The sequence below is a fragment of the Pseudomonas sp. WS 5079 genome (assembly GCF_012985465.1).
GTDB lineage: Bacteria > Pseudomonadota > Gammaproteobacteria > Pseudomonadales > Pseudomonadaceae > Aquipseudomonas.
Genome location: NZ_JAAQWN010000009.1, coordinates 172,383 through 229,522 on the forward strand (window position 1 = coordinate 172,383; position 57,140 = coordinate 229,522).

The 57,140-nt window shown below is 62.1% G+C and carries 52 protein-coding genes (1 of these 52 only partly in view); 27 read left to right on the forward strand and 25 right to left on the reverse strand.

Annotation, left to right across the window (positions count from 1 at the left end; all coding sequences use genetic code 11):
- Positions 1–186: 186 nt before the first annotated feature.
- Positions 187–1,041, forward strand: a complete 855-nt coding sequence (gene folD, locus HBO05_RS23140) for a bifunctional methylenetetrahydrofolate dehydrogenase/methenyltetrahydrofolate cyclohydrolase FolD (protein ID WP_169954403.1) — start codon at positions 187–189, stop codon at positions 1,039–1,041.
- Between the two features lie 207 nt (positions 1,042–1,248).
- Positions 1,249–2,172: a D-alanyl-D-alanine endopeptidase gene (gene pbpG / locus HBO05_RS23145; RefSeq protein WP_169954404.1), complete on the forward strand. Its 924-nt coding sequence runs from the start codon at positions 1,249–1,251 to the stop codon at positions 2,170–2,172.
- 47 nt (positions 2,173–2,219) lie between these two features.
- Here the strand turns inward: pbpG and HBO05_RS23150 are convergent, their stop codons facing one another.
- Complete coding sequence (locus HBO05_RS23150) at positions 2,220–2,906, reverse strand: peptidase C39 family protein (RefSeq protein WP_172314257.1); 687 nt, start codon at positions 2,904–2,906, stop codon at positions 2,220–2,222.
- Between the two features lie 212 nt (positions 2,907–3,118).
- Here HBO05_RS23150 and HBO05_RS23155 point away from each other — a divergent pair, with 212 nt between their 5' ends.
- Complete coding sequence (locus tag HBO05_RS23155) at positions 3,119–3,280, forward strand: hypothetical protein (protein ID WP_169954405.1); 162 nt, start codon at positions 3,119–3,121, stop codon at positions 3,278–3,280.
- Between the two features lie 38 nt (positions 3,281–3,318).
- On the opposite strand, the gene HBO05_RS23160 is transcribed toward HBO05_RS23155, so the two are convergent.
- Both HBO05_RS23160 and HBO05_RS23165 read right to left on the reverse strand, forming a co-directional pair.
- Positions 3,319–4,599, reverse strand: coding sequence for a Zn-dependent hydrolase (locus tag HBO05_RS23160; RefSeq protein WP_170057931.1), 1,281 nt, complete (start codon positions 4,597–4,599; stop codon positions 3,319–3,321).
- 155 nt (positions 4,600–4,754) lie between these two features.
- Complete coding sequence (locus tag HBO05_RS23165) at positions 4,755–6,242, reverse strand: NCS1 family nucleobase:cation symporter-1 (RefSeq protein ID WP_170057930.1); 1,488 nt, start codon at positions 6,240–6,242, stop codon at positions 4,755–4,757.
- A gap of 602 nt (positions 6,243–6,844) precedes the next feature.
- On the opposite strand from HBO05_RS23165, the gene hydA reads away from it, so the two are divergent.
- The 3 genes from hydA (at position 6,845) to preA (ending at position 11,075) form a co-directional block, all read left to right on the forward strand.
- On the forward strand, positions 6,845–8,284 hold the full coding sequence (gene hydA, locus HBO05_RS23170) for a dihydropyrimidinase (protein WP_172314167.1): 1,440 nt from the start codon (positions 6,845–6,847) through the stop codon (positions 8,282–8,284).
- A gap of 148 nt (positions 8,285–8,432) precedes the next feature.
- Complete coding sequence (locus tag HBO05_RS23175; protein WP_172314169.1) at positions 8,433–9,800, forward strand: NAD(P)-dependent oxidoreductase; 1,368 nt, start codon at positions 8,433–8,435, stop codon at positions 9,798–9,800.
- Positions 9,801–11,075, forward strand: a complete 1,275-nt coding sequence (gene preA / locus HBO05_RS23180; RefSeq protein WP_172314171.1) for an NAD-dependent dihydropyrimidine dehydrogenase subunit PreA — start codon at positions 9,801–9,803, stop codon at positions 11,073–11,075.
- Between the two features lie 111 nt (positions 11,076–11,186).
- On the opposite strand, the gene HBO05_RS23185 is transcribed toward preA, so the two are convergent.
- Entirely contained in the window at positions 11,187–11,807 is a 621-nt protein-coding gene (locus HBO05_RS23185) for a TetR/AcrR family transcriptional regulator (RefSeq protein WP_029298440.1), read from the reverse strand.
- Positions 11,808–11,922: 115 nt separating this feature from the next.
- Here HBO05_RS23185 and copC point away from each other — a divergent pair, with 115 nt between their 5' ends.
- A complete protein-coding gene (copC, locus tag HBO05_RS23190) occupies positions 11,923–12,288 on the forward strand; it encodes a copper homeostasis periplasmic binding protein CopC (RefSeq protein WP_169954411.1) in 366 nt (121 codons plus the stop codon).
- 3 nt (positions 12,289–12,291) lie between these two features.
- Positions 12,292–13,149, forward strand: a complete 858-nt coding sequence (gene copD, locus HBO05_RS23195) for a copper homeostasis membrane protein CopD (protein WP_172314173.1) — start codon at positions 12,292–12,294, stop codon at positions 13,147–13,149.
- A 43-nt stretch (positions 13,150–13,192) separates the two neighbouring features.
- Here the strand turns inward: copD and HBO05_RS23200 are convergent, their stop codons facing one another.
- The 10 genes from HBO05_RS23200 to pedF form a co-directional block, all read right to left on the reverse strand.
- Complete coding sequence (locus tag HBO05_RS23200) at positions 13,193–14,344, reverse strand: HlyD family secretion protein (protein WP_170043145.1); 1,152 nt, start codon at positions 14,342–14,344, stop codon at positions 13,193–13,195.
- Entirely contained in the window at positions 14,341–16,002 is a 1,662-nt protein-coding gene (locus HBO05_RS23205; protein WP_172314175.1) for an MFS transporter, read from the reverse strand. Before HBO05_RS23205 ends, HBO05_RS23200 begins: the two co-directional genes overlap by 4 nt.
- 733 nt (positions 16,003–16,735) lie before the next feature.
- Entirely contained in the window at positions 16,736–18,214 is a 1,479-nt protein-coding gene (locus HBO05_RS23210) for a DASS family sodium-coupled anion symporter (RefSeq protein WP_169954415.1), read from the reverse strand.
- A 124-nt stretch (positions 18,215–18,338) separates the two neighbouring features.
- Positions 18,339–19,730, reverse strand: coding sequence for a hybrid sensor histidine kinase/response regulator (locus HBO05_RS23215; RefSeq protein WP_169954416.1), 1,392 nt, complete (start codon positions 19,728–19,730; stop codon positions 18,339–18,341).
- Complete coding sequence (gene ercA / locus HBO05_RS23220) at positions 19,714–20,877, reverse strand: alcohol dehydrogenase-like regulatory protein ErcA (protein WP_169954417.1); 1,164 nt, start codon at positions 20,875–20,877, stop codon at positions 19,714–19,716. Before ercA ends, HBO05_RS23215 begins: the two co-directional genes overlap by 17 nt.
- A gap of 103 nt (positions 20,878–20,980) precedes the next feature.
- Positions 20,981–21,052, reverse strand: coding sequence for a pyrroloquinoline quinone precursor peptide PqqA (pqqA, locus tag HBO05_RS23225; protein ID WP_003243383.1), 72 nt, complete (start codon positions 21,050–21,052; stop codon positions 20,981–20,983).
- A gap of 415 nt (positions 21,053–21,467) precedes the next feature.
- The gene (locus tag HBO05_RS23230) at positions 21,468–22,988 is read right to left on the reverse strand and encodes an aldehyde dehydrogenase family protein (RefSeq protein WP_172314177.1); all 1,521 of its coding nucleotides are present in this window, start codon (positions 22,986–22,988) and stop codon (positions 21,468–21,470) included.
- 27 nt (positions 22,989–23,015) lie between these two features.
- Complete coding sequence (locus tag HBO05_RS23235) at positions 23,016–23,942, reverse strand: quinoprotein relay system zinc metallohydrolase 1 (RefSeq protein ID WP_170057926.1); 927 nt, start codon at positions 23,940–23,942, stop codon at positions 23,016–23,018.
- Complete coding sequence (locus tag HBO05_RS23240) at positions 23,939–24,694, reverse strand: quinoprotein dehydrogenase-associated SoxYZ-like carrier (RefSeq protein WP_169954420.1); 756 nt, start codon at positions 24,692–24,694, stop codon at positions 23,939–23,941. Before HBO05_RS23240 ends, HBO05_RS23235 begins: the two co-directional genes overlap by 4 nt.
- Before the next feature lie 3 nt (positions 24,695–24,697).
- Positions 24,698–25,159 (reverse strand): cytochrome c-550 PedF, encoded by a 462-nt coding sequence (pedF, locus tag HBO05_RS23245; protein ID WP_169954421.1) that lies wholly within the window; start codon positions 25,157–25,159, stop codon positions 24,698–24,700.
- Positions 25,160–25,413: 254 nt separating this feature from the next.
- Between pedF and exaA the strand changes: the two genes are divergently transcribed.
- Together exaA and HBO05_RS23255 are read left to right on the forward strand one after the other, a co-directional pair.
- Complete coding sequence (gene exaA, locus HBO05_RS23250; RefSeq protein ID WP_169954422.1) at positions 25,414–27,306, forward strand: quinoprotein ethanol dehydrogenase; 1,893 nt, start codon at positions 25,414–25,416, stop codon at positions 27,304–27,306.
- A gap of 86 nt (positions 27,307–27,392) precedes the next feature.
- A complete protein-coding gene (locus tag HBO05_RS23255) occupies positions 27,393–28,040 on the forward strand; it encodes a pentapeptide repeat-containing protein (protein WP_169954423.1) in 648 nt (215 codons plus the stop codon).
- Positions 28,041–28,082: 42 nt separating this feature from the next.
- Here the strand turns inward: HBO05_RS23255 and HBO05_RS23260 are convergent, their stop codons facing one another.
- Positions 28,083–28,709 carry a response regulator transcription factor gene (locus HBO05_RS23260; protein WP_169954424.1) on the reverse strand — a complete coding sequence of 209 codons (627 nt, stop codon included), beginning with the start codon at positions 28,707–28,709 and terminating at the stop codon, positions 28,083–28,085.
- Positions 28,710–28,985: 276 nt separating this feature from the next.
- Here HBO05_RS23260 and HBO05_RS23265 point away from each other — a divergent pair, with 276 nt between their 5' ends.
- On the forward strand, positions 28,986–29,540 hold the full coding sequence (locus HBO05_RS23265) for a PQQ-dependent catabolism-associated CXXCW motif protein (protein WP_172314179.1): 555 nt from the start codon (positions 28,986–28,988) through the stop codon (positions 29,538–29,540).
- A 27-nt stretch (positions 29,541–29,567) separates the two neighbouring features.
- Positions 29,568–30,233, forward strand: a complete 666-nt coding sequence (locus tag HBO05_RS23270) for a response regulator transcription factor (RefSeq protein WP_029296512.1) — start codon at positions 29,568–29,570, stop codon at positions 30,231–30,233.
- Positions 30,234–30,363: 130 nt separating this feature from the next.
- Here HBO05_RS23270 and HBO05_RS23275 read toward each other — a convergent pair whose 3' ends face one another.
- From HBO05_RS23275 to HBO05_RS23295, 5 genes are all read right to left on the reverse strand, one after another.
- A complete protein-coding gene (locus tag HBO05_RS23275; protein ID WP_169954426.1) occupies positions 30,364–32,625 on the reverse strand; it encodes a PAS domain-containing hybrid sensor histidine kinase/response regulator in 2,262 nt (753 codons plus the stop codon).
- The gene (nosP, locus tag HBO05_RS23280; protein ID WP_170043150.1) at positions 32,594–33,757 is read right to left on the reverse strand and encodes a nitric oxide-sensing protein NosP; all 1,164 of its coding nucleotides are present in this window, start codon (positions 33,755–33,757) and stop codon (positions 32,594–32,596) included. Before nosP ends, HBO05_RS23275 begins: the two co-directional genes overlap by 32 nt.
- 258 nt (positions 33,758–34,015) lie before the next feature.
- On the reverse strand, positions 34,016–35,191 hold the full coding sequence (locus tag HBO05_RS23285) for a porin (protein WP_172314181.1): 1,176 nt from the start codon (positions 35,189–35,191) through the stop codon (positions 34,016–34,018).
- Between the two features lie 153 nt (positions 35,192–35,344).
- Positions 35,345–36,148 carry a sulfite exporter TauE/SafE family protein gene (locus HBO05_RS23290; RefSeq protein WP_172314183.1) on the reverse strand — a complete coding sequence of 268 codons (804 nt, stop codon included), beginning with the start codon at positions 36,146–36,148 and terminating at the stop codon, positions 35,345–35,347.
- Positions 36,149–36,157: 9 nt separating this feature from the next.
- On the reverse strand, positions 36,158–37,402 hold the full coding sequence (locus tag HBO05_RS23295) for an FAD/NAD(P)-binding oxidoreductase (RefSeq protein WP_172314185.1): 1,245 nt from the start codon (positions 37,400–37,402) through the stop codon (positions 36,158–36,160).
- Between the two features lie 169 nt (positions 37,403–37,571).
- Here HBO05_RS23295 and HBO05_RS23300 point away from each other — a divergent pair, with 169 nt between their 5' ends.
- Positions 37,572–38,435: an MBL fold metallo-hydrolase gene (locus tag HBO05_RS23300; protein ID WP_172314187.1), complete on the forward strand. Its 864-nt coding sequence runs from the start codon at positions 37,572–37,574 to the stop codon at positions 38,433–38,435.
- A gap of 81 nt (positions 38,436–38,516) precedes the next feature.
- Here the strand turns inward: HBO05_RS23300 and bkdR are convergent, their stop codons facing one another.
- Positions 38,517–39,005: a Bkd operon transcriptional regulator BkdR gene (bkdR, locus tag HBO05_RS23305; RefSeq protein WP_169956129.1), complete on the reverse strand. Its 489-nt coding sequence runs from the start codon at positions 39,003–39,005 to the stop codon at positions 38,517–38,519.
- Positions 39,006–39,201: 196 nt separating this feature from the next.
- On the opposite strand from bkdR, the gene HBO05_RS23310 reads away from it, so the two are divergent.
- From HBO05_RS23310 to HBO05_RS23330, 5 genes are all read left to right on the forward strand, one after another.
- Entirely contained in the window at positions 39,202–40,437 is a 1,236-nt protein-coding gene (locus tag HBO05_RS23310) for a 3-methyl-2-oxobutanoate dehydrogenase (2-methylpropanoyl-transferring) subunit alpha (RefSeq protein WP_169956131.1), read from the forward strand.
- A 1-nt stretch (position 40,438) separates the two neighbouring features.
- Positions 40,439–41,497, forward strand: a complete 1,059-nt coding sequence (locus HBO05_RS23315; RefSeq protein WP_029296529.1) for an alpha-ketoacid dehydrogenase subunit beta — start codon at positions 40,439–40,441, stop codon at positions 41,495–41,497.
- Positions 41,498–42,763 (forward strand): dihydrolipoamide acetyltransferase family protein, encoded by a 1,266-nt coding sequence (locus tag HBO05_RS23320; RefSeq protein WP_172314189.1) that lies wholly within the window; start codon positions 41,498–41,500, stop codon positions 42,761–42,763.
- 4 nt (positions 42,764–42,767) lie between these two features.
- Positions 42,768–44,147 (forward strand): dihydrolipoyl dehydrogenase, encoded by a 1,380-nt coding sequence (gene lpdA / locus HBO05_RS23325; protein WP_172314191.1) that lies wholly within the window; start codon positions 42,768–42,770, stop codon positions 44,145–44,147.
- Between the two features lie 230 nt (positions 44,148–44,377).
- Positions 44,378–45,397 (forward strand): branched-chain amino acid aminotransferase, encoded by a 1,020-nt coding sequence (locus tag HBO05_RS23330; protein WP_172314193.1) that lies wholly within the window; start codon positions 44,378–44,380, stop codon positions 45,395–45,397.
- 134 nt (positions 45,398–45,531) lie between these two features.
- Here the strand turns inward: HBO05_RS23330 and HBO05_RS23335 are convergent, their stop codons facing one another.
- Positions 45,532–46,422, reverse strand: a complete 891-nt coding sequence (locus HBO05_RS23335) for a GNAT family acetyltransferase (RefSeq protein ID WP_169956139.1) — start codon at positions 46,420–46,422, stop codon at positions 45,532–45,534.
- 312 nt (positions 46,423–46,734) lie between these two features.
- Between HBO05_RS23335 and HBO05_RS23340 the strand changes: the two genes are divergently transcribed.
- From HBO05_RS23340 to HBO05_RS23370, 7 genes are all read left to right on the forward strand, one after another.
- On the forward strand, positions 46,735–47,661 hold the full coding sequence (locus tag HBO05_RS23340) for an arginine deiminase-related protein (protein ID WP_170057921.1): 927 nt from the start codon (positions 46,735–46,737) through the stop codon (positions 47,659–47,661).
- Positions 47,662–47,672: 11 nt separating this feature from the next.
- Complete coding sequence (locus HBO05_RS23345) at positions 47,673–48,719, forward strand: ornithine cyclodeaminase (protein ID WP_172314195.1); 1,047 nt, start codon at positions 47,673–47,675, stop codon at positions 48,717–48,719.
- A gap of 257 nt (positions 48,720–48,976) precedes the next feature.
- Entirely contained in the window at positions 48,977–49,756 is a 780-nt protein-coding gene (locus tag HBO05_RS23350; RefSeq protein WP_169956145.1) for an ABC transporter substrate-binding protein, read from the forward strand.
- Positions 49,757–49,911: 155 nt separating this feature from the next.
- Complete coding sequence (locus HBO05_RS23355; protein WP_169956147.1) at positions 49,912–50,613, forward strand: ABC transporter permease; 702 nt, start codon at positions 49,912–49,914, stop codon at positions 50,611–50,613.
- Entirely contained in the window at positions 50,610–51,323 is a 714-nt protein-coding gene (locus HBO05_RS23360) for an ABC transporter permease (protein WP_057439424.1), read from the forward strand. The genes HBO05_RS23355 and HBO05_RS23360 overlap by 4 nt, the downstream gene beginning before the upstream one ends.
- Before the next feature lie 3 nt (positions 51,324–51,326).
- On the forward strand, positions 51,327–52,169 hold the full coding sequence (locus tag HBO05_RS23365) for an ATP-binding cassette domain-containing protein (RefSeq protein WP_262380948.1): 843 nt from the start codon (positions 51,327–51,329) through the stop codon (positions 52,167–52,169).
- A 14-nt stretch (positions 52,170–52,183) separates the two neighbouring features.
- A complete protein-coding gene (locus HBO05_RS23370; RefSeq protein WP_029296543.1) occupies positions 52,184–52,681 on the forward strand; it encodes an Lrp/AsnC family transcriptional regulator in 498 nt (165 codons plus the stop codon).
- Positions 52,682–52,917: 236 nt separating this feature from the next.
- Here HBO05_RS23370 and HBO05_RS23375 read toward each other — a convergent pair whose 3' ends face one another.
- From HBO05_RS23375 to HBO05_RS23385, 3 genes are all read right to left on the reverse strand, one after another.
- Positions 52,918–53,751, reverse strand: a complete 834-nt coding sequence (locus HBO05_RS23375; protein ID WP_169956149.1) for a TIGR03915 family putative DNA repair protein — start codon at positions 53,749–53,751, stop codon at positions 52,918–52,920.
- The gene (locus HBO05_RS23380; protein ID WP_169956151.1) at positions 53,748–54,968 is read right to left on the reverse strand and encodes a putative DNA modification/repair radical SAM protein; all 1,221 of its coding nucleotides are present in this window, start codon (positions 54,966–54,968) and stop codon (positions 53,748–53,750) included. Before HBO05_RS23380 ends, HBO05_RS23375 begins: the two co-directional genes overlap by 4 nt.
- A gap of 136 nt (positions 54,969–55,104) precedes the next feature.
- Positions 55,105–55,449, reverse strand: a complete 345-nt coding sequence (locus tag HBO05_RS23385; RefSeq protein WP_169956153.1) for an FKBP-type peptidyl-prolyl cis-trans isomerase — start codon at positions 55,447–55,449, stop codon at positions 55,105–55,107.
- A gap of 181 nt (positions 55,450–55,630) precedes the next feature.
- On the opposite strand from HBO05_RS23385, the gene HBO05_RS23390 reads away from it, so the two are divergent.
- Together HBO05_RS23390 and HBO05_RS23395 are read left to right on the forward strand one after the other, a co-directional pair.
- Entirely contained in the window at positions 55,631–56,518 is an 888-nt protein-coding gene (locus HBO05_RS23390; protein WP_172314197.1) for a nitrilase family protein, read from the forward strand.
- Positions 56,519–56,532: 14 nt separating this feature from the next.
- A protein-coding gene (locus HBO05_RS23395; RefSeq protein WP_169956155.1) for a hypothetical protein crosses the window boundary here: on the forward strand, positions 56,533–57,140 show its 5' portion. 562 nt of this gene lie beyond the right edge of the window; only the first 608 of its 1,170 coding nucleotides appear in the window; the start codon lies at positions 56,533–56,535; its stop codon lies off the right edge, out of view.

Here is a 57,140-nt window from a genome sequence, read left to right on the forward strand (position 1 = left end):
AGGCTGTGCCCGACAAGTGCGACGAATAGTATAGACGCCCCCAGGGGCCGTCAAATCTTTTTTGAAAAAAATTCATTTTATTTAAGGGGTTAGGGGAATTTGCAGACCAAGCGCCTTTGCCCTCACGTCCTGGCGTGCGAGAATGCGCGCACTTTTCCTCCCCCTCTCGATGGTTAATCACGCGTAATGACTGCACAACTTATCGACGGCAAATCAATCGCCGCCAGCCTGCGCCAGCAGATCGCCAAACGTGTCGCCGAACGTCGCAAGCTTGGCCTGCGCACGCCGGGGCTCGCGGTGATCCTGGTCGGCAGCGATCCTGCCTCCCAGGTTTATGTCTCGCACAAGCGTAAAGACTGTGAAGAGGTCGGCTTTGTTTCCAAGGCCTACGACTTGCCTTCCGACACCACCCAACAGGCGCTGACCGACCTGATCGACGGCCTCAACGACGATCCGAACATCGACGGCATCCTGCTGCAATTGCCGCTGCCGGAGCATCTGGATGCCTCCCTGCTGCTGGAGCGCATCCGCCCCGACAAAGACGTCGACGGTTTCCATCCTTATAACGTCGGTCGCCTGGCCCAGCGTATCCCCCTGCTACGCCCCTGCACGCCAAAAGGCATCATGACCCTGCTGGAAAGCACCGGCGTGGACCTGTATGGGCTGGATGCGGTAGTCGTTGGCGCTTCCAACATTGTTGGCCGCCCGATGGCCATGGAACTGCTGCTGGCCGGCTGCACCGTGACCGTCACCCACCGCTTCACCAAGGACCTGGCAGGCCACGTCGGCCGTGCCGACCTGGTAGTGGTCGCCGCCGGCAAGCCGGGCCTGGTCAAGGGCGAGTGGATCAAGGAAGGCGCCATCGTGATCGACGTCGGCATCAACCGCCAGGAAGATGGCAAGCTGGTGGGCGACGTGGTGTATGAAACCGCCCTGCCTCGTGCAGGCTGGATTACTCCGGTGCCGGGTGGCGTAGGCCCGATGACCCGTGCGTGCCTTCTGGAAAACACTCTGTACGCAGCCGAAACGCTGCACAGCTAATAACCCGCCGCACTAAAGAAGCCCTGCCTTATGGCGGGGCTTTTTATTGCCCGCAAAAAAAGTCGTTTTTTCTTTGTTTTTAAGAGCTTTCGTCTGGTTTTAGAAGAACATTCGACAGTTTCTGGCCCATACTAATAATATGTAACGTCATTTTTCATAAAGCCGGTCGCACCCGGTATTTTTCTATCTTTTAGCGAGTCCATCCGCGTGAATATTCGTCTCTCTCTCGTCAGCCTGTTCTTCGCATTCGCAGGCACTGTCGCCAACGCCAGTGAAACTACCCTGGCCCCACGGGATACCTCGCAGCTGCATATCGCTTCGGGTAGCGCGATGCTGGTGGATTTGCAAACCAACAAGGTGATCTACGCCAGCAACCCCGACGTAGTCGTGCCGATTGCCTCCGTCACCAAATTGATGACCGGCATGGTGGTGCTGGACGCCAAGCAGAACATGGACGAGTACATCTCCATCAACATCAGCGACACCCCGGAAATGAAAGGCGTGTTCTCACGGGTCAAGCTCAACAGCGAGATGCCGCGCAAGGAGATGTTGCTGATCACCCTGATGTCCTCGGAAAACCGTGCCGCTGCCAGCCTGGCCCACCACTATCCGGGCGGTTATGCCGCATTTATTGCCGCGATGAACGCCAAGGCCAAGGCCCTGGGCATGAACAGCACGCGCTATGTCGAGCCCACCGGCCTGTCGATCCATAACGTGTCCACCGCCCGCGACTTGAGCAAGCTGGTGCAGGCCGCGCACAAATACCCGCTGCTCACGCAACTGAGCACCACCAAGGAAAAAACCGTGTCGTTCCGCAAGCCCAGCTACACCCTGGGCTTTTCCAATACCGATCACCTGGTCAACCGGGCCAACTGGGATATCAAGCTGACCAAGACCGGCTTCACCAACCAGGCCGGCCACTGCCTGGTGCTGGTGACGAGCATGGGCAATCGTCCGGTATCGCTGGTGATCCTCGATGCTTTCGGCAAGTTCACGCACTTTGCCGATGCCAGCCGCATCCGCAAGTGGATTGAAACCGGCAAGAGTGGCTCGGTGCCGGACGTGGCCCTGCAATACAAGGCCGACAAGAATCTCAAGGCCCGCCAGACCGGGGTCGCCCAGTCCCATTGATACACGATTGGCAGGTACAAAAACGGCGCCCTCGGGCGCCGTTTGCTTTATGGCTGCTTCGGTCTTTCGGCCAATACCTTGAGTGCCTGGGCTGCCGCCTGCTCCTGGCCGGCCTGGGCGGTTGCGTTAGCGGCCTGCTGCCACCGCCCCGCATCCAGATTGGCCGGCAACTGGCTTGGGCGCTGGACCAATACCGCCCACTGCCCGGCGCTGCTCCAGGCGGACTCGAAGTCGCTGAACGCCACCGGGCGTCGCCGGTCCCTTGCGACTCGCAGCAATACCGTACTGTTCTGCTGGTTAAAGCCCACCAGTACCGCATAACGCGGCTCAGCCCAGAGTGTCGAGCCCTCGGTGATGCGCACCATCACCGGATACCCCGCCGCCACCTGCGCCAACAGCGCGGTTAGCTTGGCATCCAGCGGATACACCAGCATCCCGTACTCACGCGCCAGTATCTGCATATTGCGCTCAAGGTCCGCTTCCCCACCCGGCAGGTGCAATGGCTTATCCAGCAAGCCCGGTGTAATCACAATGCCTTGTTGCGACAGCATGCTGGCCAAGGCGGCTGGGCCACCCTGGTAGGTGTCGCCACGAAACGCCGGCACACCGTTGAGCTCTACACGTTCGGGCAGACCGTGGATTTTCGAGGGGGTGGGATGCCCGGCACACGCGGCCAATCCGAGGACGCAGGCAGCCACCAGCGAGGATTTTTTGAGACTCGACCGTAAACGCAACTTCTTCACTCTCTTGATCATCTGCGGGCTGGGGCGTTGATCATAGGGCGCTCTTGGACGCCGGTATAGCCTTGGGCAGCAGTAAAAAGCCCGGGATAGAGCAAACAAGTTGGACGGACACGACCATTGGTCAATAGCACGCAACCGGGAGGCAGCTAGACTGTCCATTGCAAAGACAGTGTGTGCCCTGCACAGGGCAAAAGGAGGCACTCATGAGCCTGACAACCACGATTTTCCTGCTGGTGCTTGGCTGGCTGGCCGTCGCCGGCGCCATGTTGTGGGGGGTATTGCGCGTGACCCGCCGGCATCATCATCCACAGCCCAAGGCCGCAACACGCGCCAAGGCCCATAAGCCTGTCGCCCATCACGCCTGATAAATAATGTAGGAGCCGGCTTGCCGGCTCCTACAGTTTCAGGCCACCCGCTTGTTGGCCACGGCCGCCGACGCCGCCACCATCGCCCGCAGCAATACCGCGCACCCCGCCGCCAGGTCATCCGGCGCCGCGTTTTCGATCTCGTTATGGCTGATCCCGCCCTCACACGGCACGAATATCATCCCCGCCGGCCCCAATTCGGCAACGAAGATCGCGTCGTGCCCGGCGCCACTGACAATATCCATGTTCGACAGCCCCAGGCCATTGGCCGCCTCACGTACAGCATCGACACACCCCTTGTCGAAATACAGCGGTGGAAAGTCGGCGGTAGGCACCATTTCGAAGGTCAGGCCGTGCTTGGCGCAGGTGTCGTCGATCACCTGGCGCACCTGGGCAATCATCGAGTCCAGGCGTGCCGGCTCCAGGTGGCGGAAGTCCAGGGTCATGCGCACCTCGCCAGGGATCACATTGCGCGAGCCCGGGTAGGCTTGCAGGCAACCCACGGTGCCACAGGCATGGGGCTGATGGCCGAGGGCTGCGGCGTTGACCGCAGCCACCACTGCCGAAGCACCGACCAGGGCGTCCTTGCGCAGGTGCATCGGCGTTGGCCCAGCGTGGGCCTCGACCCCACGCAGGGTCAGGTCGAACCATTTCTGGCCGAGCGCCCCCAGCACCACGCCGATGGTTTTGCGCTCATCTTCAAGGATCGGGCCTTGCTCGATATGGGCTTCAAAATAAGCCCCTACCTTGTGCCCACTGACCGGCCGGGGGCCCGCATAGCCAATCGCATTCAGCGCATCGCCCACCGTGACGCCCTCGGCATCGGTCTTGGCCAGGGTGTCTGCCAGGGTGAATTTCTCGGCAAACACCCCGGAGCCCATCATGCATGGCGGGAAGCGCGAGCCTTCTTCGTTGGTCCACACCACCACCTCCAGCGGCGCCTCGGTTTCGATCTGCAGGTCATTGAGCGTGCGCAACACCTCCACTCCCGCCAATACACCGAAGCAGCCGTCGAACTTGCCGCCAGTCGGCTGGGTGTCGATATGGCTGCCGGTCATCACCGGCGCCAGCGCCGGGTTGCGCCCAGGGCGACGAGCAAAGATATTGCCCACACCATCGACGGTCACGGTGCAACCCGCATCCTCGCACCATTGCACAAACAGATCGCGAGCCTGGCGATCCAGGTCGGTCAGGGCCAGTCGACACACACCGCCCTTGGGGGTAGCGCCAAGCTTGGCGAGGTCCATCAACGACTGCCACAGGCGGTCGCGGTTGATGTGCTGATGGGTCGATTGTAGAACGTCGATGGCAGCGTTCATGGGGATCTCCTCGGGCAATATTTCTTATGATTGACGCGGTCCAACTGTGGGAGCGGGCTTGCTCGCGAAGGCGGTGTATCAGTCAATATATCCATCACTGACCCACCGCCTTCGCGAGCAAGCCCGATCCCACAGTTGATTGCATTCCACATCGCTTACAGGGATGTCTTGGCAGCGACCGGGCTGGTTTTGCGCTTGCTGCACAGGCCGTAATACAACACCCCGCCCAACGCCGAACCGGTGAACCAGCCATAGCTGTAGAACCAACTGAATGCATCGCTACCCAGCGACAGCAAGGTCAGCACCACCGGCACGCCAAAGGCGATAAACCCCGCCACATTCCACGCCGGATACACGTCATCGCGGTACAACCCCGCCAGGTCCAGTTGCTGGCGGCGGATCAGGAAATAGTCCACCACCATGATCCCGGCAATCGGCCCCAACAGGCTCGAATAACCCAGCAGCCAGTTGGAATACACGGTTTCCAGGCTGACATCGGACACGATCAGGCCGAGTTTTTTCAGCAGTTCATGGGCCATCAACGCCAGCCCCACCAGGCCGGTAAGCACCACGGCGGTGGTGCGGTTGATCAGCTTGGGCGCGATGTTCTGGAAGTCATTGGTGGGCGAGACAATATTCGCCGCCGTGTTGGTCGACAGCGTGGCAATGATGATCAACGCCATCGCCACCGCCACCCACACCGGGCTCTGGATGTGGCCGATCAGGGTCACCGGGTCGGAGACGCTGACCCCCACCAGCTTCACCGAGGCGGCGGTCATGATCACGCCCAATGCGGCGAACAGGAACATGGTCAGCGGCAGGCCAAAAATCTGCCCCAGGATCTGGTCCTTCTGGCTTTTGGCATAGCGGCTGAAGTCGGGAATATTCAACGACAACGTGGCCCAGAACCCGACCATCGCCGTCAGCCCGGCCATGAAGTAACCCGTCAGGCTCGCGCCTTCGGGCCGCTTGGGCGGGATCGCCATCAGCTCGCTGAGCGACACATTGGGCAACGCCCACACCAGCAGGCCGATACCCACCGCCACCAGCAGCGGCGCCGACAGGGTTTCCAGCCATTTGATCGACTCGGCGCCACGCAGCACCACCCACAGGTTCAGCACCCAGAAGATCATGAAGCCGATCACCTCGCCGGTGCCGCCCAGGCTCTTCCAGCCCTCGAAAATCGAGCCGAGGAACAAGTGGATCGCCAGCCCGCCGAACATCGTCTGGATACCGAACCAGCCACACGCCACCAGCGCACGGATCAGGCACGGCACATTGGAACCAAGGATGCCGAAGGATGAGCGCAACAGCACCGGGAACGGAATGCCGTACTTGGTCCCGGGAAAAGCGTTGAGCGTCAGGGGGATAAGCACCACGATATTGGCCAGCAGGATCGCCATCAGCGCCTCGCCCACCGACAAACCGAAGTACGCGGTAAGCACCCCACCCAGGGTGTAGGTCGGTACGCAGATCGACATGCCGACCCACAGCGCCGTGATGTGCCACTTGTTCCAGGTTCGCTCGTGCACCTTGGTCGGTGCCATGTCGTGGTTGTAGCGGGGGCTGTCGAGGACGTCGCTGCCGGCGTCGAGTTCATACAGGCCGTCGCGTTCTATGACTTGCGATCTGTTCTGTTGCATGGCCGCTCCACGGTTTTTTTTAAAATTATTGTTGCTCATCCGGCGCTCAACGCTGGATGGCCGTAGTCCCGCATGGACAACATGACATCACGGACCCGGCCAACCGCCAGCGCACTCAATTACCGTGCCGCAAGCCGTCACCCCATCCGTACCGCTTATATAACTGGCTGATGTTTATCAGCTTTATTTTATTTACCGAAAAGTCCCACGGCACTTTCAACGTTACTCAGGCCAAATAACGCAGAAGTTGTCCGAACAATCAGGACTCAATCTGGTGCAACACAATTATTTTTATTACTACCCGCCGTCAAGAGGCAACTCTCAAGCGTCTGATTTGCAATAGGAAATGTTGCTCATATTGGGAACCTGTCAAGTGCGTCAAAATGGTGAATGGACGCTACATTTTGGTGATTTAATATTTTTATCTATATATTTCAACAACTTAATCTTAATATATGTTTATAAAAAATAATCTTGATCATTCGAAAAACTCGGGCTAGTTTCTATTCCTGTCACCACTGACAAGAATAAATCTTGCACGGTGTGCAGCACTACAACACTTAGAACTGGCATAAGCCGGTCAAGCCTCTGAGGAACTCGGCATGTCTCTGTTGATCCGTGGCGCTACCGTTGTTACCCATGATGAAAGTTATAAAGCCGATGTCTTGTGCGCAGACGGTCTAGTCCGCGCTATTGGCACTGATCTGGATATTCCCGCCGGCACCGAGATACTCGATGGCAGCGGCCAATACCTGATGCCCGGCGGTATCGACCCCCATACCCATATGCAACTGCCCTTCATGGGCACCGTGGCCAGCGAGGACTTTTTCAGCGGTACGGCAGCGGGCCTGGCGGGCGGGACCACGTCAATCATCGATTTTGTGATTCCCAACCCACAGCAGTCGTTGCTGGAAGCCTTTCACCAGTGGCGTGGCTGGGCCCAGAAGTCGGCGGCCGACTACGGGTTTCATGTGGCGATCACCTGGTGGAGCGAACAGGTGCGCGAGGAAATGGCCGAGCTGGTGAGCCATCACGGCATCAACAGCTTCAAGCACTTCATGGCCTACAAGAACGCGATCATGGCCGCCGACGACACCCTGGTCGCCAGCTTCGAGCGCTGCCTGGAACTGGGCGCGGTGCCCACCGTGCATGCGGAGAACGGCGAACTGGTGTATCACCTGCAACGCAAGCTGATGGCACAGGGCATCACCGGGCCCGAGGCCCATCCGCTGTCGCGCCCCTCACAAGTGGAAGGCGAAGCCGCCAGCCGCGCGATCCGCATTGCCGAAACCATCGGCACGCCGCTGTACCTGGTACACGTCTCGACCCAGGAAGCCCTCGACGAAATCACCTACGCCCGCGCCAAGGGACAGGCGGTCTATGGCGAAGTCCTGGCCGGGCACCTGCTGCTGGACGACAGCGTGTACCAGCACCCCGACTGGCAGACCGCTGCGGGCTACGTGATGAGCCCGCCCTTCCGCCCACGCGGGCACCAAGACGCGCTGTGGCGCGGCCTGCAATCGGGCAACCTGCACACCACCGCCACCGACCACTGCTGCTTCTGCGCCGAACAAAAGGCCGCCGGGCGTGACGATTTCAGCAAGATTCCCAATGGTACCGCCGGCATCGAGGACCGTATGGCGCTGCTGTGGGACGAAGGGGTCAACACCGGGCGCCTGTCGATGCAGGAGTTCGTCGCGCTGACCTCCACCAACACGGCGAAGATCTTCAATCTCTACCCGCGCAAAGGTGCGATCCGGGTCGGCGCCGATGCCGACCTGGTGCTGTGGGATCCCCAGGGCTCGCGAACCATCTCGGCCAAGACCCACCATCAGCAGGTGGACTTCAACATCTTCGAAGGCAAGACCGTACGCGGCGTGCCCAGCCACACCATCAGCCAGGGCAAGCTGGTCTGGGTCGACGGCGACCTGCGCGCCGAGCGCGGTGCCGGGCGCTATGTCGAGCGGCCGGCGTATCCGGCCGTGTTCGAGCAGTTGCGCAAGCGGGCCGAGCATTCCAAGCCAGCCGCGGTGAAACGCTGACATCGCCGATCGCAGGCAAGCCAGCTCCCACACTTGATCGGGTTCACACAGTTCAAATGTGGGAGCTGGCTTGCCCGCGATGAGGCCAGTGCAAACAACAAAAAAATCAATGCCCGCCAGAGGCAAAAAAAACCGTGAGGACACTACCGTGATCCAGACCCTGAACCACCTCCCCCACCCCGACGAAGACAAGGCGACCCTCGCCAGCCATTTCACCGACCTGGCACCGCCCCTCAACGCCCGCCAGGCGCACCTGGAAGCCTCGCGCTGCCTGTATTGCTACGACGCACCGTGCGTCAACGCGTGCCCCAGCGAGATCGACATTCCGTCCTTCATCCGCAACATCCACACCGACAACGTCCAGGGCGCAGCGCAAAAGATTCTCTCGGCCAACATCCTCGGTGGCAGCTGTGCCCGGGTGTGCCCGACCGAAATCCTCTGCCAGCAGGCCTGTGTGCGCAACCACAGCGAAGAATGCGCCCCGGTGCTGATCGGCCTGTTGCAACGCTATGCCATCGACCACGCGCACTTCGAGCAACACCCGTTCCAGCGCGCCGCCCCTACCGGCAAGCGCATCGCGGTGGTCGGCGCCGGGCCGGCAGGTTTGTCCTGCGCCCATCGCAGTGCCTTGCATGGGCATGACGTGGTGATTTTCGAAGCCCGGGAAAAGGCCGGTGGCCTCAACGAATACGGGATCGCCAAATACAAACTGGTGGATGACTTCGCCCAGAAGGAGCTGGATTTCCTCCTGCAGATCGGCGGCATCGAAATCCGCCACGGCCAGCGCCTGGGTGACAACCTGAGCCTGAGCGACCTGCACCAGCAGTTCGACGCGGTGTTCCTCGGCCTGGGCCTGGCCGCCAGCAAACACCTGGGCCTGCCCCATGAGGACGCCCCCGGCCTGCTCGCCGCCACCGATTACATCCGCGAACTGCGCCAGGCCGACGACCTCAGCCAACTGCCCCTGGCCGACCGCTGCATCGTGCTGGGTGCCGGCAACACCGCCATCGACATGGCCGTGCAAATGGCCCGCCTGGGCGCGCGCGATGTCAACCTGGTCTACCGCCGTGGGCTTGCCGACATGGGCGCCACCGGCCATGAGCAAGATATCGCCAAGGCCAACCAGGTGCGCCTGCTGACCTGGGCCCAACCCGACACGGTGCTGCTGGACGACCAGGGCCAGGTACGCGGCATGCGCTTTGCCCGCACGCGCCTGGAAAACGGCCGCCTGCACTCCACCGGCGAAACTTTCGAGCTGGAGGCAGATGCGATCTTCAAGGCCATCGGCCAAGGCTTCGACGACCAGGCCTTGCACGACCCACTGGCCCAGCAACTGCAACGCCAGGGCGAACGGATCTTTGTCGATGCACAGCTGCAAACCAGCATCCCCGGCGTGTATGCCGGTGGCGATTGCGTCAGCCTCGGGCAAGACCTCACCGTCCAGGCCGTGCAACACGGCAAGCTGGCCGCCGAGGCCATGCACGCTCAACTCATGCTCAATGTGGAGGCTGCGTAAATGGCCGATCTATCGATTGTGTTCGCCGGTATCAAAGCCCCCAACCCGTTCTGGCTGGCCTCCGCACCACCCACCGACAAAGCCTACAACGTGGTGCGCGCCTTCGAGGCCGGCTGGGGGGGTGTGGTCTGGAAGACCCTGGGCGAAGACCCGGCGGCGGTCAACGTCTCGTCCCGTTATTCGGCGCACTTTGGCGCCAACCGTGAAGTGTTGGGTATCAACAATATCGAGCTGATTACCGACCGCTCCCTGGAAATCAACCTGCGGGAAATCACCCAGGTGAAAAAGGACTGGCCGGACCGCGCGCTGATCGTGTCGCTGATGGTGCCGTGCGTCGAAGAGTCATGGAAAAACATCCTGCCGCTGGTGGAGGCCACCGGTTGCGACGGCATCGAGCTGAACTTCGGTTGCCCCCACGGCATGCCGGAACGGGGCATGGGCGCGGCCGTGGGCCAGGTGCCGGAGTATGTGGAGCAGGTGACACGCTGGTGCAAGACCTACTGTTCGCTGCCGGTGATCGTCAAGCTCACACCTAATATCACCGACATTCGCGTGGCCGCCCGTGCCGCGTATCGCGGGGGCGCCGATGCGGTATCGCTGATCAACACCATCAACTCCATCACCAGTGTCGATCTGGAGCGCATGGTCGCCCTGCCGATCGTCGGCACCCAGAGTACCCACGGCGGCTACTGCGGCTCGGCGGTCAAGCCGATTGCCTTGAACATGGTCGCTGAAATTGCCCGTGACCCCCAGACCCAGGGCTTGCCGATCTGCGGGATCGGCGGCATCGGCAACTGGCGCGATGCCGCAGAGTTCATTGCCCTGGGCTGCGGCGCGGTGCAGGTATGCACGGCGGCGATGCTGCATGGCTTTCGCATTGTCGACGAGATGAAGGATGGCTTGTCGCGGTGGATGGACAGCCAGGGCTACAACAGCCTGCAGGATTTCTCCGGGCGCGCCGTGGGCAACACCACGGACTGGAAATACCTGGACATCAACTACCAGGTCATCGCCAACATTGACCAGGCCGCCTGCATTGGCTGCGGGCGTTGCCATATTGCCTGCGAAGACACCTCGCACCAGGCGATTGCCAGCCTCAAGCAGGCCGATGGCACCCACGTGTACCAAGTGATCGACGACGAATGCGTGGGCTGCAACCTGTGCCAGATCACCTGCCCGGTGGCGGACTGCATCGAGATGGTGCCGATGGACACCGGCAAGCCGTTTTTGAATTGGACGCAGGACCCACGCAACCCCTACCGAGAGGCGGTGTAGCCTTTTAAATCGCTATCGCAGGCAAGCCAGCTCCCACATTTGATCGGGTTCACACAATCAAAATGTGGGAGCTGGCTTGCCTGCGATAAGGCCCTCAACCGCACCACAAACTCAGGGCTCCAAGCCAATCCCCCGCAAAATCACACTGGTCACCGTCTGCACCGCCCGTTCGAACTGCATATCCGACAACGCCTGATGGTCGTTGAGGATCATCACCTGATGATCAAAGTCGGCATAGTGCTGGGTCGAGGCCCAGATCATATACAGCAGGCTCGACGGCTCCACCGCGAGGATGCGTTTGTCTTCCACCCACTGGCGGATTTTCGCTTCCTTCATCTTGGCCCAGTCGTACAGGCTTGCATCCAACGCTTCACCGAGGGTCGGCGCACCGTGGATGATTTCATTGGCCCAGACTTTGGAGCCATAGGGGCGACTGCGCGAATGCTGCATCTTCGCCCGGATGTAGCTGCTGAGGACCACCCGCGGGTCATCGAACATCTCGAAACACAGGGCGTCCTGCTTCCACACTTCCAGCAGGTCGAACAGCACCGCGCTGTACAACTCGCTCTTGGTGCTGAAGTAGTAATGCAGGTTGGAGCGCGGCAGTTGCGCCTGTTCGGCAATGTCGGCCATGGCGGTGCTGCCGTAGCCCTTTTCGGCGAAGACCTTCTCAGCCGCCAGCAGAATCTTTTCGACGTTGACCCGACGGATACCGATCTTGTGATTGCCCATAGGGGCTCCCTGACAACGACATGCCTTGAAGACTACCATCCGCTCTAGATCGGGGCGACAGCCCGAGTGGAAACTTCGTACACTGCCCACTCCTCCCATTGATAGGTAGTGCACGATGTTGATCAAGAAAACCCTGACCACGGTGACCTTGCTGGCCTCGCTGCTGGGCGCTTCGGCGGCTTTTGCCCATGCCCACCTGAAAAACACCACGCCGGCGGCCGACAGCACCGTCGCCGCGCCCGCCGACCTGCGCCTGGTGTTCTCCGAAGGTGTCGAAGCCACGTTCACCAAGGTCTCCCTGAGCAAGGACGGCACCGAAGTGGCGGTCAAAGGCCTGGAAACCCCGGACGCCGACAAGAAAACCCTGGTGGTGACCCCTGCCGCGCCGTTGGCTGCCGGCACTTACAAGGTGGAGTGGCATGCGGTCTCGGTCGATACCCACAAGAGCGAAGGCAGCTACAGCTTCAAGGTCGGCCAATAACCCATGGCAACCCTGCTGGTGCTGTGCCGTTTCCTGCACTTTCTGGCGGTGCTGCTGATGTTCGGGGCTTGTGTGTTCCGGCCCGTGCTCCTGGGCAACAAACCCCAACCGGCACTGGACCGGCAATTGGCGCGCATCACCACGCTACTGGCCTGGCTGGCTCTGGGCAGCGGCGTGGCGTGGTTGCTATTGATCAGTGCCAGCATGGCTGGCAGCGAACTATTGGCGCTGGACCTGGCCACCGTGCAATTGGTGCTGGGCAAGACCTTCTTCGGCCAGGTCTGGAGCGCGCACTTGCTGCTCAATGGCTTGTTGGTGCTGGGCTTGATGACGCCCTGGAGCCGCCTGCGCCTGCCACTGACGGTGCTGCTTTTGGCAACCCTGGCCCCGGTGGGCCATGGCGCCATGCTCAGTGGCCTGAACGGCCAATTGCTGATCCTCAATCAGGTGGTACACCTGCTCTGCGTCGGGGCCTGGCTCGGTGGGTTGCTGCTGTTGGTGTTGATCCTGCGCCAAGCGCAGCGCACCGACCTGGAAGAGGTCCTGCGGCGCTTCAGTGGTGTCGGTTACGGGCTGGTAGCGGGTTTGCTGGTCAGCGGGCTGATCAATGTCCGCGTGCTTACCGGGCAATTGTGGCCTACCCCGCTGTTCAGCGGGTTTGCCTTGATCCTGTTGATCAAGGTGCTGCTGGTGACGGGCATGCTGGGCCTGGCATTGCTCAACCGGCTACGGATCAAGGGTTGCCAGCAACGTCCGGGCCAATTGCAGGCCAGCGTGTTGCTGGAATGGCTGCTGGGCGCGGCGGCCGTGGCGGCCGTTTCGCTGTTGGGCACCCTGCCACCGATGCTCATGACCCCATAAACAAAACCTCTGCAGGAGCCGGCAAGTCGGCTCCTGCCAGGGGTCAGGGCGGGCTGTTCTTCAAGCGCCCCGCCGTGTCGATACTGACCACCACCGACAACCCCGGCCGCAAGCGTTCGCTCTGCTCCTGATCCGGGTCCACCGTGATCCGCACCGGCACCCGCTGCGCGATCTTGACGAAGTTGCCGGTGGCGTTATCGGCCTGCAACAGGCTGAACTCGGCTCCCGTGGCCGGCGAGATACGCTGCACCGTGCCGTGGAATTTGCGGTGGTTCAGGGCATCGACGGTGAACGTCACCGGCTGGCCCACCTGCACGTTGTCCATCTGGGTTTCTTTCATATTGGCGATCACCCACAGCTGGTTCGGCACCAGCGCCATCAACTGCGCGCCGGAGTTGACGTAGGCCCCCAGGCGCACGCCGATCTGCCCCAACTGGCCGTCCCTGGGTGCGAGCACACGGGTGTTCGACAGGTCGATCCGCGCCAACTCCACGGCGGCCTCGGCGCTGGCGACGGCGGCTTCCAGCGAGCCGCGATTGACGATCACCGTCTGCAGATCCTGGCGGGCGATTTCCAGGCTGGCCTGGGCCTGGGCCACGGCGGCGATGGTCTGCGCGTTGGCGGCGCGGGTCACGTCCAGTTCGCGGCGCGATACCGAGCCGTCGCTGATCAGTTCTTCGTTGCGGCGCAGGTCGGCGGTGCTTTTGCGCGCCTGGGCCTGGCTGTCGGCCAGGGCCGCCTGGCGCAACTTGATGGTCGCCTCGGCGCTGTTGCGCTGTTGCACCACGTTGGCCAGGGACGCCTGCTGTACCGCCAGTTGCGCCTGGGCCTGGTCCAGGCGCTGCTTGTAGATGCGGTCGTCGAGGCGCACCAGCAGATCCCCGGCCTTGACGTACTGGAAATCCTGCACCGGCACCTCGAACACATAACCGCTCAATTGCGGGCCGATGATCGTTACCTGGCCGCGCACCAGGGCGTTTTCGGTGGTTTCGACGGCACTGCTGAAAGGCGGCAATTGCCAGGCGTACAACACGATCAACACGCCGACGATCGCAATCGCGGCAAAGCCCAGGGACGAGATGACACGCACCCCCAACGAACGCTGTTCGGTGACCGTGGCACCGGGCGGCGTGGTGCCCTCCGGGGTGGAAGCAATGGCATTGGTGGTCGTGGTGGTAGCCGTAGGTTCGCTCATGAAGGAAGTGCGCCGCTAGGTTGAACGGAAGGCGCTGCGCTGGCGGCAGCTTTCTTGGTGGTGCTCATCAGCCACAGGCTGCGGGTAAAAATCCACAACATGGTGAGGATCGCGATGATCGCGATCAGCATGAACACGTCGTTATAGGCCATGACATTGGCTTCACGGGTGGCCGCCGTGGCCAGGCTGCGAATGCCCATCAGGTTGCGCAGTTCCGGGTCGGCAGTTACCGAGCCATAGGCCGAGCCACCGCTCTGCACCCGGGCAGCTACGCGAGGGTCCAACAATGTCAGGTGTTCGACAATCATGCTGGAGTGGAACTTCTCCCGCACGATCTGGAACGTGCCGAGTAACGCCGCCCCCATCAGCCCGCCAAGGTTCTGGCAAATACCGAACAACACAGAGAAACTCACGAGGTTGCGCGGGTTGGTCAGCACATTGCGCATGCCCAGCACCATGGTCGGGCCGAGGAAGAAGGTACCGCCAAAGCCCAGCAAAAACTGGCTCAGGTACATGTTGTGCGGGCGAGTCAGGTTGCTGGAGAAGCTATCCATCACCGAACCTGTGGCCATCAGGGCCAGGGATATCACCAGCGGCATCAGCAGGTGTGCCGGGTTGATGGTCAACGCGCTGATCACCAGGCCACTGATCGCCCCCAGCAGCATCACCAGGTACAAGGTGCGCATCTGCTCGCTGCTCATGTTCAGCGCCTGCAAAAAGCCGACGGCGCCGGTGGACTGCTCGGACAGCACCATGCGGATCAGGATCACCGCCAGGGCCAGGCGAATCATCACCCCGCCGCCCAGCCAGCGGGTCATCAGCAACGGGTTGGCGCGGTTATGCTCGATGGCCAGGCCGGCCATGATCAGCACCAGTGAACAGGCAGAAGCGACGCCAATCCACGGCGCTTCCAGCCACCAGTCGATACGCCCCAGGGACAGTACCGCGCAGAGCAACGCCACCCCCGAGGCGAGCAAGGCGAAGGTCAGGAAGTCGAGCTTTTCAAAGGTCTTGAAGCGGTCGCCCGGTGGCAACTTGAGCAGGAATACACAGCCCAGGCAGGTCAGCGCCATGCCCAGTTCAAACAGGTAGAGGCCGCGCCACTCGGCAATTTGCAGCAAGTCCTCGGAAAACAGCCGTGCCATCGGCAGGGCCAGTTGCGCGGTGCCCAGGCCCAAGACCAGGGCCTTGAGCCGCCACTTTGCGGGAAACGCCTGGACCATGTAGTACAAACCCAGGGAACTGAGGGCCGCACCCACCATGCCGTGGGCCGCACGCACGGCGATTGCCGAACTCAGGTCATTGACGAACAGATGGCCAAAGGTGACCAGGGCGTAGAGCACCAGGAACACTTCGGTAAACGCGCGCAAGCCGAACTGCTGGCGGAACTTCACCAGCAGCAGGTTCATCGACACGTTGGTCATCACATAGGCCGCGGGCAGCCAGGCCATTTCGGCGGTGGTCGCGCCCAATGCCCCTTGCAGATACGGCAGGTTGGCGATCACCAGTGCATTGCCCAGGCCGCCGGTGATTGCCACCAGCACGCCAACCAGGGCAAAGGCCCAGCGTTTGAGCGTGGGGTGATGGGGCGTCGACGGCGACCCCGGCAAGCTCGGACGCTCGTGGGGTTGCCAGGTATGCGGGGTGTATTTATCCATTCGTGACCTTGATGACCGACGCACGAGGCCGGTAAAACCATGACTCAGAGCGTAGTAGACCTGAGCGGGGTTCATCTTGTCATCTTTGTGGGAGCTGGCTTGCCTGCTCCCACATTTGATTTGCGATGTGACGCAACTTATGTGCCCAGCCGAGCTCCCCTGTGGGAGCGGGCTTGCCCGCGATAGCGGCGGTTCAGGCGCTATTTCCAGTGGCTGACACACCGCCATCGCAGGCAAGCCAGCTCCCACATTTGATTTGCGATGTGGCACAAACTATATGCTCAACCCAGCCCCCCTGTGGGAGCGGGCTTGCCCGCGATAGCGGCGGTTCAGGCGCTATTTCCAGTGGCTGACACACCGCCATCGCAGGCAAGCCAGCTCCCACATTTAATTTGCGATGTGGCACAAACTATATGCCCAGCCCAGCCCCACTGTGGGAGCGGGCTTGCCCGCGATAGCGGCGGTTCAGGCGATATTTCCAGTGGCTGACACACCGCCATCGCAGGCAAGCCAGCTCCCACATTTGATTTGCGATGTGGCACAAACTATATGCCCAGCCCAGACCTCCCTGTGGGAGCGGGCTTGCCCGCGATAGCGGCAGTTCCGGCGCTATTTCCAGTGGCTGACACACCGCCATCGCAGGCAAGCCAGCTCCCACATTTGATTTGCGATGTGGCACAAACTATATGCCCAACCCAGCCCCCCCTTTGGGAGCGGGCTCACACTGGGGCTTTTAGATCCAGCCCAGCCAGCTCCAATAGGTGGCGGCGAACACCAGCATCAACAGGTAGCCAATCAAGGTCACCAACAAGCCCACCTTGGCAAACTGCCTCGCGGTAAAGGTGCCGGTGCCCAGGCACACCATGTTCTGCGGGGCGTTGATCGGCAGGATAAAGCCATAGCTGACCACAAACCCGAGCAACATGGTCATGCCCAGCCGGCTGAAGTCCCCCGGCAGGGTTTGCAGCACCGCGATCAGGATTGGCAGCAAGGCCGAGGTCAACGCAGTGGCGCTGGCAAAGCCCAGGTGGATCACAATCAGGAATGCCCCAAGGATCGCAAACACCCCCAGCGGACCCAGTTGATCCAGGCCGGTATGCCCCACCACCTGCGCGCCCAGCCATTGCCCGGCCTGGGTGGTCAACAGCGCCGTACCGAGGCTGATGCCCACGCCAAACACAATCACCGTGCCCCAGGGGATGCGCGACTGCACGTCTTTCCAGGTCATCACCCCAATCCCCGGCAGCAGCAGGAACACCAGGCCAGCGTAGGTGGTGGAGGTGGTATCGAAGCTGTGCAGGCGCCCTTCCGTGGCCCAGGCCAGCAGCAGCAATAGCGAGACCGTCAGCAGGCGCTTCTGCGGCCCGGTCATCGGGCCGATATCGGCCAGAGATTGCGCCACGGCCTCCTTGCCACCGGGGATGCTGTTGGTTTCCGGAGGCAGCAACTTGAGCACCAGCAACAGCAATACCGCCGACATGATCAACGCCCACGGCGCCCCGGCGATCAGCCAGTCGATCCACGACACGCGCTGGCCGAGCATCTTGTCCATAAAGCCCACGGTCAACAGGTTCTGCGCCGCCGCGGTCTGGATCCCGACGTTCCAGATGCTGGTGCCCTGGGCAACGACGATCATGATCCCGGCGGCGATATTGGAGCGTTTGTCCACGCCAAACGCGGCGATCACCCCCATCATGATCGGCACTACGCAAGCACTGCGCGCCGTGGCGCTGGGCACTACCAAGCTGAGCAGGATGGTCACCGCAATCGCCCCCACCAGAATCCCGCGGGTGCTGGTGCCAACCCGGGTCAGGGTGACCAGGGCGATACGCCGGTCCAGGCCTGTGTGGGTCATGGCGGCGGCGATAAACAACGCACCGGCCACCAGGGCCAGGGCCGGGTTGGCAAACCCGGTAAGCGCCATGCTGATGGCGGGGCTGGAACCGATCAGGTGCGTCGGGTCCTGCAGGGACGGCGCGGTGCCCAGCAGAAAGGCCATCAACGAGGTGATCATGATCGCACTGGCTTCGTAGGACACCGCCTCGGTGATCCACACCACCACGGCAAAGGCCAGGATCGCCAACATCCGGTGGCCGGCTACCGGCAAGTCGGCGGGCAACGGCAACAACAGCACGCCGATCATCACCAGCACGGCGATCACCAGGCCCATGGGCAGCTTGAAAGAAACAGCAGGTGTTGCGGGGGCACTCATGGAAATCTCCGTCGGCCATGACAATCAAGGCCTGCAGCATGAGGCAAAGCGTCGCGGCGGGTTTTGACAGGTATCAAGGCACACGCGATTTAAACCTGTGGGAGCAGCTTGCCTGCTCCCACATTCAGGCCGTCGTGTCAGGCGCGGCACCCAGTAGCTGGCTCAACACCGCCCGCAGCTTGCCCGGCTTCACCGGTTTATTGAGCAACGGCGCCTCCAGGCGCTGCAACGAACGCCGGCACTGGTCCGTGCGGTCGGCCGTGATGATCACCGCAGGGATCCTGCGGTCGAAATGCTCGCGCAACTGCTTGACCACCTCGCAGCCGACCACACCATGATCGAGGTGGTAATCGGCCAGGATCAGCTCCGGCGCCCTACCCTGCAACGCCACCAACGCGCCCGCCTGATCAGTGGCGGTCACCACTTCGCAGCCCCACTGCCCAAGCAACGCGCGCATGCTCTCCAGGATGCTGGTTTCGTTATCCAGCACCAGCAGGCGCCGCCCCGGCAATGGGTTGCCGGCGCCGGCCTGGGGTGGCGCGAGGCTGATGGGCAGCGGTATTTCCTCGGACAGCGGCACCTCGATACTGAACATCGAGCCGCGCCCCGGCCATGAGCGCACCCTCACCTGGCAGCCGAGGATCTTCGCGATACGCTCGACAATCGCCAGGCCCAGGCCTACGCCCTTGCGATCCGCCGCCCGGCCGACGTCCAGTTGGTTGAACTCGAGGAAAATCGACTCCAGGCTGTCGGCGGCAATCCCACGGCCGGTGTCCCACACCTCCAGGCGCAGGCGATCACCGCGCCGCCGCGCCCCCAGCAGGATGCAACCCTGCTCGGTATAGCGGCAGGCATTGCTGAGGAAATTGCGCAGGATGCGTGTCAACAGGCGCAGGTCGGTGCGCAGCGCATAGCGGCCCATGTGCACACGCAGGTTCAACCCGGCCGCCGCCGCCACCGACTGGAACTCCGAAACCAGCGGCGCCAGCAGTTCGTCGAGGCGATACAGGGCAATGTCCGGCTTGACCGCCGCCTGGTCGAGGCGGGAAATATCCAGCAAGTCCGCCAGCAGGTCTTCCGCCCCTTCCAGGGCCTGGTGCGTACGCTCCACCAGGACTTTTTCCACGCTGGGCAGCTCTCGCTCGCGCAAGGTGGAGATCAACAAGCGCGCGGCATTGAGCGGCTGCAACAGGTCGTGGCTGGCGGCGGCGAGGTATTTGTCCTTGCTGCGGTTGGCGGCCTGGGCAGCGTCGCGGGCGTCGCGCAGGTCCTGTTCGATGCGCTCGCGCCGGGCGATCTGCTGTTGCAGATTGTGGTTGGCGTCGAGCAGTTCATCGGTGCGTGCCGCGACCCTTTGCTCCAGCTCATCGTTAAGGCGGATATAGCGTTTGCGCTCGGCCTCCAGCTCATCCAACCGCGCTGTCAGCTCGGGGTAGTGGCTCTTGCGTGCCGAATGATCGCCCAGCCCCAGCAGCCCGGCCAGGGCCCGCTGTTGATCGTCAGAGAGCTTCGCCATAGACGACCTCGACGTCACGCTGGCTTGACTCGCGCGGGTTGGTCAGGATGCACGGGTCGTGCATGGCGTGTTGCGACAAGAACGGAATATCCGCCACCCGCACCCCGTGCAGGCCGAGGGTTTCATGGAAGCCAATGGCATGCTTGAGCGCAATCAGGTGCTCCACCAACCGCCCGCAGATCTGCCGGTGGTTGAGCCCCCGGCAGTCGATGCCAAAAGTCTCGGCAATCACCTTGAAACGCTCCGGCGCCGAGTTGTAGTTGAACGCCACCACATGCTCGACCAGCACCGCGTTGCACAGGCCATGGGGCAAATCGAGAAAACCGCCCAGGCTGTGGGACATGGCATGCACCGCACCCAGGATCGCATTGGAAAACGCCAGGCCCGCCTGCATGCTGCCGAGCATGATTTTCTCGCGCAGGGCGATATCGCTGGGGTTGGCGATCATCTGCACCAGGTTGCCATTGATCAGGCGCATAGCCTCCAGCGCATGGGGGTCGGTCAGCGGGCCGTGGCCGGTAGACACAAAGGCCTCGATGGCATGCACCAGCGCGTCGATCCCGGTACAGGCCGAGAGAAACGGGTCCATGCTGGCGGTGGTTTCCGGATCGATCAGCGACACATCCGGCACCACCGCCTTGCTGACGATGGAAAACTTCATGCGTTCCTGCTGATTGGAAATGATCACGAACTGCGACACGTCGGCGGAGGTGCCGGCGGTGGTCGGGATCAGGATCAGCGGCGGGCTGGGCACGCGGATGGTGTCCACCCCTTCGAACTCGAGGATGCTGCGCCCATGGGCAACCACAATGCCAATGGCCTTGCCGCAATCCATCGGGCTGCCGCCGCCGACGGCGACGATCACATCGCAATGGTGCTCGCGGTAGACCTCGGCGCCCTGCATCACTTCTTCGACACGCGGGTTGGGTGACACGGCGGTGTACAGGCAGTACTCGATACCCAGGGCCTGCAGGCTGGCCTCCACATCTGCGACCCAACCGGCAGCCACTACGCCGGGGTCGCTGACCACCAGGACCTTGCGCGCACCAAAGGTCTTGGCGTAATTGCCGACATTGTGCCGGGAACCGGCGCCGAAGATGATTTCTGGGGAAACGAATTTACGCAGTTGGCTGAGACTCTGGCTCATTGGTAAGCCTGTTTTTATTGTTTTTGGAAGATACGGGCCACACTAACGCATCCGCTGGCGAATGCAATCAGACCAATGGGTGGCCCACATCCCCGTTGAAATTTCAGCGATTGGCGAAATACATCGTCACTTCAAAGCCGATACGCAGGTCGGTGTAGGCGGGTTTGGTCCACATGGGGCGTTCCTCTTGTTATGCCGGGAAAGTCCGGTATAGGCATTAATGCATGGGTGGGCTGGCGGGCGAATGCTACTTTCGAACGAGCCGGTCGCAGACGTTAGTCTCGGATGGACATCGATCAAACTGGGGAGTTGGCTTGCCTGCGATGGCCATCGTGGTTTAACGGGGCGCCTGAGATCAAGATCAAAAGCCAGATCAAAAGCAGAGCAACAGCAAAGCCAGAGCGCGAAGCTGCATTCCCCTGTAGGAGCTGGCTTGCCTGCGATGGCGGTGTATCAGCCAATACATTTATCGACTGATACACCGCTATCGCAGCGATCCGACAAGCCAGCTCCCACACTTGATTGCATTTCAAGCAGGGAGGCTGATGTCTGCCCATCAAAGGGTGGAAGCTGGCAGTTCAATCAGGCGATCAGAAGAACCCCAACGGGTTGATGTCATAGCTCACCAGCAGGTTCTTGGTCTGCTGGTAATGGTCGAGCATCATCTTGTGGTTCTCACGCCCCACCCCGGACTTCTTGTAGCCGCCAAACGCGGCGTGCGCCGGGTACAGGTGGTAGCAGTTGGTCCACACGCGCCCGGCCTTGATCGCCCGGCCCATGCGGTAGGCGCGGTTGATGTCGCGGGTCCACAGCCCGGCACCGAGGCCAAATTCGCTGTCGTTGGCAATCGCCAGGGCTTCGGCTTCGTCCTTGAAGGTGGTCACGCCCACCACCGGGCCGAAGATTTCTTCCTGGAACACGCGCATTTTGTTGTGGCCCTTGAGCAGGGTCGGCTGGATGTAATAGCCGCTGGACAGGTCGCCCTCCAGGTGTTCGGCGGCGCCACCGGCCAGTAGTTCGGCGCCCTCTTCCTGGGCAATGGTCAGGTACGAGAGGATCTTGTCGTACTGCTGCTCGGACGCCTGGGCGCCGACCATGGTTTCGGTGTCCAGCGGGTTGCCGCGCTTGATCTTGACGATCTTCTTCATGACCTCGGCCATGAACGGCTCGTAGATCGACTCCTGCACCAGCGCCCGCGACGGGCAGGTGCAGACCTCGCCCTGGTTGAAGAACGCCAGCACCAGGCCCTCGGCGGCTTTCTCGATAAAGGCCGGTTCCGCCTGCATGATGTCTTCAAAGAAGATATTGGGCGACTTGCCGCCCAGCTCGACGGTAGACGGAATAATGTTCTCGGCCGCCGCATGCATGATGTGCGCGCCTACCGGGGTGGAGCCGGTAAAGGCGATCTTGGCGATGCGCTTGCTGGTGGCCAGAGCCTCGCCGGCTTCGCGGCCAAAACCCTGGACGATGTTCAGCACGCCGGCCGGCAACAGGTCGGCGATCAGCTCGGCAAACACCATGATCGACAGCGGCGTCTGCTCGGCCGGCTTGAGCACGATGCAGTTGCCGGCGGCCAGGGCCGGGGCGAGTTTCCAGGCGGCCATCAACAGCGGGAAGTTCCACGGGATGATCTGCCCGACCACGCCCAGGGGCTCATGGAAGTGATAAGCCGCAGTCAGTTCGTTGATCTCGGCAGCGCCGCCCTCCTGGGCGCGGATGCAGCCAGCGAAATAACGGAAGTGGTCGGCGGCCAATGGCACGTCGGCATTCAGGGTCTCGCGCACGGCCTTGCCGTTGTCCCAGGTTTCGGTCACGGCCAACACTTCCAGGTGCTGCTCGATGCGGTCGGCAATTTTCAGCAGCACCAGGGAACGATCCTGGGCCGAGGTCTTGCCCCAGGCATCGGCGGCGGCATGCGCGGCGTCCAGCGCCTTGTCGATATCGGCGGCGCTGGAACGCGGGAATTGGGCAATCACTTCGCCGGTGACCGGCGAGGTGTTGGTGAAGTATTCACCGTTGACCGGGGCCACAAACTCGCCACCGATAAAGTTGCCGTAGCGCGGCTTGAAGGTGACGATGGCGCCGGGGGTGCCAGGTTGTGCGTAGATCATGATGAGGCCTCTTTCGGGGGGATGTTGTTATTGATCTATCCGTTGCATCTGGGCGCGTTCATAGCGCGGATACAGGTGGCTGACACTGCGGATCAGTTCGTAGCGGCTCAGGCTGATGGCCGCAAAACGTTCGGGGATGGGGCTGCGGATCATCTCGCCCATGGCACTGCCGTTGGCGGCACCGGTAGCCATGAGCTGGTCGAGCCAGCCCAGGTAGTCACGCATTTGTGCAAAGGGCTGGGCGTCGCTAGCCACGGGGCCGTGGCCGGGCACGATGAGCTTGCAGGGCAGGCCTTGCAGGGTGGCGATATCCGCCAGCCATACTGCAAGGCCGGGGGTATTGGGGGTGGTCAGGGCGCGCTGGTAAAACACCAGGTCGCCGGCAAACAGCACGCCGCTGGTCTCGTCGAAAATCGCCAGGTCGGCGCCGGTATGGCCGCTCAGGCTCAGCAGGCGCAAGGAGTGCCCGCCAAAGGTCTGCACGCCGGGGCTCAGCGTCTGGCTGGGCAGCAGCACTTCAGTGCCACGCATCCAGTCGCCGACCATGCGGTACATATTTTCCGCCATGCCATCGCCCTGCTCGCGCAGCAGCGTGGTGGTGCCTGCCAGCGCGCCGATGGGCACATCCTTGAACGCCTGGTTGCCCAGTACATGGTCGGGGTGGTGATGGGTCAGCAAAACCTGGATCACCGGTTTGTCGGTGACCGTGGCAATTGCCTGGCGCATCGCCTCGCCGTAGCGCCGGGACGGCCCGGTGTCGATCACCACTACCCCGGCCTGGGTCACGATAAAGGCGGTATTGACGATATTGCCGCCGTTGGCCCTGGCGAAATTGTCGGTGCTGCCTTCCAGCAGCCAGGTGTCGACAGCGATCTGCCGGGGCTTGAGGGCGTAGTCGAGGTCGGCCAGCGCGGGCAGGCTCAGGCCGAACAACAGCAGCCATAGCCACTTCATGGGATGGCTCCGGAAAACTCGCTGCCGCTGGTGTCGCGCAACAGTAGGCGCACCGGCCCCGCTCCTTGCAGGTCAAACGCAAGGTCGGGGTTCTCGCTGACCGCCGCGAACAGCTCCAGGCGCGCCAACACCCGGTCCTGGGCGTCGCGCAGCTCGGCGTGGTTGATGTAGAACTCAGGGATGCCGCTGACCATGCCATTGTCCATCGGGTGCGCCACTTGCAGGCGCAGCCGGCTGAAGTCCGCGCGGGGGTAGCGACCGCCCAACACTTCTCCCAGGTGCTCTTCCCAACCCGGCTGGCTGCGCACCACGCTGGGCGCGGTGCAGCCACCGCCGGCGGCGTCGATCAGGGTCGAGCCCACATGCCACAGGCCATCTTTGGTCAACACGGCCGCGCGCAACGGCGTGGCCTGTTCGATGCGGATACGAATCGCCAGCCAGGGCAGCACGCCCTCGCCCGGCTGGAAGTCGACGATTTTCGGCAGTGGATTGAGTTCGGCCCAGGCGATGATCTTCACTACCTCGCCCTTGAAGGCGCGGGCATCGATTTCCAGCGGCACCTGCCGCGCATCTTCGGCAAAGGGCGGCGCCAGCAGTTGGACCCGCTCATCAAAGACAAACGGCGCATTGCCGAGCAACTGCTGGTGGAAATAGCTCCACATCACCGATGGCACCGGGTCTTTGCCGGGGTCCATCCCGTAGGCGGCCACTGGCAACCAGCAAGCCAACAGCCAACGTGCGCGCCAGCCCATGGCTTACTCCTCGACGTGCACGCTATCAAGATAAGTGCGTACCGCCCATAAGGCTTCCTGGCTCAGGTAGTCGGCCATTTTCGGCATGTACACCCGGCCATCGCGCACGGCACCGTGGCGCACCCGTTCGACGAACCACTCGTCCCCGGCATCGCCCTCGTCAAGCATGCGCAGGTCCGGCGCGATCCCGCCGGACTTGGCTTCCAGGCCATGGCACGCGGCGCAGTTCTGGTTATAGGCCGAGGCGCCGACTTCCACAGCCTTGTCATGTTCCGGCGACTGGCGATATGGGTTCACCGCCGCCCAGCCGTCCGCATCCAGCGTCACGCCGGCATCCTTGACCGGCGTCAGTCCCTTGGTTTCCACGGCAGTGGGTGTGACGTTGCCATGGGCCCAGGCGGAGCCTGCGCCGATCACCCCGGCCAACAGGCCGGCAACCAGCAAGGCGTTGCGTTTTGTTGTCATTATTGTCCCCTCAGGATTGCACGCAAAACCTCTCTACAGAGGCTATGGCAACCATCATAGGAACGCCTCGCCAGGGCCCGTATGCTGCTTTGGTGGCCGGGTTCTACTCCCTTCGTAGTAAGGCTTGCGGGCCCCTGCTAAATCAGATGCGGTTCGGGAAATTGTCCCGGCTACACCGGGATATTTTCCGTATCCCTGCGCCCCATCCAGCCAGCAACCTGTGCAGGCCAAAACCTCCACTGGGAACTGCAACCATGACAATAAGATCGCTACCCGCCCTCTCGCCGCTGAGCCTTGCCGTGCAGGCTTTCCTGCTGGTCGGCAGCCTGTCCTTGAGTGCGGCGAGCTTCGCCGCTGCCGAACCTGCCAAGCAGACGCGCAACGTCACTTGGGAAGACATTGCCAACGACCACCTGACCACCAAGGACGTGCTGCAATACGGCATGGGCACCAACGCCCAGCGCTGGAGCCCCCTGGCCCAGGTCAACGACAAGAACGTTTTCAAGCTCACACCGGCCTGGTCCTACTCGTTCGGTGACGAGAAGCAACGCGGCCAGGAATCCCAGGCCATCGTCAACGACGGCGTGGTGTATGTCACCGGCTCCTACTCCCGGGTATTCGCCCTCGACGCCAAGACCGGCAAGCGCCTGTGGACCTACAACCACCGACTGCCCGACAACATTCGCCCGTGCTGTGACGTGGTCAACCGCGGGGCGGCGATCTTTGGCGACAAGATCTACTTCGGCACCCTCGATGCGCGCCTGATCGCCCTCGACAAGAACACCGGCAAAGTGGTGTGGAACAAGAAATTCGGCGACCACGCCGCCGGCTACACCATGACCGGCGCCCCGGTGCTGATCAAAGACAAGGTCACCGGCAAGGTCCTGCTGATCCACGGCAGCTCCGGTGATGAATTCGGCGTGGTCGGCCAGCTGTTTGCCCGCGACCCGGACACCGGCGAAGAAGTGTGGATGCGCCCGTTTGTCGAAGGCCACATGGGCCGCCTCAATGGCAAGGACAGCACCACCACCGGCGATGTGAAAGCACCGTCCTGGCCGGACGATCCAACCACCGAAACCGGCAAGGTCGAGGCCTGGAGCCACGGCGGCGGCGCCCCTTGGCAGAGCGCCAGTTTCGATGCCGAAACCAACACCATCATCGTCGGCGCCGGCAACCCAGGGCCGTGGAACACCTGGGCGCGCACCTCCAAGGACGGCAACCCCCACGACTTCGACAGCCTCTACACCTCCGGCCAAGTGGGTGTCGATCCAAGCACCGGCGAAGTGAAGTGGTTCTACCAGCACACACCCAACGATGCCTGGGACTTCTCCGGCAACAACGAGCTGGTGCTGTTCGACTACAAGGACAAGGACGGCAAAGTGGTCAAGGCCACCGGCCACGCCGACCGCAACGGCTTCTTCTACGTGGTCGACCGCAACAACGGCAAGCTGCAGAACGCCTTCCCGTTTGTCGACAACATCACCTGGGCCAGCCATATCGACCTGAAGACCGGCCGCCCCGTGGAAAACGAAGGCCAGCGTCCGGCCAAGCCGCTGCCGGGTGAAACCAAGGGCAAATCGGTGGAAGTCTCGCCGCCGTTCCTCGGTGGCAAGAACTGGAACCCCATGGCCTACAGCCAGGACACCGGCCTGTTCTACATTCCGGGCAACCAGTGGAAAGAGGAATACTGGACCGAAGAGGTCAACTACAAGAAGGGCTCGGCGTACCTGGGCATGGGGTTCCGGATCAAGCGCATGTATGACGACCACGTCGGCACCCTGCGCGCGATGAACCCGACCACCGGCAAGGTGGTATGGGAACACAAGGAAGCCCTGCCATTGTGGGCCGGCGTGCTGGCGACCAAGGGCAACCTGGTGTTCACCGGCACTGGCGATGGCTTCTTCAAGGCCTTCGACGCGAAAACCGGCAAGGAGCTGTGGAAGTTCCAGACCGGCAGCGGCATCGTCTCCCCGCCGATCACCTGGGAACAGGACGGCGAGCAGTACATCGGCGTGACGGTTGGCTACGGCGGCGCGGTGCCGTTGTGGGGCGGCGACATGGCCGAGCTGACCAAGCCGGTGGCGCAAGGCGGGTCATTCTGGGTGTTCAAGATCCCGAGCTGGGATAACAAGACCGCGCAAAAATAACCCCCGTTGATGATCGTTCCCACGCTCTGCGTGGGAATGCTTCCCAGGGCGCTCCGCGCCCCAACGGCCACCACGAGATCCCCGCCATGAACTACCTGCCCCTCTTACTTCTGCTGTCCCTCCCCCTGGCCTACGCCGACGATGGCGACGACCAACCCCTGGTCATCAACGGCTGCACCATCGCCCCCCACAGCCAATGCCCCGGCGCCAACCTCAAGGGCGCCAACTTGCGTAACGAGGATTTGAGCAAAATGAACCTGGCCGGTGCCGACCTGCGCGAGGCCGACCTGCGCCACGCCAACCTCGACCTGGCCAACCTGGAAAAAGCCCAACTGCAAGGCGCCAACCTGACCCGCGCCAGCCTGCAACAAGCCAACCTGCGCCTGGCGGATTTCAGCGGTGCCACCTTGATGGCCGTGCAAGGCTGGGGCATGTTCGCCCAGGGTGCACAGTTCGAAAACGCCAACCTCAGCGCCGCCTACCTGCAATTTGCGCGGCTGTCGGGGGCCAAGCTGCACAAGGCCAACCTGCGTGCCGCGGACCTGGAAATGACCTGGCTGAGCAAAGCCGACCTGCAAGGTGCGGACCTCAGCGATGCCAACCTGCAAGAAGCCAAGTTCGGTGAAAGCAACCTGGAACAGGCCACCCTCACCGGCACCCGCCAGCACTATGCAAACTTCCAGGATGCGAATATGGAGGGCTGCAAGGACTGCCCCACCACTTGGGACCGTTAACCTGTGTAGGCGCCGGCTCGTCGGTGCCTACACAGGTGCGATTTATCCCGCCGCCCGCACCACGCCCATATCAATCCCCACATGCACCAACTCCGCATGGGAGCTGACCTGCAATTTGCTCTTGAGCAAGGTCAGGTGATTGGACACGGTCTTGCTGCTGATACTCAGTTGATCAGCAATGGCCCGGGTGGGCGTGCCCTTGGCGAGCATCAGGAAAATCTCCAACTCGCGGGCGGTCATGCCCTGCAGGCGGTGATCGACCGGGTGATAGGCCAGCTCGGTGGCCAGGGCCTGTTCGATGTAAGTGTGGCCGTCGAGAATGCGCTGCACCGCCTCGTTCATCACCGCAGGCGTCGCGCCCTTGGTGATATAACCCGCAGCGCCGACCTCCAGGGCCTGGCGTACCAGGGGCAGTTCCTGATGCTGGCTGAAAAACAGCACGCGCAATTGCGGCAGGCGCTGGCGCAGGCGGCGGGTGGTCTCCAGGCCACTGATGCCCGGCAGGCCAAAACCGGTGATCACCAGGTTCGGCACCGCCTCCTGCACCCGCGCCAGCGCCTCTTCGCCACTGCCCGCCTCGCGCAGCTCCACGCCCGGTAGCAGCGCCCGCAACAGGCTGCTGTAGCCCAGGCGCACCACGGCGTGTTTGTCGACCAACAGGATATTCATGAGGCATGTGCCGGCATCACCAGCAGCGGCGCCGGGCGCGGGCCGTGGAGCTTGTCCACGCCGATCAGGCTGACAATCAGCAAAAACGGCAAGAGCAGCGCCTTGAGGATTCGCATGATCGTACAACTCCCGAGGATGATCGTTGCCTTGCATGCTAGAGCCCCCGGGCACGCGGTGAATTACTACTTTGGTACTGGTTTTGCTGTCTATCGTCGCATTCCCAAGGCAGCGCGACTGGCATGTAATGGGCGCATAACTATAAGGATCGTACCTGCCATGCTGCCCGCCCGACTGACCCTGGTTGCCGTGCTGTCGCTGACCCCGCTGCTGGCGGCTGCCGAGGCGCCCACTGCGCTATTTTCCAGCGACGGCTACCGCATCAACCTCTATCGCAGCCCCACGCCTGCGCACCTGCCGGGCGCGACCATCGTCGACACCCCTGCCCTGCAAGCGCTGCTGGCGCAACAACCGCGCCCGGTGCTGATCGACGTCTACCGCCGACAATGGCTGCACGGCCAGTTCATCGAAGACCAGCCCCACGCCAACCTGCCCCGCAGCCATTGGCTGGCCAATACCGGCGATGGGGAGCTGACGCCAGAATGGCAAAGCTACTTTGCCCGCCACCTGTATACCTACAGCGGCGGTAACCTTGCACACCCGTTGGTGTTCTACTGCCGCTCAGATTGCTGGTTGAGTTGGAACGCGGTAAAACGGGCCAATGCCTTGGGCTATAGCGCTGTGTATTGGTATCGCGATGGCCTGGACGCGTGGGAGGCAGCCAAGCTGCCAGTCGCCGCGGCACACCCTGAGCCCTTTGAGCTTGCCCCCTGAACAACCACAATAAAAAGGTGAACGGCCATGTATAAAATTCTGATTGCCGACGATCACCCGCTGTTTCGCGAAGCGATCCATAACGTCATCAGCGACGGTTTTGCCGGTAGCGAAGTGATGGAAACCGCCGACCTGGACAGCGCCCTGGCCCTGACCCAGGAGCATGACGACCTCGACCTGATCCTGCTGGACCTGAACATGCCCGGCATGCACGGCCTCAACGGCCTGATCAACCTGCGCAACGAAGCACCGACGATTCCGGTGGTGATCGTCTCGGCCGAGCAGGACAAGCAGATCGTGCTGCAGGCCATTACCTACGGGGCGGTCGGCTTTATCACCAAGTCCTCGCCACGGGCGCAGATGACCGAGGCGATCCAGCAGATCCTCAATGGCAACGTGTACCTGCCGCCGGACATCATCCGCACCCAGAAAAACCCCGGCCAGCGGCGCATGCACGACAACCCGGCCTTCGCCCCGGAACTGCTCCAGGCCCTCACGCGCAAACAGCTGCTGGTGCTGGAACGCATGACCAAGGGCGAGTCGAACAAGCAGATTGCCTACACCCTGGAAATTGCCGAGACCACGGTGAAGGCCCATGTGTCGGCGATTCTGCGCAAGTTGAATGTGCACAATCGGGTGCAGGCGATCTTGAGCGCCGGGGACATCGACTTCGGCTCCTACCTGCGGCGCTGATTTTCCTGACGACTGCGATCAAAATGTGGGAGCGGGCTTGCTCGCGAATGCGGTGGGTCAGTAATGAATGTATTGACTGACCCACCGCATTCGCGAGCAAGCCCGCTCCCACATTTTGATCGAGATTGTGTCAGGGGCGGCCCAAGAGGTGGCTCATGGCAGTCTTGAGTTTCATCGGCCGCACCGGCTTGTGCATCAAGGTGTGCCCCAGCTCGCGGATCTGCAGTTTCAGCTCGTTGCTGTAGTTGGCGGTGATCATCATCGCCGGAATCGCACTGGCCCGCCGCGCATTGATCCTGGCCACCGCGTCCACGCCATTCTGTTCATCATCCAGGTGGTAATCAGCAATCAGCAAGTCCGCCTGGGCATGGTAGTTGTCCACCTGGCGTGCCAGGTCCTGCTCGGACAAGGCCGTCACCACCTGGCAGCCCCAACCCTCCAGTAAAGTGCGCATGCCGGCGCAGATCGCCGCGTCGTTATCCAGCACCCACACCCGCGCCCCCTGCAAGCGCTCGAGCATCGGCTCGCTCATCACCGGCATAGGCAAGACCCTGGGTGCGGTGCTGCTCAACGGCACCTCCACACTGAACATCGAACCCCGGCCCGGCCATGAGCGCACGCTGATCCGGTGCCCGAGAATCCTGGCGATTTTCTCCACAATCGCCAGGCCCAGGCCCAGCCCGCGATCCTGGTCGGGACGTTGCACATCGCCGCGCTTGAACTCCTGGAAAATCTCCTCCAGGCGCTCCTCGGCGATGCCCATACCAGTGTCCCAGACCTGGATCGACAAGCGCTGATGCTCACGCCGGCAACCCAGCACCACGCGCCCGCCGTAGGTGTAGCGAATGGCATTGCTCAACAGGTTGCGCAAGATCCGCGCAAGCAACTGGATATCGCTGCGCACCAGGGCCGAGCAGCCAATAAAGTGCAGCTGCAAGCCTTCGCTGCGCGCCACTTGGGTGTATTCGGCGGCGAGGTTGTCCAGCAGTTCGCTCAAGGCAAATGGCGCGATATCGGCCTTGATCACCCCGGCATCGAGCTTGGAAATATCCACCAGGGTGCCCAGCAGGTTTTCCACATCTTCCAGGGAATTGCTGACGTTGCGCACCAACGTTTCGTTGGCCACCGGGTCACGGCGTTCCAGCAAGGCCCCGGTAAACAGGCGCGCGGCATTCAGCGGTTGCAGCAGGTCATGGCTGACCGCCGCCAGAAACTTGGTTTTCGACAGGTTGGCCTGCTCGGCCTCCAGCTTGGCTTCGCGCAGGCGCGACTCCACGCGGCGGCGCTCGTCGATTTCCTGCAACAGTTGGTCGTTGAGCGAGGTCAGCTCGGCCGTGCGCTCGCGCACTCGCAGCTCCAGGTTCTGATACGCCTGGTGCAGGGCCTCGGCGGTGCGCCGGCGTTCGGTGATGTCGCGGATCAGCACAAAGATCCCCACCACCTCGCCACTGGCCAGGCGATTGGGCACATAGGAGCGCAGCATGTAGCGCTCCTGGTGGTTGATGTTGGTTTCGGCGAACTCAAAGGTCACACTCTCCCCCGCCAACGCCTGCGCCACGTAGGCTTCCAGGCGCTGGTAATGCTGTTCGCTGTGGGCCTGGCGCAGGCTTTTGCCGAGCATCGCGCCCTGCGCCCAGCAATACCATTGCTCGTAGACCTTGTTGGTGAACTCGTAGACCAGGTCGGCATTGAGGTAGGCAATCAACGCCGGCACATGGTCGGTGATCAGGCGGATCCAGCGTTCGCTTTCCTGGGATTTCTGCGCGACGGCCTGTTCACGGCGCAGGGTTTCCGCCAGTTTGACGTCGGTGATGTCGGTAAACAGAATCACCCGCCCGCCGTCCTGGGTCGGCCTTTCGCTGACTTGCAACCAACGGCCGTTATCCAGGCGGTAGAACAGGGTTTCATCGGCATGCCCATGGGCTTCTTCGGTGAACAGGCCGTTGACCGTCATCAACCGCTTGACCTCGCGCAGGCCCATGCCCGCGACAATCTGCACCGGGCTATTGCTCCAAAATCCCTGGAAGCGGCTGTTGAACAACACGATGTGCTGGTGTTGGTCGAACAGCACAAAGGCATCGGAAATGCTCTCGATGGCATCGATCAAATGCTGGTGCGCGGTTTCCGCCCGCAGCCGCGCCTCGCGCAGCAGATGGTTGCTGGCCTTGAGTTCGGCCATCGCCTGGTTGAGCGCATCGGTACGTTCGCGCACCTGCTCGGCCAGCACCACCGAATGCTGGAACGCCGCATAGGGGTCGTTGCCACGGGTCGCGCCGGACTCGACGCGCTCGATCAGCGCGGCGTTGATCCGCGCCAGCTTGCGATTGTCCTGCTGCAGGGCGCGGATCTGCGCGTGCAGTTCAGCGCTGTCCAGGGGTTCGACCACGGGCAATGGCGACCCCGGTAAAGGTCTGGTTGATGTGCATGCCATTGAACTGTTCTCCGTAGGTGTTGAACCCCATCACCCGTTGCTCGCGCAAAAAGGCGCCGATCGGCTCCAGGGCGCCGTGCTCTTCGAGCTCCAGGCGCCGCAGGAAACAGTCGCAGCCAATGGTCAGCAGCAAGTCGCCAAGGCGCGCTTGCAGGCCGTCGAACAGGGTCTGCAGGTTGGGCAGGATCGGCCCCGGGGTCATGGCGGTGAGGACGATGCCGTTTTCCACCGCGCAGTAGAAACTCAAGCTCAAGTCGTCGTGGACCTGCTGGATCGCCCGCACGTAGTACTGATCATTGACGCGCACCGCCAACGGGTGGGCGGCGAAGATCCGGTGATCAAGTTGCGCCACGGCCACGCCGATATGCCGCGCGTATTCCTCGGCGGCAGGTTCGGCGTTCAATTCAAAGACCCGTCGCGAGGCGCTGTCCGCCCCTGTCACCACCAGCTTCTGTGCCAAGGGCAGGATGTGGTGGGTGGTGAACACCTCGAAATCCAGCCAGGTATTGACCAGTACCACCACCGCCGCGCCGCTGTGAAAGGCTCCGTCGAAATACACGTGGGTGTGGGTCAGGTGGTTGTCATCGCCGGCCGAACCGCCGAAATGGGGGATATCACCAAGCGCCGCGCTCAGGGCGGCGAGGACCATTTCTTCACGGCTGGACAGGCCATCGAGCAGGGTCAAGGCAAAGCTGTTGCCCTTGATCGGCGCCAGGGTGTTGCTGCGACAGCCGCCCACCAGGCGTTCGACCATTTGTTGCGCGTCGATCAGGCTGAAGTGCTCGACCTGGTCGATCAGCTCGGTGGCGATGGAAAAGTGCGCGTGGTCAAACCCCACCGCCGTCACGCAATTGCGCCCGTACCCCTGGGGTGTGATCTCGCCGGCACTGGTGCAACCCACCACACGAACACCACCGAAACTGTGTTGCAGGGCCTGGCCGAGGGCTTGCAGGTCGTAGGTGGCAGAGCAGAAGAACAGCACGAAACCCAGGTACGGGTGCAACAACTGGCGCGCCAGCTCATCGGCCACCTGCCGCGCCTCGCTGGCCTGGGACATGGCTGTGACTACGCCTTCGCTGTGCACCTGCTGCATGGTCATCTCCCCGTTGAAGCTCAAGTGTACGAACGCGCGGGGTGGCGACCTATGCTACTTGGGTACTGGGTCGGGGCTTCGATGGGATGAGAGCCACCGAGCAACAGATGAATCTCTGTGGGAACAGGCTTTGTGTGGGAGCTGGCTTGCCTGCGATTGCATCACCGCGGTGTAACTGATCCACCGAGTCGCAAGCATCGCAGGCAAGCCAGCTCCCACATAAGCCAGCTCCCACACGTTTGACCGTGTTCCAGGTCATTACCAGGTGAGCACCGCCCCCACCGCAAAGGTATCGGTGTCTTCATTCTGCGCACTGGTGTCGTGGCCGGTGATTTCGAACTGGTTGTACTCGGCCACCAACTTCAGGTTGTCGTTGATGTCATGGAACAGGGCAATGCCACGGGTTTGGTAGTCGGCACCGCTGCCGACCACGCCGTTGCCGTCGTCCTTGGTCTTGCCGTAGGACAGCGCCAGGCGGTTCTTGCCCAGTTTGTAGGAACCCTGCAACAGGTAGCCGTTGCTGTCGACATTGCGCAAGGTGGCTTCCCCGGCGTTGTTGGTAAAGAAGGGGTTGATGCCCTTGGCCTGGAAGCCGGAACCGGTGAGCGACAAGCCGCCCAGCTTCGCCTGCACGCCATAGCCCAGGCCCTTGGAGGTCACCGACTCGACGCTGGAGTCGGTGTTGTCCGAGGTCTGGTAGCTGCCGTTGAGCCAGCTGTAGATCTTCGCCCCGCCCACGTCGAACTGGTAGGTGATCTCGCTCTCGGTGCGCGGGTTCTTCTGGTAGGCCTTGCCCAGCGCGCTGCTGTCGTTGGTGTCGACCGGGTCCATGATGCCCACGGCCACCCGCAGGCCTTCCATTACCGGGGTGCGGTAGGTGATCTGCGAGGTGGGGAACGGGTACGGGTAGCCGCTACCGATGTTGCCGAACGACACCCCGCCGCCGTCCACCAGGCCCAGGCTGTCGCTGACCTGGCCGTAACCTGCGAGCAGTTCGTCAAGCAGGATGTTGGAGCGGGCGAACAGACCGAAGTCCTTGCCGATCAGCACTTCGCCCCACTCGGGGTTGGCCACGGTGCCGTAGAACTGGCGCACGTCGATGGCGGTGTCGGTGCCGTTGGTTTCACTGTCGTTGATGGTCACCCAGAACGAAGCGCGGGCGCCGAGCTTGAGGTCATCGACCTGCTTGCCCATGTTGAAGCCCAGGTAATTGGGCAAAAAGCCCATCTTCACCCGCGACTGGCGCCGGTCGTACTGCTCGCCGGCACGGTCCACGTCGCTGTTGACGTAGAAGGCGTTGATATAGCCGTCGGTGGAGAAGGTGGTCTCGTCCTTGTCGTACAGCACGATTTCGGCCTGGGCCAGCGAGCTCAAGCCGAGGCTGGCGATAAAGGCTGGCAACAAACGACGGGGGAAGTTCTTATTGTTATGCATGGCGCGCTCCGCGACGGGGGTCTGGGTGTCGGAGGCGATTATCGAAAGTCGGGCAGCGCGGTTAAACGCTGCCTTGGAGGGGGATGCGCGGTGCTTTGGAGGGCGCCGAGGGCCCGCCACTTAAGGCTTACACCAGTAGGCGCGGGGTTGGGGTCAAAGGGCGTTGAACAACATCCCGCCTGCCACCACGATACACAGGCTGGCAAAACCGATTTGCAGGGCCCGCGCCGGGACCCGCGAGCCCAGGCGCCGGCCAGCAAGCATGCCGACGATGCTGGCGCCAATAAATACCCAGCCGAGGGTGTCGATCACCACCCCGGCATGGAACGCACCGACCACGCCAATCAGCGAGATCAGGCTGATCACCATCAGCGAGGTGGCGACAATCCCGCGCATCTGCACGTCGGTCAGTTGCTTGAACGCCGGCACGATCAGAAAGCCGCCGCCCACCCCCAGCAGGCCCGATACTGCGCCGGTTACAGCGCCCAGGGCGGCCAGGGTCGCGGTGCATTTGGCGGTCCAGGAAAAACGCCCGGTCTGCTGATCGAGCATGCAGTTTTTTTGCCCCCAGGACGCGGCGCCATGGTCGCTGGGGCCGGCCTCGACTTTCTCGCGCCGCAGCATGCGCCATGCCACCAGCACCATCAGCGCGCTGAACAGGCCCATCAGGATCTTGTCCGGCAACTGATGGGCAAAAAACACCCCCAACGGCGAAAACAGCGCGCCGAGCAACGCGATCAACAGCGCCGCGCGGTAACGCACCAGGCCATGGCGCAAGCCATCAAGCGCTCCAACTGCCGCTGCCGCGCCGACCGCAAACAACGACACCGGCGCCGCTTCGGTCATGGTCAAGCCCAGCCCCAGGACCAACGCCGGCACACCGAGAATCCCGCCCCCGGCCCCGGTCAACCCCATGACCAGGCCCATCAACACACCCAAAAAACTTGCCAGCAGCATAGGGTTCTCTCACTCCACCTTGGCCAGACGGGTCAGCCATTCGCGGCCCTTGAGCATGCCGTTCCAGTAGAACCACGGCAGCAGCGTCGCCTTCAAGAACCACGCCGAACGCCGCGCCACCGTCGGGTCGAGGGCAAAGGTCGGCAGCAATCGGCCGCCATAACCGAACTCGGCCAGCACCACCTTGCCCTTCTCCACCGTCAGTGGGCAGGAGCCATAACCGTCGTACTTGAGCGGCAACGGCGCCTGTTTGCGCAGGGCCAGCAGGTTCTCGGCCACCACCACGATTTGCTTGCGCACCGCGGCGGCCGTCTTGGCATTGCTGGTGGAGCACACGTCGCCCAGGGCGAAGATGTGCGGGTAACGCACCTGTTGCAGGCTGTGGGGGTCGACCTCGCACCAGCCAGCGGCGTCGGCCAGTGGGCTGTGGCGGATAAAATCCGGGGCCACTTGTGGCGGCACGACGTGCAGCATGTCGAAGGATTTTTCCTCGATGCTGATGTTGCCTGCGGCGTCCTTGACCTCGAACCAGGCCTTGCGCGCCGGGCCATCAACCTTGATCAGGTTGGAGTTGAAGGCCAACTGCGCGCCGTATTTCTCGACATAGTTCATCAACGGCGGCACAAAGGTCGCCACACCAAACAGCGCGGCACCGGCCAGGTTGAATTCGACGTCGATGTTGTTCAGGTCACCCTGCTTGAGCCAATGATCGCAAGACAGGTACATGGCCTTTTGCGGCGCGCCGGCGCATTTGATCGGCATGGCCGGCTGGGTAAAGATCGCCTTGCCACCCTTGAGCTGCTGCACCAGTTGCCAGGTGTAGGGCGCGTGCTGGTAGTTGTAGTTGGAGGTGACGCCGTTCTGGCCCAGGGTCTGCTCCAGGCCTTCGATTTTCTCCCAGGCCAGGCGCAGGCCGGGGCAGACGACGAGGTTGTTCCACGTCACGCGCTGGCCGCTGTCGAGCACCAGGGCCTGTTCGTCGGGCAGCAACTGGCTGACCGCCGCCTGCACCCAGGTCACGCCATCGGGCAATACCCGGGCCATGGGGCGCATGGTCTTGCGGATGTCATGGGCGCCGCCGCCCACCAGGGTCCAGGCGGGCTGGTAGTAATGTTCGGCGCTGGGTTCGATCAGGATGATATTGAGTTGCGGGTCGCGCTTGAGCAGGCTGGCCAGCAGGCCGATGCCTGCCGAGCCGCCGCCGATGACCACGATGTCGCCACTGATGGTCGGTCCCCAGTGTTGGTCGTTCATAGTCCTGGCCTTTCTTATTTCAACAATGCACACAAGGGTCGTTGCCGTTTGGCGTCACGCCCCGTTCAGAATCGATCCTTTGCTTCGGGTCGTTTGTTTCACTAAGCTCGCAAGCCTATGTGGAAATCACCTCGAATGTAAGCTGCTATCAGCTACCCAGGACACCGTCATGCCCGCGTTGATTCAATCCTTTCTGGACGAGGCATCGTCAACCTACACCTACGTCGTCTATGAAACGCCCGGCAGCCCCTGTGCCATCGTCGATTCAGTGCTCAACTACGACCCGGCCTCGGGGCGTACCGACACGACCCAGGCCGACCAGGTGATCGCCTTCGTCCGTGAGCACCGCCTGCAGGTGCAATGGCTGCTGGAGACCCACGCCCACGCCGACCATCTGTCCGCCGCGCCGTACCTGCGCCGTACCCTGGGCGGAAAAATCGCCATCGGCCAGTCCATCAGCCAGGTGCAGGGGGTATTTAAGAACCTGTTCAACCTGGAGCCGGCGTTTCGTGCCGACGGTTCACAGTTCGACCACCTGTTCGCCCCCGACGAGGTGTTCCACATCGGCAACCTCAAGGCCCAGGCCCTCCACGTGCCCGGCCACACCCCGGCAGACATGGCCTACCTGATCGACGACCAGATGATCCTGGTGGGCGACACCCTGTTCATGCCTGACGTCGGCACCGCCCGCTGCGACTTCCCCGGCGGCGATGCACGCCAGTTATATGCCTCGATGCGCACGTTGCTGGCCTTTCCCGGCGAGACGCGCCTGTATGTGTGCCACGACTATCCGCCTGAAGGCCGCGCGGCCAAATGCCTGACCACCGTGGCCGAACAGCGCGCGGGCAATATTCATGTGCATGACGGGGTGGACGAGGCGGCGTTTGTGCAGATGCGCACCCAGCGCGACGCCGGGCTTGGAATGCCGACCCTGTTGCTGCCGGCGATCCAGGTGAATGTGCGGGCGGGCAATATGCCGCCGGCGGAAGACAATGGCGTGACCTACCTGAAGATCCCCCTCAACCAGCTTTGATGCAGGAGCTGGCTTGCCGGCGATGGTGGCCTGCCTGATCCACCGTCATCGCCGGCAAGCCGGCTCCTACAACGGTTTGCGTCAGGAGCCCAGGTTGATGCCATTGGCCGGCAGAGGCAGCGCCGTCTTGTAGCGCACTTGCTTGAGCGCAAAGCTGGAGCGGATGTTCGCCACCCCCGGCACCTTGGTCAGGAAATCCATCATAAAGCGCTCCAGCGACTGGATGGTCGGCACCAGCACCCGGATCAGGTAGTCCGGGTCGCCGGCCATCAGGTAGCACTCCATCACCTCCGGCCGGTCGGAAATCGCGCCCTCGAACTGCTGCAGGGCTTCCTCGTTCTGTTTCTCGAGGCTGACGTGGATAAACACGTTGACGTGCAGCCCCAGCAAATCGGCATCCAGCAGCGTGACCTGGTCACGGATCAAGCCCAATTCCTCCATCGCCTTGACCCGGTTGAAACACGGCGTAGGCGACAGGTTGACCGAGCGTGCGAGGTCGGCGTTGGTGATGCGGGCGTTCTCCTGGAGGCTGTTGAGAATCCCGATATCGATACGGTCCAGCTTGCGCATGAGACAAAACCACCTGTTTATTATGTTTATGCAGATTTTTTATCCTCAAATGATCTCAGGCGCAACCAAACAGAGATAAATATTCTCCGCGGCCCGGCCTATGATTGTTGTAGGACAAGATTTCTCCTACCCGGGGAATGACTGTCAGCTAAGCGCGCCCACTACAAGAAATTCACAAGATCGAGCGTAGAAAGCCATGACCCAGCATTACGAACCGCTGCGCCTGCACGTTCCCGAACCCTCGGGCCGTCCTGGTTGCAAGACCGACTTTACCTACCTGCGCCTGACCGACGCCGGTACGGTGCGCAAACCCGCCGTAGACGTAGAACCCGCCGACACCGCCGACCTGGCCAAGGGCCTGATCCGCGTGCTCGACGACCAGGGCCAGGCCCTGGGCCCGTGGGCTGAAGGTGTGCCGGTAGAGATTTTGCGCCGTGGCATGCGTGCCATGCTCAAGACGCGGATCTTCGACAACCGCATGGTGGTCGCCCAGCGTCAGAAAAAGATGTCGTTCTACATGCAAAGCCTTGGCGAAGAAGCCATCGGCAGCGCCCAGGCCCTGGCCTTGAACATCGACGACATGTGCTTCCCCACCTACCGCCAGCAAAGCATCCTGATGGCCCGCGAAGTGCCGCTGGTCGACCTGATCTGCCAACTGCTGTCCAACGAGCGAGACCCGCTCAAGGGCCGCCAGTTGCCGATCATGTATTCGGTCAAGGACTATGGCTTCTTCACCATTTCCGGCAACCTCGCCACCCAATTCGTACAGGGCGTGGGCTGGGGCATGGCCTCGGCGATCAAGGGCGATACCAAGATCGCCTCGGCGTGGATTGGCGATGGCGCCACCGCTGAATCAGACTTCCACACCGCCCTGACCTTCGCCCACGTGTACCGCGCGCCGGTGATCCTCAACGTGGTCAACAACCAGTGGGCGATCTCCACCTTCCAGGCCATCGCCGGTGGTGAAGCCACCACCTTCGCCGGACGCGGCGTGGGCTGCGGCATCGCCTCCCTGCGGGTCGACGGCAACGACTTCATCGCGGTGTACGCCGCCTCTGCCTGGGCTGCCGAACGCGCTCGCCGCAACCTCGGCCCGACCCTGATCGAATGGGTCACCTACCGCGCCGGCCCGCACTCCACCTCCGATGACCCGTCCAAATACCGGCCTGCCGATGACTGGAGCCACTTCCCCCTGGGCGACCCGATTGCCCGCCTCAAGCAGCACCTGATCAAGATTGGCCAGTGGTCCGAAGAGGAACACGCCACGGTCAGTGCACAGCTGGAGGCCGAAGTGCTCAGCGCGCAGAAAGAAGCCGAACAGTACGGCACCCTGGCCGGTGGCCAGATTCCAAGCGCCGCGAGCATGTTCGAAGACGTTTATAAAGAGATGCCGGAGCACTTGAAGCGCCAGCGTCAAGAGTTGGGGATCTGACATGAACGATCACAACAATAAAATCGAGCTGGAAACCGCCATGACCACGACCACCATGACCATGATCCAGGCCCTGCGCTCGGCCATGGATGTGATGCTTGAGCGCGACGACAATGTGGTGGTGTTCGGCCAGGACGTCGGTTACTTCGGCGGCGTGTTCCGTTGCACCGAAGGCTTGCAGACCAAGTACGGCACCTCGCGGGTGTTTGACGCACCGATCTCCGAAAGCGGCATCGTCGGCGTGGCCGTGGGCATGGGCGCCTATGGCCTGCGCCCGGTGGCCGAGATTCAGTTCGCCGACTACGTGTACCCGGCCACCGACCAGATCATCTCGGAAGCGGCGCGCCTGCGTTACCGCTCGGCTGGCCAGTTCACCGCGCCGTTGACCATGCGCATGCCTTGCGGCGGCGGCATCTACGGTGGGCAGACTCACAGCCAGAGTATCGAAGCGGTGTTCACCCAGGTCTGCGGCCTGCGCACGGTGATGCCGTCCAACCCCTATGACGCCAAGGGCCTGCTGATCGCCTCCATCGAAAACGATGACCCGGTGATCTTCCTCGAGCCCAAGCGCCTGTATAACGGCCCGTTCGACGGCCACCACGACCGCCCGGTGACCCCGTGGTCCAAGCACCCGCAAGCCCAGGTGCCGGACGGTTACTACACCGTACCGCTGGATGTAGCCGCCATCGTGCGCCCAGGCTCGGCCGTCACGGTGCTGACCTACGGCACCACTGTTTATGTGTCACAAGTGGCCGCCGAAGAAACCGGGATCGATGCCGAAGTCATCGACCTGCGCAGCCTGTGGCCGCTGGACCTGGAAACCATCGTCAAGTCGGTGAAAAAGACCGGCCGTTGCGTAGTGGTGCATGAAGCCACCCGTACCTGCGGTTTTGGTGCCGAGCTGGTGTCTTTGGTGCAAGAGCACTGCTTCCATTACCTGGAAGCGCCTATCGAGCGTGTGACCGGTTGGGACACCCCCTACCCCCACGCACAAGAGTGGGCGTATTTCCCTGGCCCGACCCGTGTGGGCGCGGCTTTGCAACGGGTCATGGAGGTCTGAATGGGCACGCACGTTATCAAGATGCCGGACATTGGCGAAGGCATCGCAGAAGTGGAATTGTCGGTCTGGCACGTCAAGGTCGGCGACATGGTCGTGGAAGACCAGGTGCTGGCGGATGTGATGACCGACAAGGCGATGGTGGATATTCCCTCGCCGGTCCATGGCAAGGTGATTTCACTGGGCGGTGAGCCGGGTGAAGTCATGGCGGTGGGCAGTATCCTGATCAGCATTGAAGTCGAAGGCGCGGGCAATACCCGGGAGTCGGCGTTGTCGGCCGTGGTTGAAGAAGCCGCGCCGGCCCCGAAAGCCGAAATCAAGGCGCCGGTGGCTGAAAGCAAACCGGCCGCCAAGCCGGTGGTAGCGGCCCAGGCTCCGGTGGCCCGGGACGCCAATGAGCGCCCGCTGGCCTCCCCCGCCGTGCGCAAGCACGCGCTGGACGCCGGGATCCAGCTGCGTCTGGTGCAGGGCTCGGGCCCGGCCGGGCGCATTCTGCATGAAGACCTCGATGCCTATCTGCAACAGGGCAACACCCGCGCCTCGGTCGGCGCCAACCCGTATGCCGAGCGCAACGACGAAGAGCAGATCCCGGTGATCGGCATGCGCCGCAAGATCGCCCAGCGCATGCAGGACGCCACGCGCCGCGCTGCGCATTTCAGCTACGTCGAAGAGATCGACGTGACGGCCCTGGACGACTTGCGCGTACACCTCAATGAAAAACACGGCGCCAGCCGCGGCAAGCTGACGTTGTTGCCGTTCCTGGTGCGCGCGATGGTCGTGGCCTTGCGCGACTTCCCGCAGATCAACGCGCGTTATGACGACGAAGCCCAAGTCATCACCCGCCTTGGCGCGGTGCATGTGGGCGTTGCCACCCAGAGCGATATCGGCCTGATGGTGCCGGTGGTGCGTCACGCCGAGGCCCGCAGCCTGTGGGGCACCGCCGAAGAAATCACTCGCCTGGCCACTGCCGCGCGCAATGGCAAGGCCAGTCGTGACGAGCTCTCGGGCTCGACCATCACCCTGACCAGCCTCGGCGCGTTGGGCGGGATTGTCAGCACTCCGGTGCTGAACCTGCCGGAAGTGGCGATTGTGGGTGTCAACCGCATCGTCGAGCGGCCAATGGTGATCAAGGGGCAGATCGTGATCCGCAAGATGATGAACCTCTCCAGCTCCTTCGATCACCGGGTGGTCGATGGCATGGACGCGGCGCAATTCATCCAGGCCATCCGTGGCCTGCTCGAACAACCCGCCAGCCTGTTCCTGGAGTAAGGGCATGACTCAGACATTACAGACCACCCTGCTGATTATCGGCGGCGGCCCCGGCGGTTATGTGGCGGCGATTCGCGCCGGCCAACTGGGCATCCCGACCATCCTGGTAGAAGGCCAGGCGTTGGGCGGCACCTGCCTGAATATCGGCTGCATTCCGTCCAAGGCGCTGATCCATGTCGCCGAACAGTTCCAGCAAACCGTGCACCTGAGCCAGGGTTCGGCCCTGGGTATCGACGTGGATGTGCCAACCCTGGACATCCGCAAGAGCGTCGAGTGGAAAGACGGGATCGTCGACCGCCTGACCACCGGGGTTGCCGCACTGCTGAAAAAGCACAAAGTGCAGGTGATCCATGGCTGGGCCAAGATCGTCGACGGCAAGACCGTGGACGTGGGTGACCAACGTATCCAGTGCGAGCACCTGCTGCTGGCCACTGGCTCGAAAAGCGTCAACCTGCCGATGCTGCCGATTGGCGGGCCGATCATCTCGTCCACCGAAGCCCTGGCGCCGAGCCGTGTGCCAAAACGCTTGATCGTGGTCGGTGGCGGTTACATCGGCCTGGAACTGGGGATTGCCTATCGCAAGCTCGGTGCCGAGGTCAGCGTGGTCGAAGCCCAGGACCGCATCCTGCCAGCCTACGACGCCGAGCTGACGCAACCGGTGGCCGAATCCCTCAAGCAATTGGGGGTCAAGTTGTACCTCAAGCACAGCGTGACTGGCTTTGAAGGCGGCAGCCTGCAAGTACGCGATCCGGAGGGCGGCACCCTGGCCCTGGAGACCGATCAGGTACTGGTCGCCGTTGGTCGCAAACCCAACACCCAGGGCTGGAACCTGGAAGCCTTGAACCTGGCGATGAATGGCGCGGCGATCCAGATCGACAGCCGCTGCCAGACCAGCATGCGCAACGTATGGGCCATCGGCGACCTGAGCGGCGAGCCGATGCTGGCACACCGGGCCATGGCCCAGGGCGAGATGGTGGCCGAGCTGATCAGCGGTAAATCCCGCGAATTCAACCCGGCGGCGATCCCGGCGGTGTGCTTTACCGACCCGGAACTGGTGGTGGTCGGCAAGACCCCGGACGAAGCCAAGGCCGCAGGCCTGGACTGCATCGTCTCGAGCTTTCCGTTTGCGGCCAATGGCCGGGCCATGACCCTGGAGTCCAAGACCGGCTTCGTGCGGGTGGTAGCACGTCGCGACAATCACCTGATTGTCGGCTGGCAGGCGGTGGGGGTTGGCGTGTCCGAGCTGTCCACGGCCTTTGGCCTGAGCCTGGAAATGGGTGCACGCCTGGAGGATGTGGCGGGCACCATTCATGCCCATCCGACCCTGGGTGAAGCGGTGCAGGAAGCGGCGCTGCGGGCGTTGGGGCATGCCCTGCACCTGTAAAACCGTGGTGATGCTATCGCCGGCAAGCCGGCTCCTACAATCGAGCGCGTTACGCCGACCAAATGTAGGAGCCGGCATGCCGGCGATAGCGGTGGATCAGCCAAAACAGATGCTCAATGGTCCCCCCACCCGCTCCCACACAGGCCAAGAATGAAGTATTGTTGCGCCCATCCAGAAATAAACCGAAAGCCTGCCTTCGACCAGGCGGTTGAAAAAAGATAGAGGATGTCATGGGTAACGAAAGCATCAATTGGGACAAATTGGGTTTTGACTACATCAAGACCGACAAGCGTTTCCTCCAGACCTGGAAAGACGGCGCCTGGCAAGAAGGCACCCTGACCGAAGACAACGTGCTGCACATCAGCGAGGGCTCCACCGCCCTGCACTATGGCCAGCAGTGTTTTGAAGGCCTGAAGGCCTATCGCTGCAAGGACGGTTCGATCAACCTGTTCCGCCCGGACCAGAACGCCGCCCGCATGCAACGCAGCTGCGCCCGCCTGCTGATGCCGCAAGTGCCGACCGAAGCCTTCATCGAGGCGTGCAAGGAAGTGGTCCACGCCAACGAGCATTTCATCCCGCCGTACGGCACCGGCGGCGCGCTGTACCTGCGCCCGTTCGTGATCGGCACCGGTGACAACATCGGCGTGCGCACCGCGCCCGAGTTCATCTTCTCGATCTTCTGCATCCCGGTCGGCGCCTACTTCAAGGGCGGCCTGACCCCGCACAACTTCCTGATCTCCGGCTATGACCGCGCCGCGCCGAACGGCACCGGTGCCGCCAAGGTCGGTGGCAACTACGCGGCCAGCCTGATGCCCGGCTCCCTGGCGAAAAAAGCCAACTTTGCCGACTGCATCTACCTGGACCCGGCCACCCACTCGAAAATCGAAGAAGTCGGTTCGGCCAACTTCTTCGGGATCACCCACGACAACAAGTTCGTCACCCCGAACTCGCCATCGGTGCTGCCGGGCATCACCCGCCTGTCGCTGATCGAACTGGCCAAGACCCGCCTGGGCCTGGAAGTGGTCGAAGGCGACGTGCTGATCGACAAACTGGCAGACTTCAAGGAAGCCGGCGCCTGCGGTACCGCAGCGGTGATCACGCCGATCGGCGGGATCGAGTACAAAGACAAGCTGCACGTGTTCTACAGCGAAAAAGACGTCGGCCCGGTGACCCAGAAGCTCTACAAAGAGCTGACTGGCGTGCAGTCCGGCGACGTTGAAGCGCCGGCCGGCTGGATCGTCAAGGTCTAAGCCGACCCTGATTGTAGGCGCTGGCTTGTGTGGGAGCTGGCTTGCCTGCGATAGCGATATGTCAGTCAACGCATTGGTGACTGACATATCGCTATCGCAGGCAAGCCAGCTCCCACATTTGTTTTGCGGTGGTTTCAGGACTTGGGCAGGTTCTGTGCAATCTTCTTGCCCATGCTGATCCTCGGCTCCACGCCATACCCCAGCGCCTCGTAGAACCCCACCACTGTCTCGTTGCCCAGATTGATCTGCAGGTTGATCTTCAGGCAGCCCAGGGCGATCAACGCCTGTTCCCCATGGCGCACCAGCGACGCGCCCAGGCCTTGCCGGCGATAGTCCGGATGCACGGCCACCGAATACAACCAACCACGATGCCCGTCGTAGCCTGCCATCAAGGTGCCGATCACGGTCTTGCCGTGGGTGGCGACAAAAAACAGCCCGTCCTCCACCGCAAGCTTTCTATCAATCGCCAGTTCCGGCCGGTTATGCGGGGTGTCGTAGCCAAACGCCAACTGCCAGAGCGCCGCTACCTGGGCACGATGCAGGCGGTCGCGGTAAATCCCGATGGGGTGGCGGGAAGACAATACCTTCTCCATCACCAGGGTGCGCTCGTTGCCGTGGTACACATCGCGCACGGTCTGGAACCCCAGCTTGGTATAAAACGGCTCGGCAGTGAGGGACGACGGTACGCTCAATACCGTGACCCCAGCCTCACGGGCCCGCTGTTCGATATCGACCATCAGTTGGCGGCCGATGCCCTGCCCTTGCAGCGCCGGGTTGACGAACACCGAACGCACCACATTGGCGTCCAAGGCGGCGGTAGCGACGATTGCCTGATCCTGGAGTGCAACCAGCACGGTACGCCGCGTGAGCAATTGCAGCACCGCCTCTGGCGTGAAGTTGCTCGCCACCCGCGCAATCACGTCCGCCGGATAGTCGCCGGCGTTGCTGCTGTGCAGGGCCGCCAGGATGACTTGGCTGATGCCTTCGGCATCGGTGGGTTGGGCGAGGCGGACGGCGGTAGACATGACTCCTCCTGACGGGCAGCGTTATGACAGCCACCACAATACCCATGTGTGGGCTTGTGTGGGAGCCGGGCTTGCCCGCGATGCAGGCACCTCGGTGTGTCCGCCACACCGCGGTGATGCTATCGCAGGCAAGCCAGCTCCCACACAAGCCCGCTCCCACATTTTGAGCTGTGCTTGACGCCACAGCCGATTCGGCTGCCACACCCCTCTTTTCAGCTTTCCCGGCTGGGCCGCTCCCCTGTTTCAGCCGGGATTCTGCGGCCAGAGCGCACAAAATAGCCGCAATGCCCAACCCCATGGACCCGTGCCCCCATGCAAACCACCAATACCGTCCTGATGATCCGCCCGGCGCACTTTGCCTTTAACCCGGACACCGCGATCAACAACCGCTTCCAGCGCGCGCCCGTCGACCCGGTGGCCGCACAGCACAAAGCGCTGCAAGAGTTCGACGGTTACGTCGCCACCCTGCGCGAGCATGGCGTGGAAGTGTTGGTGGTGCAGGACACGCCCGCACCCCATACCCCGGATTCGATCTTCCCCAACAACTGGTGGAGCAGCCATGCCGACGGCAGCCTGGTGCTGTACCCGATGGAAGGCCAGAACCGTCGCCTGGAACGCAACAAAGGTGTGCTGCAAGTACTGGAGCAGCGCTTCGCGATCAAGCACACCATTGATTTCAGCCACCTGGAACAACAGAACATGTTCCTCGAAGGCACCGGCAGCATGGTCCTCGACCGCCAGCACCGCATCAGCTACGCCTGTCACTCTGGGCGCACCCATCGCGATGCGCTGCGCCAGTTCGCCGAGCGCCTGGACTATCAGGTCTGCGCCTTCCACGCCGTCGACCGCCATCACGCACCGATCTACCACAGCAACGTGATGATGAGCGTCGGCCGCGACCTGTCGGTGGTGTGCCTGGACGCGCTGCCCGAAGCCCACGAACGCCAAGGCCTGGAACGCTCCCTGCGCGACACCGGCAAAGACATCCTGGCCCTGGACTTCGACCAGTTGGAAGCCTTCGCCGGCAACATGCTGGAACTCCACGACCGCGACGGCCAGCCGCTGCTGGTGATGTCCGCCAGCGCCTGGCGCTCGCTCAAGCCGGCGCAGCGCCAGCATGTGGAGCGCCACACCCACCCAGTCGTGGTGAATATCGACAACATCGAACGCATCGGCGGCGGCAGTGCCCGCTGCATGTTGGCCGAAGTGCATCTTCCGGCCCGCGCCTCATTCCAATAAGGAGTTTTTCCATGACCCGTTATATCGACGTCAACGACCTCAGCTACCTGGTATCGCAAAAAGGCCTGCAAACCTGCATCACGGAGATGGCCGAGTACATCCGCGCCGACTACCTGCGCTGGAATGACTTCGAAAAATGCGCGCGCCTGGCCAACCACTCGCCCGAGGGCGTGATCGAGCTGATGCCGGTCTCGGATGCTTCGCTGTATGCCTTCAAATACGTCAACGGCCACCCGAAAAATACCCAGAGCGGCATGCTCACGGTCATGGCGTTCGGCGCCCTGGGAGATGTGGACACCGGCAAGCCGGTGCTGCTCAGCGAGATGACCCTGACCACGGCGATCCGCACTGCCGCCACTTCGGCCCTGGTCGCGCGCTACCTGGCACGGGACAACAGCCGCAGCATGGCGTTGATCGGCAATGGCTCGCAAAGTGAATTCCAGGCCCTGGCGTTCCATGCCTTGCTGGGCATCAATGAGATCCGCCTGTTCGATATCGATTCCAAGGCCATGCACAAGCTGGCGAACAACCTCAAGGCTTTCCCGGCGATCAAAGTGACCCTGGCCGCAAGCGTTGCCGAGGCAGTGAAAGGCGCCGATATCGTCACCACCGTCACTGCCGACAAGGCCTACGCCACCATCCTTACCGACGACATGATCGAGCCCGGCATGCACCTTAATGCCGTCGGCGGCGACTGCCCCGGCAAGACCGAGCTGGACCGGCGCATTGTCGAGCGCGCGCGGGTGATCGTCGAGTACGAACCGCAAAGCCGTATCGAAGGCGAAATCCAGCATATGCCCGAGGACTCGCCGGTCACCGAGCTGTGGCAAGTGATCAACGGCAAGAAGCCGGGCCGGGAAAACGCGCGCCAGGTCACCCTGTTCGACTCGGTGGGTTTTGCCCTCGAAGACTACTCGGCCCTGCGTTATGTGCTGGATGTGGCCAAGGCCCTGGACGTGGGCAGCGAGCTGGAACTGGTGCCGGACCTGGCCGACCCCAAGGACCTGTTCGCACGCCTGGCCCAGCAACCGGTCGCACAGCACAAAAAGCGCGCCTGAAACCGCTCTGGCCTGCCGCTTTGCGCGAGCGGCGGGCCGTAAATCCTGATTTGAAAAGCCGATATACAGGGTGTTGCAGCCGATTCTGCTGCAACCGGTGTTTTAACAGCGTATTCCGCGTGCCAACGCCTAGGTAAACGACACAAAAAACGCACCATCATGAAGCATTCTGAGCGCGACCAAAGAGTCAGCAAATGAATGCATGCCGCACCCTTTCTACTGCCCTGACATCAATTACAAAATATAGGGAAAACACCATGACTCCGCTCCGATCACTCGTCGCCGCGCTGCTCCTGCCTTTGTGCGCCACCGCCGTCCAGGCCCAGGAATGGAAAGAAATCCGTTTCGGCGTGTTCCCCGAGTACCCACCCTTTGAATCCGTGGCCGCCGACGGCAGCCTGCAAGGTTTCGACATTGAGTTGGGCAACGCCATCTGCGCCAAGCTTGAAGTCAAATGCACCTGGGTCCACAACGAATTCGACGGCATGATCCCGGCACTGCGTGCGCGCAAGTTCGACGCCATTATGTCCTCGATGGCCGTGACCCCGGCCCGGCAAAAACAGATCGACTTCAGTGACCGTCTGTTCCTCAGCCCCACCTCAGTGATCACCCGCAAGGGTGCAGGCTTCGGCGACACCCCAGAATCCCTCAAGGGCAAACAGGTGGGTGTGCTCCAGGGCTCGCTGCAAGAAGCCTACGCCCGTGCTCACCTGGCCAAGCTCGGTGCCCAGGTCAAGGCGTATCAGTCCCAGGACCAGAACTACGCCGACCTGCAAAACGGCCGCCTCGACGCGACGCTGACCGACAAGCTCGAAGCCCAGCTCAACTTCTTGTCCAAGCCTGAAGGCGCCGACTACCAGTCCGGCCCGGCCTTCAAGGACCCGACCTTGCCGCTGGACATCGCCATGGGCCTGCGCAAGAACGACCAGGAGTTGCTGGCACTGATCAACAAGGGCATCGCGGCCATCCAGGCTGATGGCACTTACTCGCTGATCCAGAAGAAATACTTCGGTGACGAAGATATCTATCACGAATAACGTCAGCAGATAGCCTCTCCCCCTGTAGGAGCGAGCTTGCTCGCGAAAAACTCAAGATCGCCACCGGGTACCCGTTTTACCCGGTCATCGTTGACGATTTTCGCGAGCAACCTTGCTCCTACAAAGGGAAACCGTGCCCATCGAGATCTCCCTTCATGAATGAACTCCTCAACCTGCAAGGCTTCGGCCCGCTGTTGGCCCAGGGTGCCTGGATGACCATCAAGCTGGCGTTCCTCGCGCTGGTCCTGAGCCTGACCCTGGGCTTGATCGCCGCAGGTGCCAAGCTGTCCAGCCACAAGCTGTTGCGCATCCCGGCCACGCTCTACACCACCTTGATCCGCAGCGTGCCGGACCTGGTGCTGATCCTGCTGATCTTCTACAGCCTGCAACTGTGGCTCAACGACCTGACCGAGATGCTCGGCTGGAATTACTTCGAAATCGATCCATTCACCGCAGGCGTGATCACCCTGGGCTTTATCTACGGTGCGTATTTCACCGAGAATTTTCGCGGCGCCATGCTCAGTGTGCCGGTGGGCCAACTGGAGGCGGCAACCGCCTACGGCTTGAGCCGCTGGCAGCGCTTTCGGCTGGTAATGTTCCCGCAGTTGATGCGGTTTGCGTTACCGGGGCTGGGCAATAACTGGCTGGTGCTGCTCAAGTCCACAGCGCTGGTGTCGATCATCGGCCTGGCAGACCTGGTCAAGGCCGCGCAGAACGCCGGCAAGACCACCAACGACCCGTTGTACTTCCTGATCCTCGCGGGCCTGGTGTACCTGGTGATCACCACCCTTTCCAACCGCATCTTCAAGCGCCTGGAACGGCGCTACAACGTTGGCATCAAAGGGGTGGCGCGATGATTGAACTGATCCAGCAATACGGCCTGGCGTATCTGTGGACCGATGGCTCGGGGTTTTCCGGGGTGGCCATGACCTTGTGGCTGTTTATTGTGTCGGTGATCCTCGGGTTTTTCCTGTCGATCCCGTTGGCAATTGCCCGCGTCAGCGAGCACTTCTGGCTACGCTGGCCGGTGGAGGTCTACACCTATCTGTTTCGCGGCACGCCGCTGTATATCCAGTTGCTGATTTGCTACACCGGCCTGTACAGCCTGGAGGTGGTGCAGGACAACGCCCTGCTCAACCAGTTTTTCCGCAATGCGTTGAACTGCACCCTGCTGGCATTTGTGCTCAACACCTGCGCCTACACCGTGGAGATCTTCGCCGGGGCCATTCGCAATATTCCCCACGGCGAGATTGAAGCAGCACGGGCCTACGGCTTGCACGGCTGGCGGATGAACCTGTTCGTGGTGATTCCCGCCGCGCTGCGCCGCGCGTTGCCGGCCTACAGCAACGAAATGATCCTGATGCTGCACGCCACGTCCCTGGCGTTTACCGCAACCATCGCCGACATCCTCAAGGTGGCCCGCGACGCCAACGCCGAAACGTTCCTTACGTTCCAGGCCTTCGGCATTGCCGCGCTGCTGTACATGCTGCTGTCCTTTGCATTGGTGGGCCTGTTCCGACTGGCCGAACGACGCTGGATGCGCTTTCTTGTCCCGACCCGAGGCTAACCCATGAATCAGTCCGCACAGGCCCTGGCCGCTCATCCCACCCACGTTGCCGCGCCCCGCCCGAGCGTGGTGGCGGCCGGCGCCAACGTCAAACTCAAGGTCGAAGACCTGCATAAAAGCTATGGCGACCATGAAGTGCTCAAGGGTGTTTCGCTCAACGCCAGCAAGGGCGATGTGATCAGCCTGATCGGCGCCAGCGGCTCCGGCAAAAGCACCATGCTGCGCTGCATCAACTTCCTCGAACAACCCGACGCCGGGGTGATCACCCTGGACGGCATCAGCATTGAAATGCGCCCGGGCCGCGCAGGCGTGCAGGCGCCGCACCAGGCGCAACTGCAGAACCTGCGCACGCGCCTGGCCATGGTGTTCCAGCACTTCAACCTGTGGAGCCACATGACCGTGCTGGAAAACATCTGCATGGCGCCGCGCCGGGTGTTGGGCGTGAGTGGCGCCGAGGCAGAAAAACGCGCGCGGATGTACCTGGATAAAGTGGGCCTGCCGGGCCGGGTCGCCGACCAATACCCGGCATTTCTCTCCGGTGGCCAGCAACAACGCGTGGCCATCGCCCGGGCCCTGGCCATGGAGCCGGAGATTATCCTGTTCGACGAACCGACCTCGGCACTCGACCCAGAGCTTGTAGGGGAAGTCCTAAAAGTCATACAGACGTTGGCAGAGGAAGGTCGTACCATGCTCATGGTCACCCACGAAATGGGCTTTGCCCGGCAAGTGTCCAGCCAGGTGCTGTTCCTGCATCAGGGCCGCGTCGAAGAACAAGGCAGCGCCGAGATCCTCGACCATCCCAACAGCGAACGCTTGCAGCAATTTCTCTCCAACCGCTTGAAGTGAACACAGAATCGACCATGGATACCAAGGCCAACGGACCCCATTCCTCCCCTGCGCTGGATCGCATCGATGAAGCCATCATCGATGTACTGCGCCATCAGGGGCGCATCACCTACGAGAAGCTGTCTTCGCTGGTGCACCTGACGCCCAGGCCCTGCCTGGAACGGGTGCGCAAGCTGGAACGGCGCGGGGTGATCCGCGGCTATGGCGCGATCATCGATGTGCAGATGGTCTCGCCGGGGTTGTCGTTGCTGGTGCTGGTGGCCCTGTCCAACCAAAGTGGGCGCTCGGCGCAAAAAGCCTTCGAAGCTTGCGTCAAGGCCTGCCCGCAGGTGTTCGAATGCCAACTGATCAGCGGCCCCTTCGACTACAGCCTGCGCATGCGCTGCCGGGACATGGAGCACTACCGCGTGCTGACGGAAACCTGGTTGAACAATGACGAGCTGCACATCGACAAACTGGTGGCCCATCCAGAGCTGGCGGTGGTGAAAAACACCGCGACTGAGCTGGCCTGAACCCCATCGCCTCACACGATGCAGATCAGATGTGGGGGGTGGGCTGGTGTGGGGGCTGGCCTGTGTGGGAGCTGGCTTGCCTGGGAGCTGGCCTGTGTGGGAGCTGGCTTGCCTGCGATGCAGACGCCTCGGTCTATCAGCTATACCGAGGTGACGCTATCGCAGGCAAGCCAGCTCCCACACAAGCCAGCCCGCCATATGCTTCCCATATGTTTCCCATATGTTTCCCACACGTTTTAACCCTGCCCGCTTGAAATCCGCTTGCCAGGGCGCTCACCAATCAGCTTCGCCTGCCCATCCCGCTGCTTGCCCGTCCGCGCCTCGCTGATCAACCCCGGTATCAACTTGCCCTCCGGCAAATTTTTCCAGAACCGGCTCGGCAGGTGACCTTCCATGACCTTGGGATTCAACCGCGCCGGGTTGAAGATATGGCTGTAATAGGTCAGCCACATGGCACTGTGCGGGTCTTCGACATTCTGCGCCAACTGCTGCCATTGCTCCGGGCACTGGCGTTGATGGATCAACTGCTCACCGTCGTAATACACCCCATCCAGGGGCGTCGCGATCATCCAGCGATGGCGGCCCATGCGCCCGACAAAGTGCTGGCTGGCACTGTGCAGAATGTCGTGGGCCGGCTCGTGCCACGCCACATACTCCGGCAGTTGCGGTCCCGCGGCTTGCGGCAGGGCAATAAAACGTACAAACGCATGCAGGTGATGGGCCTCACGCCGTACCTGCTTGATCCGTCGCTGCAGCTCGCTGCCCAGTTGATCCCCCGCCATCATCGCCGTGCGGTCACCATGGCTGACGCGCCACAGCACTTCATACAACAGGCTCCAGCGCTGTTCGCCGTGGTAACAGGCGGCGCTTTCCAGCAGCTCCAGCAGGGCCTTGGGAATGCGCGCCTGGAACGGGCCATTGTGCGGGGGGTAGTGCTCATCGGTGGCGAACAGGTCCGCCACTTCCGCTTCGCCCCAACACACATGGCTGGGGTCGATCTGATGACTGAGCAGCCAGCGCGCCTGCTCGCGCCAGGTGCTGAACAGGTTGTCGCATTCCAGGCTGATCATCCCCACAACCCCATCTGTTGCGGTTGCGGGCGGTCGCGCAGTTGCTCGCGCAGCAGCACGCTGGTGCTTTCTGCTTGCTGGGGGTGGTAGTCGCTGGTGATGAAAAACGGCTTGGCCTTGCTCAACACACAGCGCATGCGTGCCAGGTCTTCAAAACGGATCTTGCGTTGCCGGCGCAGCTCCACCAGGCGCTCGGTGGTGCGCAGGCCAATCCCCGGGATACGTGCGATCAACGTCGCCTCGGCGCGGTTCAGGTCCAGCGGGAACACCTCGCGATGTTCCAGGGCCCAGGCCAGCTTGGGATCGATGTCCAGCGCCAGATCCCCCGGCCCCGCGAACAACTCATTGGCGCGAAACCCGTAACTGCGCAGCAGGAAATCCGCCTGGTACAACCGGTGCTCGCGCATCAATGGCGGCGCCGCCAGAGGCACGCTTTTCGGGCTATTGGGAATCGGGCTGAAGGCCGAGTAATACACCCGGCGCAGCTTGAAGTTGCCATACAACGCCTCGGCCCCGTGGAGGATGGTGCTGTCGTCCGTGTCATCGGCGCCGACAATCATCTGGGTGCTTTGCCCGGCCGGGGCAAAACGCGGTGCCCGTGGCTCGTTGAGCACGGTTTGCTCACCGGTGAAAATCGTCTGCATCGCCTGCTTGATCGAACCGATCTGCTTCTCCGGCGCGAGAATCTGCAGGCTTTTATCAGTGGGCAACTCGATGTTCACGCTCAAGCGATCGGCATACCGCCCGGCCTCGGCAATCAACGCAGGATCGGCTTCGGGGATGGTCTTGAGGTGGATATAACCGCGAAAGTCATGCTCCTCACGCAGCAACTTGGCGACCCGCACCAATTGCTCCATGGTGTAGTCCGCCGAACGGATGATCCCCGAGCTGAGAAACAGCCCGCTGACGCAATTGCGCCGGTAGAAGTCCAGGGTCAGGCTCACCACCTCCTCCGGGCTGAACCGTGCACGGGGCACGTCGCTGGAGCGGCGGTTGACACAGTATTGGCAGTCGTAGAGGCAGAAATTGGTCAGCAGCACCTTGAGCAACGACACACAGCGCCCGTCGGGCGTGTAGCTGTGGCAGATGCCCATGCCATCGCTCGACCCCAGCCCGGCCTTGCCCTCGGAGGTGCGCTTGGGCGCCCCGCTGCTGGCGCAGGACGCGTCGTACTTGGCGGCATCGGCGAGGATGCTGAGTTTTTCGATCAACTGCATGGCGGGCCACCCGATACTGTATTTTTGTACAGTATCAGCAGCAGCACCCGCCATTCAAGGGGAGACAGGCGAACGGTAGAACAAATCACCGTAGGAGCAAGCAAGCCGGCTCCTACGGTTGCGTGGTGTCAGGCCGTCAATCGTCGCGCGTCAGCACTTCCAGCAACTCAATCTCGAAATGCAGATTGCTATGGGGCTTTATGTGCGCGCCCATCGTCCGCTCGCCATAAGCCAGATGCGCCGGCACAAACAGCTTGCGCACGCCACCGACCTTCATCCCCATAAGGCCCTGGTCCCAGCCTTTAATAACTCGACCGCTACCGATCACACACTGAAACGGTTTGCCCCGCTCCCAGGACGAATCAAACACCGTGCCGTCTTCCAGGGTGCCGGTGTATTGGGTGGTGATCAGCGCACCCTTGACCACGGTTTTGCCGTCGCCTTGGCGGATGTCGGTGATTTGCAGTTCTTCGGTGCTCATGGGGGTCTCGTTGGGTTCACACTGGCGGGCTTTTTCCCAGAATCCAGCGTCTTTGGCAAGTGCCCTCTAAAGGATCCAGACTACACCCCAGCCAGAAGCGCCTGACTTAACCCTGTCCATTTTTTCCCCTCTTATAAAAAACCAACCACCCCGGTTGTATAAAAATAAGAGGTCACCCCCAATGAACGAATCAACAAGCCCCGTCCGTGTCGCTGTGGTGCAGTTCGATCCCCAGGTCGGTCTGGACAACCGCGAAGACAATCTTCAGCGCAGCCTGGCCTTGGCCGCGGAGGCGGTCGGTGGTGGGGCTAATCTGATCGTGCTGCCGGAGTTGTCGAACTGCGGTTACTTCTTCCGCAGCCGCCAGGACGCATTCGAGCATGCCGAGGCCATTCCCGGCGGGAGCAGTGTGCAGGCCTGGATGGCGTTTGCCGCCACCCATCAGGTGTATCTGGTGGCGGGCCTGAATGAGATCGATGGCCGGCAGTTGTTCAATACCGCAGTACTGCTGGGCCCGGATAGGTTGATCGGTAAGTATCGCAAGGCCCATTTGTGGAACCTGGAAAAGTTGTGGTTCACCCCCGGCAACCTGGGTTTTCCGGTATTTGAAACGCCTATCGGGCGCATTGGCCTGTTGATCTGCTGGGATATCTGGTTCCCGGAAGTGCCACGGATCCTTAGCCAGCAAGGCGCCGATATCATTTGCAGCCTCAACAATTGGGTGTGGACGCCGCCGCCGCTGTTCGACGAGGCCGGCAAATGCATGGCGTCGTACCTGACCATGACCGCCGCCCATGTCAATAACGTGTTTATCGCCTCTGCCAGCCGTATCGGTGAGGAGCGCGATGCGCGCTACCTGGGGTGTTCGCTGATCGCCGGGACCAATGGCTGGCCTATCGGCAAGGTGGCGTCGGCCAACCGCCAGGAAATCCTGTTCGCCGATATCGACCTGACCAGGGCCCGCAGTGCGCCGATCTGGAACAGCCTCAACGACCTGCACCGTGACCGGCGCCATGATCTGTACGATCAGATGCTCGGCTATTCCCATCACCCTGCCCTGCCACGCTGAAGGGAGGGTGGGTCATGGAAAATCTATTCATCAAGCCCGGGACCGCGCGATCTCAAGTCGATAAGGCGATCATCGCATTGGTGTTCATCAGTGCCTTGCTGATCCTCTGGACGGCCCTCACACATCAGGGTTCCTGGCCCGGCTACGGCGATATGGTGGCAGGCTTACCCGAGCCAATCGCCTGGCTGCGCTGGGTATTGGGGGATATCAGCGAGGTAGCCTTCTACAAGCATGAACTGGCCTCCCTTGGGTTGCTGGCGGGCGCGTACCTGGCCTGGTGGGCCAGCCGCACCGGCAGGCGCTGGCAGGGTTTTGCGATTTGCTACGGCAGTGGGCTGTGGCCGTGGCTGGTGACCAGTTCCCTGCTGGGCCTGCTGTTGAGCAATCTGTTATGGGGGTGGACGCTCACTGCGGACACCTGGCAGCCCACCTTCGCCGCGTTTGTTTCCCTGCCGGCGGCGATGGTGCTGATGTTTGGTGGCGGCTGGAAGGTCACCCTCAACGGCGCGTTGCTGGGTGCGCTGTTGGTCACGCCGATGTGCTTGCTGATCGTCAATTTTGTCTGTGTACCGCTGGAGTTACCGGTGGTGATTGGCAACGTACTGGGCATGGCGGCGGGCAG

What these genes read in the sequence shown, in the direction of transcription:
- folD (WP_169954403.1), top strand. Translation starts at nt 187, where the DNA reads ATGACTGCACAACTTATCGACGGCAAATCAATCGCCGCCAGCCTGCGC.
- HBO05_RS23155 (WP_169954405.1), top strand. Translation starts at nt 3,119, where the DNA reads ATGAGCCTGACAACCACGATTTTCCTGCTGGTGCTTGGCTGGCTGGCC.
- HBO05_RS23160 (WP_170057931.1), bottom strand. Translation starts at nt 4,599, where the DNA reads ATGAACGCTGCCATCGACGTTCTACAATCGACCCATCAGCACATCAAC.
- HBO05_RS23165 (WP_170057930.1), bottom strand. Translation starts at nt 6,242, where the DNA reads ATGCAACAGAACAGATCGCAAGTCATAGAACGCGACGGCCTGTATGAA.
- hydA (WP_172314167.1), top strand. Translation starts at nt 6,845, where the DNA reads ATGTCTCTGTTGATCCGTGGCGCTACCGTTGTTACCCATGATGAAAGT.
- preA (WP_172314171.1), top strand. Translation starts at nt 9,801, where the DNA reads ATGGCCGATCTATCGATTGTGTTCGCCGGTATCAAAGCCCCCAACCCG.
- HBO05_RS23185 (WP_029298440.1), bottom strand. Translation starts at nt 11,807, where the DNA reads ATGGGCAATCACAAGATCGGTATCCGTCGGGTCAACGTCGAAAAGATT.
- copC (WP_169954411.1), top strand. Translation starts at nt 11,923, where the DNA reads ATGTTGATCAAGAAAACCCTGACCACGGTGACCTTGCTGGCCTCGCTG.
- copD (WP_172314173.1), top strand. Translation starts at nt 12,292, where the DNA reads ATGGCAACCCTGCTGGTGCTGTGCCGTTTCCTGCACTTTCTGGCGGTG.
- HBO05_RS23200 (WP_170043145.1), bottom strand. Translation starts at nt 14,344, where the DNA reads ATGAGCGAACCTACGGCTACCACCACGACCACCAATGCCATTGCTTCC.
- HBO05_RS23205 (WP_172314175.1), bottom strand. Translation starts at nt 16,002, where the DNA reads ATGGATAAATACACCCCGCATACCTGGCAACCCCACGAGCGTCCGAGC.
- HBO05_RS23210 (WP_169954415.1), bottom strand. Translation starts at nt 18,214, where the DNA reads ATGAGTGCCCCCGCAACACCTGCTGTTTCTTTCAAGCTGCCCATGGGC.
- HBO05_RS23215 (WP_169954416.1), bottom strand. Translation starts at nt 19,730, where the DNA reads ATGGCGAAGCTCTCTGACGATCAACAGCGGGCCCTGGCCGGGCTGCTG.
- ercA (WP_169954417.1), bottom strand. Translation starts at nt 20,877, where the DNA reads ATGAGCCAGAGTCTCAGCCAACTGCGTAAATTCGTTTCCCCAGAAATC.
- HBO05_RS23230 (WP_172314177.1), bottom strand. Translation starts at nt 22,988, where the DNA reads ATGATCTACGCACAACCTGGCACCCCCGGCGCCATCGTCACCTTCAAG.
- HBO05_RS23235 (WP_170057926.1), bottom strand. Translation starts at nt 23,942, where the DNA reads ATGAAGTGGCTATGGCTGCTGTTGTTCGGCCTGAGCCTGCCCGCGCTG.
- HBO05_RS23240 (WP_169954420.1), bottom strand. Translation starts at nt 24,694, where the DNA reads ATGGGCTGGCGCGCACGTTGGCTGTTGGCTTGCTGGTTGCCAGTGGCC.
- pedF (WP_169954421.1), bottom strand. Translation starts at nt 25,159, where the DNA reads ATGACAACAAAACGCAACGCCTTGCTGGTTGCCGGCCTGTTGGCCGGG.
- exaA (WP_169954422.1), top strand. Translation starts at nt 25,414, where the DNA reads ATGACAATAAGATCGCTACCCGCCCTCTCGCCGCTGAGCCTTGCCGTG.
- HBO05_RS23255 (WP_169954423.1), top strand. Translation starts at nt 27,393, where the DNA reads ATGAACTACCTGCCCCTCTTACTTCTGCTGTCCCTCCCCCTGGCCTAC.
- HBO05_RS23260 (WP_169954424.1), bottom strand. Translation starts at nt 28,709, where the DNA reads ATGAATATCCTGTTGGTCGACAAACACGCCGTGGTGCGCCTGGGCTAC.
- HBO05_RS23265 (WP_172314179.1), top strand. Translation starts at nt 28,986, where the DNA reads ATGCTGCCCGCCCGACTGACCCTGGTTGCCGTGCTGTCGCTGACCCCG.
- HBO05_RS23270 (WP_029296512.1), top strand. Translation starts at nt 29,568, where the DNA reads ATGTATAAAATTCTGATTGCCGACGATCACCCGCTGTTTCGCGAAGCG.
- nosP (WP_170043150.1), bottom strand. Translation starts at nt 33,757, where the DNA reads ATGCAGCAGGTGCACAGCGAAGGCGTAGTCACAGCCATGTCCCAGGCC.
- HBO05_RS23285 (WP_172314181.1), bottom strand. Translation starts at nt 35,191, where the DNA reads ATGCATAACAATAAGAACTTCCCCCGTCGTTTGTTGCCAGCCTTTATC.
- HBO05_RS23290 (WP_172314183.1), bottom strand. Translation starts at nt 36,148, where the DNA reads ATGCTGCTGGCAAGTTTTTTGGGTGTGTTGATGGGCCTGGTCATGGGG.
- HBO05_RS23295 (WP_172314185.1), bottom strand. Translation starts at nt 37,402, where the DNA reads ATGAACGACCAACACTGGGGACCGACCATCAGTGGCGACATCGTGGTC.
- HBO05_RS23300 (WP_172314187.1), top strand. Translation starts at nt 37,572, where the DNA reads ATGCCCGCGTTGATTCAATCCTTTCTGGACGAGGCATCGTCAACCTAC.
- bkdR (WP_169956129.1), bottom strand. Translation starts at nt 39,005, where the DNA reads ATGCGCAAGCTGGACCGTATCGATATCGGGATTCTCAACAGCCTCCAG.
- HBO05_RS23310 (WP_169956131.1), top strand. Translation starts at nt 39,202, where the DNA reads ATGACCCAGCATTACGAACCGCTGCGCCTGCACGTTCCCGAACCCTCG.
- HBO05_RS23315 (WP_029296529.1), top strand. Translation starts at nt 40,439, where the DNA reads ATGAACGATCACAACAATAAAATCGAGCTGGAAACCGCCATGACCACG.
- HBO05_RS23320 (WP_172314189.1), top strand. Translation starts at nt 41,498, where the DNA reads ATGGGCACGCACGTTATCAAGATGCCGGACATTGGCGAAGGCATCGCA.
- lpdA (WP_172314191.1), top strand. Translation starts at nt 42,768, where the DNA reads ATGACTCAGACATTACAGACCACCCTGCTGATTATCGGCGGCGGCCCC.
- HBO05_RS23330 (WP_172314193.1), top strand. Translation starts at nt 44,378, where the DNA reads ATGGGTAACGAAAGCATCAATTGGGACAAATTGGGTTTTGACTACATC.
- HBO05_RS23335 (WP_169956139.1), bottom strand. Translation starts at nt 46,422, where the DNA reads ATGTCTACCGCCGTCCGCCTCGCCCAACCCACCGATGCCGAAGGCATC.
- HBO05_RS23340 (WP_170057921.1), top strand. Translation starts at nt 46,735, where the DNA reads ATGCAAACCACCAATACCGTCCTGATGATCCGCCCGGCGCACTTTGCC.
- HBO05_RS23345 (WP_172314195.1), top strand. Translation starts at nt 47,673, where the DNA reads ATGACCCGTTATATCGACGTCAACGACCTCAGCTACCTGGTATCGCAA.
- HBO05_RS23350 (WP_169956145.1), top strand. Translation starts at nt 48,977, where the DNA reads ATGACTCCGCTCCGATCACTCGTCGCCGCGCTGCTCCTGCCTTTGTGC.
- HBO05_RS23355 (WP_169956147.1), top strand. Translation starts at nt 49,912, where the DNA reads ATGAATGAACTCCTCAACCTGCAAGGCTTCGGCCCGCTGTTGGCCCAG.
- HBO05_RS23360 (WP_057439424.1), top strand. Translation starts at nt 50,610, where the DNA reads ATGATTGAACTGATCCAGCAATACGGCCTGGCGTATCTGTGGACCGAT.
- HBO05_RS23365 (WP_262380948.1), top strand. Translation starts at nt 51,327, where the DNA reads ATGAATCAGTCCGCACAGGCCCTGGCCGCTCATCCCACCCACGTTGCC.
- HBO05_RS23370 (WP_029296543.1), top strand. Translation starts at nt 52,184, where the DNA reads ATGGATACCAAGGCCAACGGACCCCATTCCTCCCCTGCGCTGGATCGC.
- HBO05_RS23375 (WP_169956149.1), bottom strand. Translation starts at nt 53,751, where the DNA reads ATGATCAGCCTGGAATGCGACAACCTGTTCAGCACCTGGCGCGAGCAG.
- HBO05_RS23380 (WP_169956151.1), bottom strand. Translation starts at nt 54,968, where the DNA reads ATGCAGTTGATCGAAAAACTCAGCATCCTCGCCGATGCCGCCAAGTAC.
- HBO05_RS23385 (WP_169956153.1), bottom strand. Translation starts at nt 55,449, where the DNA reads ATGAGCACCGAAGAACTGCAAATCACCGACATCCGCCAAGGCGACGGC.
- HBO05_RS23390 (WP_172314197.1), top strand. Translation starts at nt 55,631, where the DNA reads ATGAACGAATCAACAAGCCCCGTCCGTGTCGCTGTGGTGCAGTTCGAT.